The sequence below is a fragment of the Pseudomonas sp. BIGb0278 genome (assembly GCF_024809895.1).
Lineage (GTDB): Bacteria > Pseudomonadota > Gammaproteobacteria > Pseudomonadales > Pseudomonadaceae > Aquipseudomonas > Aquipseudomonas shirazensis.
Genome location: NZ_JANUEL010000003.1, coordinates 503892 through 561562, shown reverse-complemented (window position 1 = coordinate 561562; position 57671 = coordinate 503892). Strand labels below are relative to the sequence as shown.

The 57671-nt window shown below is 62.3% G+C and carries 46 protein-coding genes (2 of these 46 cut by a window edge); 17 read left to right on the top strand and 29 right to left on the bottom strand.

Annotation, left to right across the window (positions count from 1 at the left end; genetic code table 11):
- From rlmN to M2396_RS15245, 10 genes are all read left to right on the top strand, one after another.
- A protein-coding gene (rlmN, locus tag M2396_RS15290; protein ID WP_101316699.1) for a 23S rRNA (adenine(2503)-C(2))-methyltransferase RlmN crosses the window boundary here: on the top strand, positions 1–1079 show its 3' portion. The gene continues 67 nt to the left of window position 1, outside the view; 1079 of the gene's 1146 nt are visible here — the last part of the coding sequence; the start codon falls outside the window, past its left edge; it ends in the stop codon at positions 1077–1079.
- A 14-nt stretch (positions 1080–1093) separates the two neighbouring features.
- Positions 1094–1852: a type IV pilus biogenesis/stability protein PilW gene (pilW, locus tag M2396_RS15285; RefSeq protein ID WP_188035433.1), complete on the top strand. Its 759-nt coding sequence runs from the start codon at positions 1094–1096 to the stop codon at positions 1850–1852.
- Positions 1852–2877, top strand: a complete 1026-nt coding sequence (locus M2396_RS15280; RefSeq protein WP_188035434.1) for a RodZ domain-containing protein — start codon at positions 1852–1854, stop codon at positions 2875–2877. Before pilW ends, M2396_RS15280 begins: the two co-directional genes overlap by 1 nt.
- A gap of 3 nt (positions 2878–2880) precedes the next feature.
- Positions 2881–3990, top strand: a complete 1110-nt coding sequence (ispG, locus tag M2396_RS15275) for a flavodoxin-dependent (E)-4-hydroxy-3-methylbut-2-enyl-diphosphate synthase (protein WP_101316705.1) — start codon at positions 2881–2883, stop codon at positions 3988–3990.
- A 24-nt stretch (positions 3991–4014) separates the two neighbouring features.
- Positions 4015–5304: a histidine--tRNA ligase gene (hisS, locus tag M2396_RS15270; protein ID WP_150570787.1), complete on the top strand. Its 1290-nt coding sequence runs from the start codon at positions 4015–4017 to the stop codon at positions 5302–5304.
- 40 nt (positions 5305–5344) lie between these two features.
- Positions 5345–5986: a tetratricopeptide repeat protein gene (locus M2396_RS15265; RefSeq protein ID WP_150572093.1), complete on the top strand. Its 642-nt coding sequence runs from the start codon at positions 5345–5347 to the stop codon at positions 5984–5986.
- A 1-nt stretch (position 5987) separates the two neighbouring features.
- A complete protein-coding gene (gene bamB / locus M2396_RS15260; protein WP_207072425.1) occupies positions 5988–7130 on the top strand; it encodes an outer membrane protein assembly factor BamB in 1143 nt (380 codons plus the stop codon).
- Positions 7131–7245: 115 nt separating this feature from the next.
- Positions 7246–8709 (top strand): ribosome biogenesis GTPase Der, encoded by a 1464-nt coding sequence (der, locus tag M2396_RS15255; protein WP_103436120.1) that lies wholly within the window; start codon positions 7246–7248, stop codon positions 8707–8709.
- Between the two features lie 137 nt (positions 8710–8846).
- The gene (locus M2396_RS15250; RefSeq protein ID WP_259075797.1) at positions 8847–9995 is read left to right on the top strand and encodes a pyridoxal phosphate-dependent aminotransferase; all 1149 of its coding nucleotides are present in this window, start codon (positions 8847–8849) and stop codon (positions 9993–9995) included.
- Positions 9983–10774 (top strand): amidohydrolase, encoded by a 792-nt coding sequence (locus M2396_RS15245; protein ID WP_188035435.1) that lies wholly within the window; start codon positions 9983–9985, stop codon positions 10772–10774. The genes M2396_RS15250 and M2396_RS15245 overlap by 13 nt, the downstream gene beginning before the upstream one ends.
- Before the next feature lie 42 nt (positions 10775–10816).
- Here M2396_RS15245 and M2396_RS15240 read toward each other — a convergent pair whose 3' ends face one another.
- Both M2396_RS15240 and M2396_RS15235 read right to left on the bottom strand, forming a co-directional pair.
- Positions 10817–13372, bottom strand: a complete 2556-nt coding sequence (locus M2396_RS15240; protein ID WP_259075794.1) for a sulfite reductase flavoprotein subunit alpha — start codon at positions 13370–13372, stop codon at positions 10817–10819.
- A gap of 103 nt (positions 13373–13475) precedes the next feature.
- On the bottom strand, positions 13476–15770 hold the full coding sequence (locus M2396_RS15235; RefSeq protein ID WP_103436123.1) for a TonB-dependent siderophore receptor: 2295 nt from the start codon (positions 15768–15770) through the stop codon (positions 13476–13478).
- A 220-nt stretch (positions 15771–15990) separates the two neighbouring features.
- Here M2396_RS15235 and M2396_RS15230 point away from each other — a divergent pair, with 220 nt between their 5' ends.
- Together M2396_RS15230 and M2396_RS15225 are read left to right on the top strand one after the other, a co-directional pair.
- Complete coding sequence (locus M2396_RS15230; RefSeq protein WP_103436124.1) at positions 15991–16671, top strand: Fe2+-dependent dioxygenase; 681 nt, start codon at positions 15991–15993, stop codon at positions 16669–16671.
- Positions 16672–16673: 2 nt separating this feature from the next.
- Positions 16674–17426 (top strand): tetratricopeptide repeat protein, encoded by a 753-nt coding sequence (locus tag M2396_RS15225; protein ID WP_188035437.1) that lies wholly within the window; start codon positions 16674–16676, stop codon positions 17424–17426.
- Positions 17427–17478: 52 nt separating this feature from the next.
- Here the strand turns inward: M2396_RS15225 and M2396_RS15220 are convergent, their stop codons facing one another.
- From M2396_RS15220 to M2396_RS15200, 5 genes are all read right to left on the bottom strand, one after another.
- Entirely contained in the window at positions 17479–18642 is a 1164-nt protein-coding gene (locus M2396_RS15220) for a type III PLP-dependent enzyme (RefSeq protein WP_101316725.1), read from the bottom strand.
- Between the two features lie 573 nt (positions 18643–19215).
- Positions 19216–20373 (bottom strand): betaine/proline/choline family ABC transporter ATP-binding protein, encoded by a 1158-nt coding sequence (locus M2396_RS15215; protein WP_101316727.1) that lies wholly within the window; start codon positions 20371–20373, stop codon positions 19216–19218.
- Positions 20370–21023: an ABC transporter permease gene (locus M2396_RS15210; protein WP_101316729.1), complete on the bottom strand. Its 654-nt coding sequence runs from the start codon at positions 21021–21023 to the stop codon at positions 20370–20372. The genes M2396_RS15215 and M2396_RS15210 overlap by 4 nt, the downstream gene beginning before the upstream one ends.
- On the bottom strand, positions 21020–21946 hold the full coding sequence (locus tag M2396_RS15205; RefSeq protein WP_101316731.1) for a glycine betaine ABC transporter substrate-binding protein: 927 nt from the start codon (positions 21944–21946) through the stop codon (positions 21020–21022). Before M2396_RS15205 ends, M2396_RS15210 begins: the two co-directional genes overlap by 4 nt.
- Before the next feature lie 13 nt (positions 21947–21959).
- The gene (locus M2396_RS15200; protein ID WP_219860630.1) at positions 21960–22646 is read right to left on the bottom strand and encodes an ABC transporter permease; all 687 of its coding nucleotides are present in this window, start codon (positions 22644–22646) and stop codon (positions 21960–21962) included.
- Between the two features lie 512 nt (positions 22647–23158).
- Between M2396_RS15200 and M2396_RS15195 the strand changes: the two genes are divergently transcribed.
- A complete protein-coding gene (locus M2396_RS15195; RefSeq protein WP_101316735.1) occupies positions 23159–24742 on the top strand; it encodes a peptide chain release factor 3 in 1584 nt (527 codons plus the stop codon).
- A 38-nt stretch (positions 24743–24780) separates the two neighbouring features.
- Here M2396_RS15195 and M2396_RS15190 read toward each other — a convergent pair whose 3' ends face one another.
- From M2396_RS15190 to M2396_RS15175, 4 genes are all read right to left on the bottom strand, one after another.
- Complete coding sequence (locus M2396_RS15190; RefSeq protein ID WP_101316737.1) at positions 24781–25860, bottom strand: polyamine ABC transporter substrate-binding protein; 1080 nt, start codon at positions 25858–25860, stop codon at positions 24781–24783.
- 57 nt (positions 25861–25917) lie between these two features.
- On the bottom strand, positions 25918–26259 hold the full coding sequence (locus M2396_RS15185) for a cupin domain-containing protein (protein ID WP_101316739.1): 342 nt from the start codon (positions 26257–26259) through the stop codon (positions 25918–25920).
- 33 nt (positions 26260–26292) lie between these two features.
- The gene (locus M2396_RS15180) at positions 26293–27699 is read right to left on the bottom strand and encodes an FAD-binding oxidoreductase (protein ID WP_101322950.1); all 1407 of its coding nucleotides are present in this window, start codon (positions 27697–27699) and stop codon (positions 26293–26295) included.
- A 63-nt stretch (positions 27700–27762) separates the two neighbouring features.
- On the bottom strand, positions 27763–28572 hold the full coding sequence (locus tag M2396_RS15175; RefSeq protein ID WP_150570797.1) for a nuclear transport factor 2 family protein: 810 nt from the start codon (positions 28570–28572) through the stop codon (positions 27763–27765).
- Positions 28573–28806: 234 nt separating this feature from the next.
- Here M2396_RS15175 and M2396_RS15170 point away from each other — a divergent pair, with 234 nt between their 5' ends.
- A complete protein-coding gene (locus M2396_RS15170; RefSeq protein ID WP_150570798.1) occupies positions 28807–29751 on the top strand; it encodes a hypothetical protein in 945 nt (314 codons plus the stop codon).
- A gap of 238 nt (positions 29752–29989) precedes the next feature.
- Here the strand turns inward: M2396_RS15170 and M2396_RS15165 are convergent, their stop codons facing one another.
- From M2396_RS15165 to M2396_RS15125, 9 genes are all read right to left on the bottom strand, one after another.
- Positions 29990–30958 (bottom strand): peptide ABC transporter ATP-binding protein, encoded by a 969-nt coding sequence (locus M2396_RS15165; RefSeq protein WP_101316745.1) that lies wholly within the window; start codon positions 30956–30958, stop codon positions 29990–29992.
- Complete coding sequence (locus M2396_RS15160) at positions 30958–31926, bottom strand: ABC transporter ATP-binding protein (protein ID WP_150570799.1); 969 nt, start codon at positions 31924–31926, stop codon at positions 30958–30960. Before M2396_RS15160 ends, M2396_RS15165 begins: the two co-directional genes overlap by 1 nt.
- Before the next feature lie 10 nt (positions 31927–31936).
- Entirely contained in the window at positions 31937–32863 is a 927-nt protein-coding gene (locus M2396_RS15155) for an ABC transporter permease subunit (protein WP_181108495.1), read from the bottom strand.
- Between the two features lie 9 nt (positions 32864–32872).
- Positions 32873–33883, bottom strand: a complete 1011-nt coding sequence (locus M2396_RS15150) for an ABC transporter permease subunit (RefSeq protein WP_101316749.1) — start codon at positions 33881–33883, stop codon at positions 32873–32875.
- Between the two features lie 101 nt (positions 33884–33984).
- Complete coding sequence (locus tag M2396_RS15145; RefSeq protein WP_150570800.1) at positions 33985–35583, bottom strand: ABC transporter substrate-binding protein; 1599 nt, start codon at positions 35581–35583, stop codon at positions 33985–33987.
- A gap of 70 nt (positions 35584–35653) precedes the next feature.
- Positions 35654–37030, bottom strand: a complete 1377-nt coding sequence (locus M2396_RS15140) for an OprD family porin (RefSeq protein ID WP_259075785.1) — start codon at positions 37028–37030, stop codon at positions 35654–35656.
- Between the two features lie 111 nt (positions 37031–37141).
- Positions 37142–38734 (bottom strand): ABC transporter substrate-binding protein, encoded by a 1593-nt coding sequence (locus M2396_RS15135; RefSeq protein ID WP_150570802.1) that lies wholly within the window; start codon positions 38732–38734, stop codon positions 37142–37144.
- Between the two features lie 210 nt (positions 38735–38944).
- On the bottom strand, positions 38945–40570 hold the full coding sequence (locus M2396_RS15130; protein ID WP_259075783.1) for an ABC transporter substrate-binding protein: 1626 nt from the start codon (positions 40568–40570) through the stop codon (positions 38945–38947).
- Between the two features lie 317 nt (positions 40571–40887).
- A complete protein-coding gene (locus tag M2396_RS15125; protein WP_101316759.1) occupies positions 40888–41601 on the bottom strand; it encodes an SIMPL domain-containing protein in 714 nt (237 codons plus the stop codon).
- Positions 41602–41804: 203 nt separating this feature from the next.
- On the opposite strand from M2396_RS15125, the gene M2396_RS15120 reads away from it, so the two are divergent.
- A complete protein-coding gene (locus M2396_RS15120; protein WP_103436140.1) occupies positions 41805–43061 on the top strand; it encodes an ATP-binding protein in 1257 nt (418 codons plus the stop codon).
- Positions 43061–43621 carry a response regulator transcription factor gene (locus tag M2396_RS15115; protein ID WP_101316763.1) on the top strand — a complete coding sequence of 187 codons (561 nt, stop codon included), beginning with the start codon at positions 43061–43063 and terminating at the stop codon, positions 43619–43621. Before M2396_RS15120 ends, M2396_RS15115 begins: the two co-directional genes overlap by 1 nt.
- A gap of 51 nt (positions 43622–43672) precedes the next feature.
- On the opposite strand, the gene M2396_RS15110 is transcribed toward M2396_RS15115, so the two are convergent.
- The 9 genes from M2396_RS15110 to M2396_RS15070 all read right to left on the bottom strand — a co-directional run bounded on the left by M2396_RS15110 (position 43673) and on the right by M2396_RS15070 (position 57226).
- The gene (locus tag M2396_RS15110) at positions 43673–46723 is read right to left on the bottom strand and encodes a multidrug efflux RND transporter permease subunit (protein ID WP_259075779.1); all 3051 of its coding nucleotides are present in this window, start codon (positions 46721–46723) and stop codon (positions 43673–43675) included.
- A gap of 13 nt (positions 46724–46736) precedes the next feature.
- A complete protein-coding gene (locus M2396_RS15105) occupies positions 46737–47882 on the bottom strand; it encodes an efflux RND transporter periplasmic adaptor subunit (RefSeq protein WP_150572078.1) in 1146 nt (381 codons plus the stop codon).
- A 417-nt stretch (positions 47883–48299) separates the two neighbouring features.
- Positions 48300–49397, bottom strand: coding sequence for a DUF1513 domain-containing protein (locus M2396_RS15100; RefSeq protein ID WP_101316769.1), 1098 nt, complete (start codon positions 49395–49397; stop codon positions 48300–48302).
- A 1-nt stretch (position 49398) separates the two neighbouring features.
- On the bottom strand, positions 49399–50463 hold the full coding sequence (locus M2396_RS15095; RefSeq protein WP_150570806.1) for an imelysin family protein: 1065 nt from the start codon (positions 50461–50463) through the stop codon (positions 49399–49401).
- Between the two features lie 17 nt (positions 50464–50480).
- Positions 50481–51908, bottom strand: a complete 1428-nt coding sequence (locus M2396_RS15090) for a di-heme oxidoredictase family protein (RefSeq protein ID WP_259075775.1) — start codon at positions 51906–51908, stop codon at positions 50481–50483.
- Between the two features lie 153 nt (positions 51909–52061).
- Positions 52062–53399, bottom strand: a complete 1338-nt coding sequence (locus tag M2396_RS15085) for an imelysin family protein (RefSeq protein WP_103436147.1) — start codon at positions 53397–53399, stop codon at positions 52062–52064.
- 148 nt (positions 53400–53547) lie between these two features.
- Entirely contained in the window at positions 53548–55599 is a 2052-nt protein-coding gene (locus tag M2396_RS15080; RefSeq protein WP_101316777.1) for a bifunctional diguanylate cyclase/phosphodiesterase, read from the bottom strand.
- 249 nt (positions 55600–55848) lie between these two features.
- On the bottom strand, positions 55849–56445 hold the full coding sequence (locus tag M2396_RS15075; protein ID WP_101316779.1) for a superoxide dismutase: 597 nt from the start codon (positions 56443–56445) through the stop codon (positions 55849–55851).
- A gap of 181 nt (positions 56446–56626) precedes the next feature.
- The gene (locus tag M2396_RS15070) at positions 56627–57226 is read right to left on the bottom strand and encodes a LysE/ArgO family amino acid transporter (protein WP_101316781.1); all 600 of its coding nucleotides are present in this window, start codon (positions 57224–57226) and stop codon (positions 56627–56629) included.
- A 126-nt stretch (positions 57227–57352) separates the two neighbouring features.
- Between M2396_RS15070 and M2396_RS15065 the strand changes: the two genes are divergently transcribed.
- Positions 57353–57671, top strand: the beginning of a protein-coding gene (locus M2396_RS15065) for a LysR family transcriptional regulator ArgP (protein WP_101316783.1). Its footprint extends 572 nt past the window's final position; 319 of the gene's 891 nt are visible here — the first part of the coding sequence; it begins with the start codon at positions 57353–57355; its stop codon lies beyond the right edge, outside the window.

Here is a 57671-nt window from a genome sequence, read left to right as displayed (position 1 = left end):
ACTCCATTGGCGAGAAGCGCTTCCGTGCCGGTCAAGTAATGAAATGGATTCACCATTTTGGCGTCGATGATTTCGCCGCCATGACCAATGTCGGCAAGGTCTTGCGCGAAAAGCTCGAGGCTGTTGCCGAGATTCGGCCACCAGAAGTGGTCAGTGAAGACATTTCCGCCGACGGCACCCGCAAATGGGTGATCCGCGTTGCCTCCGGCAGCTGCGTCGAAACCGTCTATATCCCGACCGACGACCGTGGCACCTTGTGTGTATCGTCGCAGGCGGGCTGCGCCCTGGACTGCAGTTTCTGCTCCACCGGCAAGCAAGGCTTCAACAGCAACCTCACCGCCGCCGAAGTCATCGGTCAGGTGTGGCTTGCGAACAAATCCTTCGGCACTATCCCGGCCAAAGTCGACCGCGCGATTACCAACGTGGTGATGATGGGCATGGGCGAGCCGTTGCTCAATTTCGATAATGTCATTGCCGCCATGAAGATCATGATGGACGATCTTGGCTATGGCATTTCCAAGCGTCGCGTCACCTTGTCGACCTCAGGCGTAGTGCCGATGATCGACGAGCTGGCCAAGCACATCGACGTTTCCCTGGCACTGTCGCTGCACGCGCCGAACGACGAGCTGCGGAACAAGCTGGTGCCAATCAACAAGAAGTATCCGCTCAAGGTCCTCCTCGAGTCGTGCATGGGCTACATGGCCACCCTCGGTGGCAAGCGTGTACTGACCGTCGAATACACCCTGCTCAAGGACGTCAACGATCAGCCCGAGCATGCCACGCAGATGATCGAGCTGCTGCGCGATATCCCGTGCAAGATCAACCTGATCCCGTTCAATCCGTTCCCGCACTCCGGTTACGAGCGGCCGAGCAACAATGCAATCCGCCGCTTCCAGGACCTGCTCCACCACGGTGGTTACAATGTCACCACCCGTACCACCCGTGGTGAGGATATCGACGCCGCTTGTGGGCAGCTGGTTGGTCAGGTCATGGACCGTACCCGCCGCAGCGAGCGTTACATCGCTGTGCGTCAGCTCAATGACGACGTGCAGATCGCCGACAACGCTGCGCGTCACTGAGCGGGCCGGCAGCGATGATCCTGCGCGCAGCGCTGTCGCTGCTGACCCTGTTGCTGCTGGCCGGCTGCGTGTCGGGCGGCAGCAATGACCCGCTGGCCACCCAGCAGGGTCGGGCCGAGGCGGGCAGGGCGTATGTGCAGTTGGGGCTGGGCTATTTGCAACAAGGTCTGACCGAGCAGGCCAAGGCGCCGCTGGTCAAGGCACTTGCCCTGAACAGCCGTGATGCCGATGCGCATGCCGCGCTGGCGCTGGTGTTTCAGGTCGAGGGCGAGCCGACGCTGGCAACCGAGCATTTCCACAAGGCGCTGGCGCAAAATCCGGATGACACTCGGATTCGCAACAACTACGGCAGTTTCCTATATGCTCAGGAGCGTTTTGCCGAAGCCGAGTCAGTGTTTCGCCTGGCTGCTGCCGATACCCTGTATCCTGAGCGCTCGCGCGTCTTCGAAAACCTTGGCCTGACGGTTCTCAGGCAAGGTCGCCGCGACGATGCCCAGGCGCATCTGCACAAGGCTTTGCAGCTCAACCCGCGACAACCGCGAGCGTTGTTCGAAATGGCTGAGTTGTCCTACGAAAACAGGCATTATGTGCCAGCCCGGGATTACTACGATCGTTTCAGCCAACTGAGCGCCCCGGATGCTCGCAGCCTGCTGATGGGCAGCCGCCTGGCGCGGGTGTTCGAGCAACCGGCAACGGTGGCCGAGCTGGGCCAGCAACTACAACGACTTTATCCCGGTACGCCGGAATATCAGCAATACCTGTCGGAGCAATGATGAAAGCCGCGCATCCCGAAGTAGCAGCAGCGACTCACCAGCACCCTGGTGAGACCTTGCGCCAGGCCCGCGAAAACCGCGACTGGACGCAGGCCGAGGTAGCCCGCAAGCTCAACCTGACCCTGAGCTCGCTGAACAATCTCGAATCCGGCGCCTTCGACAAGCTGCCAGGGCACACCTTTGCCCGTGGTTACATCCGTGCCTATGCCAAGCTGATGGACATGGACCAGGCGCCTCTGGTCGCCGCCTTTGACCAGGTCACCGGTACCCACGCGCAAGGCAGCCAGGTGCACTCGCTGGGACGAATCGAAGAACCGGTGCGCCTGTCGCACAACGTCATGCGCGTTGTCAGCCTGGTGCTGCTGGTGGCAGTAGTAGGTGGCGGCTTCTTCCTCTGGAAGGACCAAAGCAGCCTGCGCAACAGCGACCTTGGCAAAATCGCCCTGGAGCACGTCGAAGTCGAGAGCGCCGACGGCACCACCCAGATTCACCCGCTGGATGAGCCGGAAGACCAGGCTGTCAGCGAAGCTCAGCAAGGCCAGAGTGCGCCGCTGCCATTGGAGCAGGCTGCCACTGGCGAGAGCAGTGGCTCGGCCAACGAAGAAGCCATTCCGGCAAGCCCGGCGGTCGCCGAGAGCACTGCCGCCGCTCCGGTGACCCCGGCCGCGACCAATAATGCCACCACCGCACCGACTGCACCTGCGCCAGCTGCGCCGGTCAGCGCACCAGCCGTTGCCGCCACAGCCCCCAGCGTACCTGTCGCAGCAGCGCCAGTCCCCGCCGGCAGTGGCCGTGTCGCGATCCAGTTCTCGGCGGATTGCTGGACCCAGGTCACTGATGCCAACGGCAAGCTGCTGGTCAACGCCACCAAGCGCAAGGGCGACAGCCTGGAAGTCACCGGCACACCACCGTTCGCGGTACGCCTGGGCTTCGCCCGCGGCGCTCAGATCAGCTACAACGGCCAGGCCGTTGATGTTGCACCGTTCACCAGTGGCGAAACCGCTCGCCTGAAGTTGGGGCAGTAACTCATGCACGGCGAATCTCCAATCAAGCGTCGCGAAACCCGCAAAATCTGGGTGGGCAATGTGCCGGTGGGCGGTGATGCGCCTATCGCGGTGCAGAGCATGACCAACACCGACACCAATGATGTCGCCGCCACGGTCGGGCAGATCCAGCGCCTGGTCGATGCCGGTGTCGACATCGTCCGCGTCTCGGTGCCAGACATGGACGCCGCCGAAGCCTTCGGCCGCATCAAGCAGCAAGTCAGCGTGCCGTTGGTGGCCGACATCCATTTTGACTACAAGATCGCCCTGCGCGTGGCTGAGCTGGGTGTTGATTGCCTGCGCATCAACCCAGGCAACATCGGCCGTGAAGACCGCGTGCGCGCGGTGGTCGATGCTGCGCGTGATCGTGGTATTCCGATCCGCATCGGGGTCAATGCCGGCTCGCTGGAAAAAGACCTGCAGAAGAAGTACGGCGAACCGACCCCAGCAGCGCTGGTCGAGTCGGCCCTGCGCCATGTCGAGCACCTCGATCGCCTGGATTTCCAGGACTTCAAGGTCAGCGTCAAGGCGTCCGACGTGTTCATGGCCGTTGAAGCCTACCGTCTGCTGTCCAAGCAGATCATCCAGCCCCTGCACCTGGGCATCACCGAAGCCGGTGGTTTGCGTTCGGGGACGGTGAAATCTGCGGTCGGCCTCGGTATGCTGCTGGCCGAAGGCATCGGCGACACGATCCGGATCTCTCTCGCCGCCGACCCGGTCGAAGAAGTCAAAGTCGGCTACGACATCCTCAAGTCGCTGCGCCTGCGCTCGCGTGGGATCAACTTCATCGCCTGCCCGAGCTGTTCGCGGCAGAACTTCGATGTGGTCAAGACCATGAACGAACTCGAAGGTCGCCTCGAAGACCTGCTGGTCCCGCTGGACGTCGCCGTGATCGGTTGTGTGGTCAACGGCCCGGGTGAAGCCAAGGAAGCCCATGTTGGCTTGACGGGCGGCACGCCGAACCTGATCTACATCGACGGCAAGCCTGCGCAGAAACTGAACAACGACAACCTGGTCGAGGAGCTGGAAAAGCTCATTCGCCAGAAAGCGGCCGAAAAGGTCGAAGCCGACGCGGCGCTGATCGCCCGCGGCTGATACACAGATTCGAAAGGACTTTTCGTGAGCAAATCGCTGCAAGCCATTCGTGGCATGAACGACATCCTGCCTGACCAGTCGCCACTGTGGCGTTACTTCGAAGGCACGGTCGCCAGTTTGCTGGACGGCTACGGTTACAGCCAGATCCGCACGCCGATCGTCGAATTCACCGAGCTGTTCAAACGCTCGATCGGTGAAGTCACCGACATCGTCGAAAAAGAGATGTACACCTTCGAGGACCGCAACGGCGATTCGCTGACGCTGCGTCCCGAGGGTACCGCTGCCTGCGTGCGCGCCGTGCTCGAGCATGGCATCACCGGCAACGGCCAAGTGCAGAAACTCTGGTACACCGGGCAGATGTTCCGCCACGAGCGCCCACAAAAAGGCCGCTATCGCCAGTTCCACCAGATCGGCGTCGAGGTGTTCAACTTGGATGGCCCGGACATCGATGCCGAGCTGATCATGCTGACCTGGCGCCTGTGGGGCCAGTTGGGCATTCAGGACGCGGTCAAGCTCGAGCTGAACAGCCTGGGCACCAGCGAAGCCCGTGCACGCTATCGCGACGCGCTGGTCGAGTTTCTCTCGGCGCGCCTCGAGCAGCTTGATGAAGACAGCCAGCGTCGGCTCAAAAGCAACCCGCTGCGCATTCTCGACAGCAAGGATCAGGGCACCCAGGCCGTGCTGGTCGGCGCGCCGAAGCTGGAAGATTATCTGGACGAAGAATCCCGTTTGCACTTCGAGGGCCTCAAGGCTCGCCTGAACGCTGCCGGCATTCCCTTCGTGATCAACACCAAGCTGGTGCGTGGCCTCGACTACTACAGCAAGACCGTGTTCGAGTGGGTCACCGACAAGCTCGGCGCCCAAGGCACCGTGTGTGCCGGTGGTCGTTACGACGGCCTGGTCGAGCAGATGGGCGGCAAGCCGACTACTGGTGTTGGCTTTGCCATGGGCATCGAGCGGTTGATTTTGCTGCTGGAAACCCTGGGCAAGGTCCCGGAGTCGATCAGTCGCCAGATCGACGTTTACCTGTGCGCCTTTGGCGAGCAAGCCGAGTTGGCCGGTCTGGGCCTGTCCGAGCGGTTGCGTGACCAGGTACCGGGCCTGCGCCTGGCGGTCAACGCCGGTGCCGGCAGTTTCAAGAGCCAGTTCAAGAAGGCCGACAAGAGCGGGGCGTTGTTTGCCCTGATCATGGGGGACGACGAACTGGCGCAACAAGTGGTAGGTTTCAAACCCCTGCGTGGCCAGGGCGAACAACAGAACATAGCCTGGGATGCTCTGGCCGAGCACCTGCAAGCTGCCCTCGCGAACGCGTGAAGCAGTCAAACAGCCGAATTTGCTGAATAGGAGTATTGGGGTGTCGAGTACCGATGATGATGGCCTGAGCGCGGCCAAGGACTGGTGGGATCGCAACGGCAAGCCGCTGCTGACCGGCGCCCTGTTGGCTGCTGCTTTGGTAGCTGGCTGGCAGACCTGGCACAAGTACCAGAGCAATCAGTCACAAGGCGCTTCGGTGCTGTACCAGAACCTGCTGGAAACGGCCCTGACGCCGACCGGCGAGCCTGATGCAAGCAAGGTTGCCGAATTGGCTGGCAAGCTCAAGAGCGAGTTTGGCGGCACCGCCTATGCCCAGTACGGCAGCCTGTTCGTGGCCAAGGTCGCGGTCGACAGCGGCAAGCTGGACGACGCAGCCAGCGAACTCAACAGCGTGCTGGCAAAACCTGCCGATGCCACCCTGGGCGAGATCGCACGCCAGCGTCTGGCCCGTGTGCTGGCTGCTCAGGACAAGGCTGACGAAGCACTGAAGCTGCTCGAAGGCGACGCTGACAAGGCGTTCCAGGCCAGCCGCGAAGAGCTCAAGGGCGATCTGCTGGTACAGTTGGGCCGCGCTGGCGATGCCCATAGCGCATACGAAAAAGCCAAGGCCGCGTTGTCTGATGAAGCAGCGGTCGGTGGCCTGCAACTGAAGCTGGATGACCTGGCCAAAGGGGACGCTTGACGTGATCGGTTGGAAACAAGCAGCAGTGCTGAGCCTGGCCGTACTGGTCGTGGGTTGCAGCAGCAACAGCAAGAAGGAACTGCCTCCGGCCGAGCTTACCAAGTTCACCGAAGAAGTCGTGCTGAAAAAGCAGTGGAGCCGCTCGATCGGTGACGGTCAGGGTGAGACCTACAATACCCTGGTGCCGGCCATCGAAAACGACCGCATCTACGCTTCCGACGTCAACGGCGAAGTCTTCGCGCTCGATCGCAACACCGGCGACATCGTCTGGAAACAGGACCTCGACCTGCCGGTCTCCGGCGCAGTCGGCGTCGGCTATGGCCTGGTCATGCTCGGCACCCTCAAAGGTGAAGTGATCGCCCTGGACAGCAGCACCGGTGAGGAGCGCTGGCGCTCCCGCGTGACCAGCGAAGTGCTGGCGCCGCCGGCCAACAACGGTGACGTGGTGGTGGTGCAGACTCAGGACGATCGTCTGATTGGTCTGGACGCCGCGACCGGCGACCGTCGCTGGATCTACGAAAGCACTCCAGCGGTACTGACTCTGCGTGGCACTGGCGCACCGATCGTGACCAATCGCATGGCCGTTGCCGGCCTGTCGACCGGCAAGGTTGTTGCTGTCGACATCCAGAACGGCGTGCCGGTCTGGGAAAGCCGCGTCGCGATCCCGCAAGGTCGCTCCGAACTCGAACGCGTCGTCGATATCGACGGCGGTTTGCTGCTGTCTGGTGGTACCCTGTACGTCGGTACCTATCAGGGCCGGGTTGCCGGTCTGGATCTGGAAAGCGGCCGCGTGCTGTGGCAGCGTGATGCGTCCAGCTACGTCGGTGTCGCCCAGGGCTTTGGCAACGTCTACGTCAGCGAAGCTTCCGGCACCGTTGAAGGCGTCGATGAGCGTTCGTCGAGCGCACTGTGGAGCAACGATTCCATGGCGCGCCGTCAGCTGAGCGCCCCTGAAGTGTTCTCCAGCTACGTCGCAGTCGGTGACTTCGAAGGCTACCTGCACCTGCTGAGCCAGGTCGATGGTCGCTTCGTTGGCCGTGAGCGTATTGACAGTGATGGCCTGCGCGCCCGCCCCTTGGTGGTCGGCGACACCATTTATGTCTTCGGCAACAGCGGCAAGCTCGAGGCATTGACCATCCGCTGAGGCTAAGCTTGAAGCCGTGAGGCTTCGAGCAGTGGCGCATGATGCGCCGCGCGAACTCCGGCCGCTGCTCTGCAGCGGCCTTTGCATTTTCAAGAATTCAAGAGTGGAGAGCCGTATGGTTCCCGTAATCGCCCTGGTGGGGCGGCCGAACGTCGGCAAGTCCACCATGTTCAACCGCTTGACCAAAACCCGCGACGCCATTGTCGGCGACCTCTCGGGCCTGACCCGTGACCGCCAGTACGGCGATGCCATGTGGCAGGGCCGTTCGTACATCCTGATCGACACCGGCGGTATCACCGGTGACGAAGTGGGCATGGACGAGAAGATGGCCGAGCAGTCGCTGATGGCCATCGAAGAGGCCGACTACGTGCTGTTCCTGGTGGATGCCCGCGCCGGCATGACCGCTGCCGACCAGATGATCGCTGACCACCTGCGCAAGCGGAACAAGTCTGCGGTGCTGGTCGCCAACAAGATCGACCACATCGATCCTGACCTGGCACGTGCCGAGTTCTCGCCGCTGGGCATGGGCAACGCGATTCCGGTCGCCGGCTCCCAGGGCCGCGGTATCAACGCCCTGATGGAAGAGCTGCTCGGGCACATCCCGCGCGATCAGGAAGAAGACGCACTCGACCAGGAAGTTGCCGAAGGCGAAGAGGCCGTTCGGATTCCAGGCCCGAGCGAAAAAGACGGCATCAAGATCGCCATCATCGGCCGTCCCAACGTGGGCAAGTCGACCCTGGTCAACCGCATGCTCGGTGAAGAGCGCGTGGTGGTCTATGACGAGCCAGGCACCACTCGCGACAGTATCTACATCCCGTTCGAGCGTGATGGTGACAAGTACACCTTCATCGACACCGCCGGGGTGCGCAAGCGCGGCAAGATCCACGAGGAAGTCGAAAAGTTCTCGGTGGTGAAAACCCTGCAGGCGATCAAAGACGCCAACGTGGTGATCTTTGTCATGGACGCCCGCGAAGGTGTGGTCGACCACGACCTCAACCTGCTCGGCTTTGCCCTTGAGGCCGGCCGCGCCATCGTCATTGCCCTGAACAAGTGGGATGGCATGCAGCCGGGCGAGCGCGACTACGTCAAGACCGAGCTTGAGCGCCGGTTGTTCTTCGTCGACTTCGCCGACATCCACTTCATCTCGGCGCTGCACGGCACCGGCGTGGGCAACCTGTACAAGTCGGTGCAGGCCGCGTTCAAGTCGGCGGTCACCCGCTGGCCGACCAGCCGCCTGACGCAGATTCTGGAAGACGCTATCGGCGACCACCAGCCGCCGTTGGTCAATGGCCGCCGGATCAAGCTGCGTTACGCTCACCTGGGTGGCGCCAACCCGCCGATTATCGTGATCCACGGGAACCAGACCGAGAAGATTCCACGCTCGTACTCGCGTTACCTGGAGAACACTTACCGTCGCGTGCTCAAGCTGGTCGGTACGCCGATCCGCATCGAGTACAAAGGCGGCGAGAACCCGTACGAGGGTAACAAGAACACCCTCACCGACCGCCAGGTCAACAAGAAGCGCCGCTTGATGTCGCACCACAAGAAGGCCGAGAAGAAGCGCAAAGACAAGCGCTGATTCTGGCCTAACCCTGCACCGGGGCTGCTGCGCGGCCCCTGTTGCATCAGTGTATTGTTTCAACCTTTTTCCTGATTGCTCGATCCGCTATGCTCGGACTCCAGTCCGTGCCGGATACCCCCAGGAAAGAGGGCTTCATGATCCGCAGCAAACTGCCGAACGTCGGCACGACCATCTTTACCACCATGTCGCAGCTGGCCGTGCAAACCGGCGCGCTCAACCTGTCCCAAGGCTTCCCCGACTTCAACGGCCCGCAGGCGCTGTTGGATGCCGTAGGCCGGCACGTGGCCGCCGGGCACAATCAATACGCGCCCATGACCGGCCTGCCGGCCCTGCGCCAGCAAGTAGCTGCGAAGGTGGCTCGGCTGTATGGGGTTAGCGTGGATGTCGAGCAGGAAATCACCATCACGCCAGGCGCCACCGAGGCGATCTTCTGCGCGATCCAGGCAGTGATCAATCCGGGCGACGAGGTAATCGTTTTCGACCCGTGCTACGACAGCTACGAGCCTTCGGTAGAGTTGGCCGGCGGGCGCTGCGTGCATGTGCCGCTGAGCAACGACGATTTTGCCATCGACTGGCAACGCTTCAGCGATGCCCTCACGGCGCGCACGCGCATGGTCGTGCTCAATTCGCCGCACAACCCCAGCGGAGCTTTGATCAGCCGTGCCGATCTCGACCAGCTGGCGGGATTGATTGCCGACCGCGATATCTACCTGGTCAGCGATGAAGTGTACGAGCACCTGATCTACGACGGCGTGGCGCATGCCAGCGTGCTGGCTCATGAACAGCTCTATCAGCGCGCCTTCGTCATCAGCTCGTTCGGCAAGACCTACCACGTCACTGGTTGGAAGACCGGCTACGTGATCGCGCCCCCGCAATTGAGCGCCGAGCTGCGCAAGGTACACCAGTACGTCAACTTCTGCGCAGTGACGCCGCTGCAGTGCGCGCTGGCAGACTTCATGGCCGAACACCCTGAGCACATCGAGCAGTTGCCGGGCTTCTATCAGGCCAAGCGCGATCTGTTCTGCGATCTGTTGCATAGCTCACGCTTCAGCTTCAAGCGTACCCCAGGCACCTACTTCCAGTTGGTCGACTACAGCGCCATCCGCCCTGATCTGAACGATGTCGACATGGCCCTGTGGCTGACCCGCGAGCATGGCGTGGCGAGTATTCCGGTGTCGGTGTTCTACCAGACGCCAGTCCCGCAGCAACGCTTGATCCGCCTGTGCTTTGCCAAACGAGAGGAGACGCTGCAGCAGGCAGCGGAGAAACTATGCGCGATCTGACCGCACTGCCCAACCTGAAAATTGCCATGGTGCAGACCACGCTGGCCTGGCATGACCGCGAGGCCAACTACGCCCATTTCGAAGAGTTGCTCAAGCAAGTCGGCAGCCCTGACCTGGTGATTTTGCCAGAGATGTTCACCACCGGCTTTTCGATGGAGTCCGAGCGCCTCGCCGAGCCCGAGAACGGCCCGACCGCCAAGTGGCTCAAGGCCCAGGCGAAGAAGCTCAACGCAGTAATCACCGGCAGCGTGATCGTCCAGGCCGCTGACGGCAGCCACCGTAACCGGCTGCTGTGGGCGCGCCCGGACGGTGAAATCCTGCACTACGACAAGCGCCACCTGTTCCGTATGGCCGGCGAGCACAAGCACTACACCCCGGGCGAGCGCCAGGTGCAGTTCGAGCTGAAGGGTTGGCGGGTCCGCCCATTGATCTGCTACGACCTGCGCTTCCCGGTATGGAGCCGCGATGCCCATGACACTGACCTACTGCTGTACACCGCCAACTGGCCGGCAGCGCGGCGGCTGCACTGGAACCGGCTGTTGCCGGCGCGGGCGATCGAGAACCTGTGCTTCGTGGCGGCGGTCAACCGGGTCGGCACCGACGGCAAAGGCTTTGCCTACTCAGGCGACAGCCAGGTGCTGGATTTCCAGGGCGAGAGCCTGCTCAGTGCCGGCGAAGCGGACGGCGTATTCACCGTCGAGCTGCGCGCGGCGGAACTGGCGGCGTACCGCAGCCGTTTCCCGGCCAACCTGGATGCCGATACCTTCGACCTGCATTGAGCGTTGCCGGCCGGGGCATAGCACTCCGGCCGTTCAACCGACTCAGTACACGTCGCGTCGGTAGCGACCGTCTTCTACCAGCTGTTGCAGCATGGCCTCGCCGAGGATGCCCCTGAGCGCCGCGTCGACTGCCGCGGCCATGCCCTGCAGGCTGCCGCAAACATAGATGCAGGCGCCGTCGGCGACCCAGCGGCGCACCTCGTCGGCCTGCGCCAGCAGCAAGTCCTGGACATAGACCTTTTCAGCCTGATCACGCGAGAACGCCAGGTCCAGCTTGCGCAGCTCACCGCGCGCCAGCCAGCCTTGCAGTTCATCGGCGCAGAGCAGATCGCTGGCGCGATTGCGCTCACCGAACAGCAGCCAGTTGCGCGGTTCACCTTCACTGATACGTGCCTTGAGCAAGCTGCGCAGTCCGGCCAGCCCGGTGCCGTTGCCGATCAGCAGCATCGGTGCTGGGGCCAGTGGCAGGTGGAAACTGCTGTTGCGGCGCAGGCGCAGGCTCAGCGAGCCTTGCAGGGGCAGCACCTCAGTCAGCCAGCCTGAGCCTAGGCCAAGGCTGCCGTCAGTGTGCCGATGCTGGCGCACAATCAGCTGCAGCACGCCATCGCTGGCAATCGATGCGATCGAGTATTCACGCGTGCCGAGCGGCACCAGCGCATCGATAACCGCCTGCGCGTGCAGGCCGACCAGATGCTCGCGGCTGACCGGCAATTGCCGACTGCCCAGTGCCTGACCCAGAGTTTCGCGCGAACCTTCAAGTTGCACTGGGGTATCCAGATTCAAGCCCAGGCCTTGAATAAACGCTTGAACCTGGGCGGCGGCATTGCGCGGCAATACCTCAACCAGGTCGCCTGCATCCCAGCGCACCGTCTGCTCGGATTGCAGGTCGAGCAGGTACACCGGCTGGCCCTGGCTACCAGGATTGAGCAGCCTGCGCGCGGTCAGGGTCCAGCTGTTGAAGGCGGGCGCTTGCCAGGCGCTGACGACGCTGGCGCCGGTCAACTGCGCCAGTTGCTGCTGCCAGTGCTGGAGCGCGGCCGGGTCGGCGTTGTCGACTTCGACCGGGCTGAATGCAGTGCTGGCGCCGCGCTCGGCAAGCCATGCCTGCAAGCGCCGGGCAAAGCCACAGAAGTATTGATACTGGCGATCGCCCAAGGCGAGCAGGGCATAATCCAGATGCTCCAGCGGCCACGCCTGGCCGAGTATCTTGCGCTCGAAACCACGGGCGCTGTCGGGTGCCTCGCCATCGCCAAAGGTGCTGACTACAAACAGCGCCCGGCGTGCCTGGCGCAGGTCATCCTCACCCAGCTCGGCCAAGGCGCGTACTTGCACCGACAGGCCTGCCGCCTGGAGCTGGCCGGCGCTCTGCCAGGCCAATTGCTCGGCGAGGCCGCTCTGGCTGGCAAAACCAATCAACCAGCTGTCACCTGCCGACGTGGTGCTGTCGACACTGCCACGGGCCACGCGGATCTGGCGTTGCTTGCGCCGGCGGTCGAGGTACAGCAGCCAGCCGGTGATGAAGAACAGCGGCATGCACAGGCTGGCGATGGTAAAGATGATCCGCCCGGGCAAGCCGAAATAGCTACCCACGTGCAGGGCATAGATGCTTTGCAGCAGTTGAGCACTGAGCGACTTGTCGGCATAACGCTCGATGCGCGTGAACGTGCCGGTAGCCGGGTCGAGGGTGACGGTGTCAAAGGCGCGTTCGTGATCGGCATCGTCCAGCAGATAGAACAGCGTCGCCGGCTGCCCGCCAACCGGCGGCAGGCGCAGGTTGTAGCCAGTCAGGCCGGGCCCTGCCGCAGCCTGCAGGTTGCTCCAGATGGCGTCGTAGTCGACCCGCAGCGGCGGGGCCTTTTGGTTGACCGACTGCGGGCCACGGCGGCCACCGCCTTCGCCACGCTTGTGCTGCTGGCCCGCAGCCGGGGCGTCGCCGAGCAGCTTGTTCAGCCCGCGGCTGTACCATTCGTACGACCATGACAGACCGGTCAACGCAAACAGCAGATAGAACAGCAGGCACCAGGTGCCGAACACGGCGTGCAGGTCCCAATTGAACGCACGGCCCTTCTTCGCCCAGTCCAGGGTCAGCCAGGTGCGCCAGTTCAGCGCTTTGCGGGGCCAGCGTAGATACAGGCCTGACAGGCAGAAGAAGATCAGCATCAAGGTGCAGGCACCGGTGATCTGCCGGCCGCTTTCGCCCATGGCGAGAAACCGGTGCAGGCTGAGCATCAGGTCGAAGAAGCCTTGGCCGGAGACCTCGCCTTTGATCCCGCCGGTGTAGGGGTCGGCATAGCGCATCTCACCGCGGCGCTGGCCGGGTGGCGCGGTGAAGAAGATTCGTGCGGCATTGCCCTCGCGGGTGTCGACCCGCAGCATCGCGACCTTGTCGCCGTGCGCCGCCTCGACCCGCCGCACCAGCTCTGCCGGTGGCAGCACGCCTTCGGCGCGCACCTGCACCTTGAGCACATCGGCATCGAACAGGCGCAGCAGTTCTTCCTGAAACGACCAGATCGCCCCGGTGGTACCCATCAATGCCAAGACCAGCCCGGCCGTGATGCCAAACAACCAGTGCAATTGAAACAGCGACTTCTTCAGCACGTCGATCACCTTGTCTTGCCGCGCAAACTCAACCGGCGGACATTATGCCTTGCTACGCGAAAGCCCCGCTCACTGGCGTGAGCGGGGCTTGGCGATTGCTGCGTCAGAAATGGAAGCTGGTGGTCAGCAACGCTGTGCGTCCGGCTGCCTGGTTGGCGAAGTGAGTAGAAAACGCCTTGTCGTAGTACACCTCGTTGGTGAGGTTTTGTACGTTCAACTGCAGATCGACGTTCTTGCTCAGCTTGTACGCAGCCATTGCGTCATAGCGCACATAACTGTCGACCATGGTGGTGTTGGCTATGTTGCCGTACACATCATCCATGTAGAAGGCGCCGCCACCCACGGTCAGCTTTGGCGTAAGGGCGTAGGTGGTCCACAGGCTGGCACTGTTGTTCGGCGTATTCGGCAATTGATTGCCGTCGTTGACCGCACCCAGCGCGCCGCCGTCGATCTGGCGGGCCTGCATGTAGGTGTAACCGGCGAACACCTGCCATTTGTCGGTGAGCTTGCCACTGGCCGACAGTTCGACGCCCTGCACGCGGGTCTCGCCGATGTTTTCGTAGGTGGTGGTGTTGACCTGAACGCGGGCGTTTTCCTTCTCGGTGCGGAATACAGCGGCGGTCAGCGACAGGCGCTCGTCGAGCAGATCCCACTTGGTACCGAGTTCGTAGTTGGTGGTTTCTTCCGGCTCCATGTCGCTGGCCAACAGGTTGCCGGCGCGGTCGGTGGTGTTGCCCAGCGGGTTGCCTTCGGAGCCTTCGCCCAACTGCGCGCCGGGTGGGGTTGCCGAGGTGGCGTAGGAAACGTAGATGCTGCCGTTCTCGGCGGGCTTCCACACCAGGCCCAGTTGGCCAGTGATGAACTCGCTGGTGTCACTGCCCTTGGATGCAACGCCCTTGCTGTTGACGGCGGTAGCGCCAGAGGCGGTATAGCCGCGGTACTGGGTGTCGAAGTGGTCATAGCGCAGGCCCATGTTGAGCAGCCACTGTGGCGTCAGCTCAAGGGTGTCGAACACATACAGCGCGCGGGTGTTGCTCTTGGTGTCAGTGCCAGCATAGTTGCGCGCGATGGCGCCGTTCCACGGATCGTCCGGGTTGGGATTGCTCAGGGAGGTGCAGTTGTAGCCGCTGTTAGGGCCGATCAGGCCCGGGGTGCAGGTAGATGCTGTTGCGCCGCCGGTGTTGGTATTGACGTTGTAAGACGAGCGCTGGCTTTCTTCCCGGCTCAGCTCAATGCCGGTGGAGAAGCTGTTCTTCATGCCGCCCAGGTAGAACTCGCCAAACAGATCGGTTTGGTTGGTTGTGGTAGCGGTGTTGCCAACTCGGGTGTTGGCGCGGCGCCAGACGCTGCCGTTGTTGACGTTGCCCTTGCTGTCGTCGGGCTGCGTGAGGATGTAGTCCTGCATGCTGTTGCCATGACGCAGGGTGTTCTTGATGGTCAGCGCGTCGGTCAGGTCATGCTCGATCGCGAAGGTGGCGATGTCGACCCGGCTCTTGCGAAAATCACGCCCGGTCAGGCCGTAGAAGTTGTCGCTGTCGCCACCGTCATCCGGTTTGCTCGGGTGGGCCGAGGTGCGCGCGTTGCTGCCCGCGGTCGGGATCGAATAGGGGATTCCCGAGTCCGGCAGATCGTCGCTTTCCAGGTGGTAGTAGTCAAGGTTGACCCGGGTTGGCGTGCCCAGGCCAAACGCCAGCGACGGGGCGATCCCCCAGCGGTCGTAATTGACCTTGTCGCGGCCAGCGACGTTGCTCTCGTGGGTCATCAGGTTGAGGCGCCCGGCAACACTGTCACTGAATTGGTAGTTGCCATCCAGGGTGTAACGCTGGGTCTGGTCACTGCCCCAGGTCCAGGCACCGTCCAGCGAGTTGCCCAGGTGCGCGCGCTTGCTCACCAGGTTGATGGTGCCGCCGGCGGCGCCACGCCCGCCAACAGCCGAGTTCGGCCCTTTGGCCACTTCCACCGATTCAACAGCGAAGATCTCCCGAGTTTGCGCGCCAGTGTCGCGCACGCCGTCCAGGTAGGTATCACCCTGGGCATCGAAGCCGCGGATGAACGGCCGGTCACCTTGGGGGTTGCCGCCTTCGCCGGCACCGAAGGTAATCCCCGGGACGGTGCGCAGGGCGTCTTGCAAGCTCAGCGCGTTGGTTTCCTTGATCACCTGCTGCGGGATCACGGTTACCGAGCGCGGGGTGTCCACCAGCGGCGCGGTGTACTTGGGCGACGAGGCTTTGTCGACCTTGTACTCGGTTGCGGCCTGTTCTGCCTTGCCGTTGACGCTGGTCGCGTCGAGCGTGATGGCTGCGGGCTCTGCGGCATAGGCAGACGAAGCACTGATGGCAACGCCAATGGCTGAGGCGAGCAGGCGTGGTGAACTTACAGCAGACGGCACGTGGCGCATTTTTTTATGACCTTCCCCAAGGTGTGAAGGACGCGAAGAGTAATGTAAGCAATTGTAAGTCACAATTGAGAAATATTACCATTCGGTACAAATTTACATTCTTTACAATTTAACCCTGCATTTTCTCCGGTCTCATTCGTCAGGGCCTGGCGAAAGGGCTTGCCGTGAGTAAAAGGGAATCAATATCATTGGCGCCCTAGTCCCGACCCGGTCCATTTCCATGCTGCTGCACATCCCTAGCCTGTTCGCCGCCGATGAACTCTTGCGGATTCGTGAAGCGCTGGCGCAGGCAGATTGGGCCGATGGCAAGGTCACCGCAGGCCACCAATCGGCCAAGGCCAAACACAACCTGCAGCTGCCAGAGGCGCATCCATTGGCCAAGGAAATCGGCAGCGCCCTCATCGAGCGTCTTTGGCAGACCCCGCAGTTCATGTCTGCGGCCCTGCCGCACAAGGTGTTCCCGCCGTTGATCAACTGTTATCGCGAGGGTGGCAACTTCGGCTTTCACATCGACAATGCCCTGCGCCAGCCCAAGGGCAGCGCCGAGCGAGTGCGCACCGACCTGTCAGCGACGCTGTTTCTCAGTGACCCGGACAGCTATGACGGCGGCGAACTGGTGATTCAGGACACCTATGGCACGCAGCAGATCAAGCTGGCCGCAGGCCACATGGTGCTGTACCCCGGCACCAGCCTGCACAAGGTCAACCCGGTCACTCGCGGTGAGCGCTACGCGGCGTTCTTCTGGACTCAGAGCCTGGTCCGTGAAGACAGCCAGCGGGCGCTGCTGTTCGAGATGGACAATGCCATTCAGCAGCTCAGTGCTGACCTGCCCGATCACCCTTCACTGCTGCAACTGACCGGCACCTATCACAACTTGCTGCGGCGCTGGGCAGAGGTCTGAACATGTCCTATACGTTGCGCCGCGATGAGGTCGTGGATGTCACAGCGCTGCGAGCCATGCTCGAAGCCAGCCCCGCTAAGGCCGCCCAAGCGATCCTGGCAGCGGCCGGGCAGGGCGTCAGTGAGGCGCAGTTGTTGCTGGGCCAGATCCTGCTCGATGGCCGCGGCATCGAGCAGGATCCGCAGCTGGCGCGGCGATGGTTCAGCATTGCCATCCGCGCCGGCAGCGGCATGGCGCACAACATGCTTGGGCGCTGCCTGGAGCACGCCTGGGGCGGGCCGGCCGACCTGCCTGGCGCAGCAGTGCAGTACCAGCGCGCAGCCGCGCAGGGGCTGGACTGGGGCTGGTACAACCTGGGCAACCTGCTGGCCACCGGGCGCGGTGTCGAGCTTGACCAGAAGCTGGCGCTGGCCTGCTACGAGAAGGCTGCACATCTGGGCCACGCCAAATCGATGAACCTCTATGGGCGTTACCTGGAACAAGGCATCGCCGGCCCTGCCAGCCCAGCGCGGGCGTTTCGCTGGTATAAGCGCTCGGCCGAGGCTGGGGATTTCCGCGGTATGTTCAGCCTGGCCATGGTGCTGATCGAGCGTGGCCAGTTGGGCGAGGCGCGGCCTTGGCTGGCGCGTGCGCGGGTGCAAGGCAACGTCAACTTCCTGCGCAGTGCAGTGCTGACTCTGCAAGGTGCTGGACGGTTGCTGGCTGATGAGGCGGCAGTGTTTGCGCAGGAGCTGCGCCAGCGGGAGCTGGGCTAGCAAAGCGCTGCGTTTACATACAAAAACGGGGCCTTGCGGCCCCGTTCATGATTTACAGGTAGTAAGCTTTCAACGGTGGGAAACCATTGAACTCCACTGCGCTGTAGCTGGTGGTGTAGGCGCCGGTCGACAGCCAGTACAGGCGGTCACCGATGGCCAGATTCAGCGGCAGGCCATACTTGTAGTGCTCGTACATGATGTCGGCGCTGTCACAGGTAGGCCCTGCAATCACCACTTCTTCCATCTCGCCTTTCTTCTCGGTCCAGATCGGGAACTTGATCGACTCGTCCATGGTTTCGATCAGGCCGGAGAACTTGCCCACGTCGGTGTACACCCAACGCTCGACCGCGGTACGCGACTTGCGCGCAACCAACACCACTTCGCTGACCAGAATACCGGCGTTGGCAATCAGCGAACGGCCCGGCTCGAGGATGATTTCCGGCAGGTCGTCGCCGAAGTCTTCCTTGAGGAAGCGGATGATTTCTTCAGCGTAAGTCTCCAGGCTGTTGGTCCGGGTGATGTAGTTGGCCGGGAAGCCGCCACCCATGTTGATCAGCTTGAGAACAATGCCGTCTTCTTCCTTCAGGCGCTCGAAGATCACTTTGACCTTGGCGATGGCGGCGTCCCAGACGCTGATATCGCGCTGCTGCGAGCCGACGTGGAAGGAGATGCCGTAAGGCACCAGGCCCAGGTCACGGGCAAGGATCAGCAGGTCCATGGCCATGTCGGTCTGGCAGCCGAACTTGCGCGACAGCGGCCAGTCGGCAGTGGTCGAGCCTTCGGTGAGAATGCGCACGTAGACCTTGGAACCCGGCGCAGCCTTGGCGATGTTGCGCAGGTCGGCTTCGGAGTCGGTCGCGTACAGGCGCACACCCTTGTCGAAGAAGTAGCGGATGTCCTTGGACTTCTTGATGGTGTTGCCGTAGCTGATGCGGTCCGGGCTGACGCCCTGGTTCATGACCTTGTCCAGCTCGTAGATCGAGGCGATGTCGAAGTTCGAGCCTTTGTCCTTGAGCAGGTCGATGATCTCGACCGCTGGGTTGGCCTTGACTGCGTAGTAGACCTTGGCGAACTCGAAACCGGCGCGCAGGTCGTCATAGGCCTTGCTGATCATCTGCGTATCGATGACCACAAACGGGGTTTCCTGCTTGTCGGCGAACGCCTTCATCTTCTGGAAGGTGTCACGTGCGAAATAATCTTCGACTTGGATCGACATGCTCAAGGACTCCATGGGCAAACTGAAAAAGAAAGTGGCTGCAAACTGAACGCCCTCCGTATCCCCACTTTGGTTCGCCTACTTCCCAAGGCATGTCGCCGAAAGCAAAAAGGCCAACCGCATGGTTGCGCCTGCTGTCTCGTCGTCAGTACTTGAGCCGGATGGATCGTTTCCAGCATGGACGTTCGGCGCGCACTTTAGGGCGTGAACCAGGCAAGATCAACAGGCAATCCCCACCTGTTCGTCGCGGATCGACGAGCAGTTACTGGAATAACCGACTCGTATTACCGACAGATGTTCCTGAGCAGGCTCAAACGTAAATAATTGTGGAACAGGCAGGGATCTGGCGGCGAACCCCTGAAAAGCTGTGTTCATTGCAGGTCGGTGATATTTCACTGCAAGAACCCGCAAGTAAGCTCTGGAGACCGTTGGTCAGTGGTTCGCTGGATCACACGTCGAGGCAGGGAGTGTTCACATTTATGGCCACACAGTCAGTGCCTGCGAGTGGCCAAAAAAAGCATAAATTTTTTGTTACTACAGCGGGGGCGCCCGATCACAGACGCCCCCGTTGATTCAGGAAGCCACCGTCTCGGCCGGGGAGACGATGCTGGTCTTGGCGCCGCGAGAGCGCCCCGAACTCAAGTAGGCCGCAATCGACTCCTGGGTCACCTCGCCAAGGAACACCTGCTCGGCGTCCAGCACCGGCAACCACGCCCGGTTGAACTCGTACATGCGCGACAACAGGATGCGCAGGTGCTCATCGTGCGAAGCGGTGGCGTTGAACTGCCGCAGGAAGTCAGCACAAGTGCCCTGTTGCCGGTGCATGTCGCGGCGGCGCACATAGCCCAGCGCCTTGTTCGCCGCGTCGGTCACCACCACATAGCGGCGGTCGTGCTCGTCGAGCAGCTCCAGCGCATCGGCCACTGGTGTTTCCGGGCTGACCGACGGCGCGTTGTCGGCGGCGTCCTCGGCGCGCACCAGCAGCAGCCGCTTGAGGGTGCTGTCCTGGCCGACGAAGTTGCTGACAAAGTCGTCCACCGGGTGCGCCAGCAGGGTATCCGGATGATCCAGCTGGAGCAGCTTGCCCGCGCGGAAGATAGCGATCTTGTCACCCAGCTTGATCGCTTCGTCGATGTCGTGGCTTACCATGATCACGGTCTTGTTCAGCGCCCGCTGCATCTCGAAGAACTCGTTCTGGATCATCTCGCGGTTGATCGGGTCGACCGCGCCGAACGGTTCATCCATCAGCAGTACCGGCGCATCGGCGGCCAGTGCGCGGATCACGCCGATGCGCTGTTGCTGGCCACCGGACAACTCGCGCGGGTAACGCTGCAAGTACTGCTTGGGTTCAAGCTTGATCATGCTCATCAGTTCGCGCGCGCGGTCGTGGCAGCGCTGCTTGTCCCAGCCGAGCAGGCGCGGCACTACGGTGATGTTCTCTTCGATGGTCATGTTGGGGAACAGTCCGATCTGCTGGATCACATAGCCGATACTGCGGCGCAGGCTGACTTCGTCCAGCCCGGTGGTGTCCTCACCGTTGATGAACACCTGGCCTGAGGTCGGTGTGATCAGGCGGTTGATCATCTTCAAGGTGGTGCTCTTGCCGCAGCCCGACGGGCCGAGGAACACGCAGATTTCGCCTTCGTTGACGGTCAGGTTGACCGAGTCGACGGCTTTGACGTCCTTGCCGTTGGCATGGAAGGTCTTGCTGAGGTTCTTCAATTCGATCATGAGCGCAGTCCTCGTGGAGTCAGGGCACGTTGCAGGGCTTGCAGGAGCAGGTCGGCGACAATCGCCAGCAGGCTCACCAGCACCGCGCCGACCAGCAGCATCGACATGTCGCTGCGGCTGATGGAAGTCAGAATAAGCACACCCAGGCCACCGGCGCCGATGGTCGCGGCGATGGTCATTACGCCGATGTTCATCACCACGGCGGTGCGCACCCCGGCGAGGATCACCGGCACGGCGATCGGCAGCTCGACCATGCGCAGGCGCTGGCCGAAGGTCATGCCGATACCGCGGGCGGCTTCACGGATGCCCGGTTCGACGTTGGTCAGGGCCAGGTAGGTGTTGCGCAGGATCGGCAGCAGTGAATAAAGGAACACCGCCGTGATCGCCGGCAATGGGCCCAGGCCCTGGCCGAACTTGGAGTAGAACGGCAGCAGCAGGCCGAACAAGGCAATCGAGGGAATGGTCAGCAGCACCGTGGCGCTGGCCTGCAGTGGGCCGGCCAGGACCGGGAAGCGTGTCATCAGAATGCCCAGCGGCACGCCGAAGACAATCGCCAGGCTGACCGCGATGCCGACCAGGGTGATGTGCTGCCAGGTCAGCTGCAGCACCAGCGCCCAGTCGAGGTGGGCAAAGGTATCGAACAGGCTCATGGCTGTACCTCTTTGTCGGCAGTGCCGGGCAGCGGGTGCTCACGCAGGAATGCAGCGGCAACCACCGACGGGCTCTGGTGTTCGACGTCGACCTTGGCATTGAGCTGGCGCATGGTCTCGTCGTCCAGTTGCTCGGCCAGCGGCTTGAGCAGGGTGGCCAGTTGCGGGTTGGCGTCGAGTACCGCTTTACGTACCACCGGCGCAGCGGTGTAGTCGGGGAAATAGTGCTTGTCGTCTTCCAGCAAGGTCAGATTGAACGCGTTGAGGCGACCATCTGTGGTGTACACCAGGCCGGCAAACACCTGATCGTTGCGCAGCGCGGTATAGACCAGGCCGGCGTCCATCTGGCGGATGTTGGCGCGGCCGACCTGCAGGTCGTACAGCTCTTTCAGGCCCACCAGGCCATCCGGGCGATTGGCGAACTCGGTGTCCAGCGCGACCAGATGCTTGCGCTTGTGCTCGTCACGCAGCACCTGATTGAGCTGGCTGATGTTGCGCACCTGCGGATACTTTTCGGCGACCTTGCTGGGCAGGGCCAGGGCGTAGGTATTGCTGAACCGCGACGGGGTCAGCCAGATCAGGTCCTTTTTCGCGTCTAGCTGTTTGACCTTGGCGTAGGTCGCTTCGGCACTGGGCATGCGCTCGTCGATATGGTTGTACGAGACCAGCGACACACCGGTGTATTCCCACATCAAATCGAGCTGGCCGGTCTCTTGCGCCTGGCGCGCCAGGCTGCTGCCCAGGCCGCCGGTCACGCGCACGGCAAAGCCATTGGCGCGCAGGTATTGCGCGGTGATTTCGGCGAGTACCGTCTGTTCGGTGAACACCCGGGCACCGATGCGAATCAGCGGTTTTTCCGCCGCTTGGGCAAATCCTGCCAACAGCAGGCCCGCGCCAAGCAACAAGGCGATGGTTTTTCTCATGGGTTCCCTCTACTTATTGAGCCAGACCGCGTTCCAGCCAGCGTTTGCTGGAGAAACTCACCAGCACATCCAGCAACAACGCCAACGCCGCCGTGCAGGCCGCGCCGAGCAGTAGCTGTGGCTGATTGTTCAAGGCAATGGCAGGGAAGATCAGGCTGCCAAGGCTGTTGGCGCCGATCAGAAACGCCAGCGGCGCGGTGCCGACATTCAGCGCCAGAGCAACCCGCACGCCGCCGACAATGATCGGCACGGCGTTGGGCAGTTCGACTTGCCAGAGTTGCTGGCGCGGAGTCATGCCGATGCCGGTAGCGGCTTCCTTGAGTGAGGCGGGGACGTTTTTCAGGCCTTCGTAGGTGTTGCGCACGATCGGCAGCAGGGAGGCGAGAAACAGCGCGAAGATCGCCGGGCCTGCGCCGATGCCCAGAAAACTCAGGGCGATGGCCAGTACGGCCAGGGGAGGGATGGTGTTGCCTACGTTGAAGAACTGCATGAAGCGCTCGGCTTTGTCGACCCGGTGCGGTCGACTCAAGGCAATCCCGGCGGGGATGCCCACGGCCAACGCCGCCGCCATCGAAGCCAGCACCAGCACAAGGTGCGCTTGCAGGTAAAACCACAGATCGTCGCGATAACGCGCGATCGTATCAAGGCCGATCCAGTGGATCAGCAGGGCCAGGATGACAAGCGCGGTGGCCCATCCCATCAGCCCTTTTCCGTAGCGTCTAGCCACAGGTGGACTCCTTTTCTTGTCGTCGGCGAACAGTGCTGCGCAGCGCGGCCAGTGCAGGCGGCGGGCAGAGTGATCGCGAGTAGCAGCGTGGCGCTCAGCAAAGCTGCGCGGACATGCCATGAGCCAAGCCCCGTCGGGCTCGAAAATGCAGGTATTACCAGCCCCAAACTGCAATGGTCAGCAGGGGGTGGACGTCTCCGGGGACGCAAAGGTTCCCATCTACGGCGGCAGTTGGCCAGTGTTAATCACTGGCAAGGCCAATTTATGGCGCGACAAAACAGCGGATTTATCCTCTGCAGGCGTTGAAATACCTACACTGGGCCGCTTCGTGGACATTTGCCTGGGTGGCTGAAAAAAACTTGGCTGGTCAGGCATTGGCTGATGGCTTACGCCGCTGGGCAGGGCGCTGCGGCTGTGTTTGGGTCTATGGGCGGTTTCGGGTATAATCTGCGCCCTTTTTTCGATCCCCATTCAGGCGATTTCCCATGACCAACCAGGCCGCCGAAGTCGCGAAGCGCCGCACTTTCGCAATCATTTCCCACCCCGACGCCGGTAAGACCACCATCACCGAGAAACTCTTGCTGATGGGCAAGGCCATTGCCGTCGCCGGTACCGTGAAGTCGCGCAAGTCCGACCGCCACGCCACCTCCGACTGGATGGAAATGGAGAAGCAACGCGGTATCTCCATCACCACCTCGGTCATGCAGTTCCCTTACCGCGAACACATGATCAACCTGCTCGACACCCCGGGCCACGAAGACTTCTCGGAAGACACCTACCGCACCCTGACCGCGGTCGACTCGGCCCTGATGGTGCTCGACGGTGGTAAAGGCGTCGAGCCACGCACCATCGCCCTGATGGACGTCTGCCGCCTGCGTGACACGCCGATCGTCAGCTTCATCAACAAACTCGACCGCGACATCCGCGACCCGATCGAGCTGCTCGACGAGATCGAAGCGGTACTCAAGATCAAGGCCGCGCCAATCACCTGGCCGATCGGTTGCTACCGCGACTTCAAGGGCGTTTACCACCTGGCCGGCGACTACATCATCGTCTACACCCCAGGCCATGGTCACGAGCGCACCGAGGTCAAGATCATCGAGAAACTCGACTCCGATGAAGCCCGCGCGCACCTGGGTGACGAGTACGATCGCTTCCTTGAGCAACTGGAGCTGGTACAAGGCGCCTGCCACGAGTTCAACCAGGAAGAGTTCCTCAACGGCCAACTGACTCCGGTGTTCTTTGGTACCGCGCTGGGCAACTTCGGTGTCGACCATGTGCTCGACGCTGTGGTCGACTGGGCGCCACGCCCGCTGGCGCGCGTAGCCAACGAGCGGACCGTCGAGCCGGTCGAAGAGAAATTCACCGGCTTCGTGTTCAAGATCCAGGCGAACATGGACCCGAAACACCGCGACCGCATCGCCTTCATGCGCATCTGTTCGGGCAAGTACGAAAAGGGCATGAAGATGCGCCACGTGCGCACCGGCAAGGACGTACGCATCGGCGACGCCCTGACCTTCTTCTCCTCCGAGCGTGAGCAACTGGAAGAAGCCTTTGCCGGCGACATCATCGGCCTGCACAACCACGGCACCATCCAGATCGGCGACACCTTCAGCGAAGGCGAAAGCCTAGGCTTCACCGGCATCCCGCACTTCGCGCCGGAATTGTTCCGCCGCGTGCGGCTGAAAGACCCGCTCAAATCCAAGCAGCTGCGCCAGGGCCTGCAGCAGCTCGCCGAAGAAGGCGCGACCCAGGTGTTCTTCCCGCTGCGCAGCAACGACATCATCCTCGGTGCGGTCGGTGTGCTGCAGTTCGACGTGGTCGCCAGCCGCTTGAAGGAAGAGTACAAGGTCGAGTGCGGCTACGAGCCAATCACGGTCTGGTCGGCGCGCTGGATCAGCTGCGACGACAAGAAGAAGTTCGAGGAATTCGAGACCAAGGCCGTGGAAAACCTCGCCGTCGATGGCGGCGGTCACCTGACCTACCTCGCCCCGACCCGGGTCAACCTGGCGCTGATGGAAGAGCGCTGGCCGGACGTGAAATTCCGCGCCACGCGGGAACATCACTGATCTGATTATTGGGGCCGCATCTGCGGCCCCAATGCTGTTCAGTTACCGGCTTTGATACTGGTCCACAGGCGAGTGCGAATGCGGTCGATCTTGGCGGGCATCGCCTCCAGTGCGTATAGCTTGCCCATCACATCGTCACTCGGGTAGATCATCGTGTTGCTTTTAAGTGCAGGGTCGACCAGCGTGTCGGCCTTGAGGTTGCCGTTGGCGTACTGCACATGGTTGCTGATGTTGGCCATCACCTCAGGCTGCAACAGGTAGTTCATGTAGGCGTAGGCCTGCTTCTCGTCGGGCGCATCGGCTGGCATGGCGACCATGTCGAACCACATCGGTGCACCTTCCTTGGGGATCGAATAGCCAACCTTGACGCCGTTCTTGGCCTCTTCGGCGCGGTTCTTCGCCTGCAGCACATCGCCGGAGAAGCCAACCACCACGCACACGTCGCCATTGGCCAGGTCGCCGGTGTACTTGGATGAGTGGAAGTAGCTGATGTACGGGCGCACCTTCATCAGCAGTTCTTTGGCTTTCTCGTAGTCCTTCGGATCCTGGCTGTGGTGCGGCAGGCCGAGGTAGTGCAGGGCAATCGGCAATAGCTCGGGGCCGTTGTCGAGCACCGCCACACCGCAGCTCTTGAGCTTGCTCATGTACTCGGGCTTGAAGATCAGGTCCCAGGAATCGACCGGCGCGTTGTCGCCGAGCACCGCCTTGACCTTGTCGATGTTGTAGCCGATGCCGGTGCTGCCCCACAGGTAGGGGAAGCCATACTGGTTGCCCGGATCATTGACCTCCAGCGCCTTGAGCAGCACCGGATTGAGGTTCTGCCAGTTGGGCAGTTGGCTCTTGTCGAGCTTCTTCAGGGCCTTGCCCTGGATCTGCCGGGCCATGAAGTGGTTCGACGGGAACACCACGTCATAGCCGGAGTTGCCGGTCATCAGCTTGCCGTCGAGGGTCTCGTTGCTGTCGAACACGTCATAGGTCGGCACGATGCCGCTGGCCTGCTGGAAGTTCTTCAGGGTATCGGGGGCGATGTAGCTCGACCAGTTGTAGATCTTTACCGACTCGGCGGCGTTGCTGACACAAGCGGCGAGCATCAGGGGAGCGATTAGAAGCGTGCGCATGTCCGGGGTACCTTGCTTTGTGTGTTGTTATCGAAGGACGGCAGAGGCGATCAGCGATCAGAAAATCAATACATAGCTCTTGCGCACGGTTTCTTCGATGTCCCAGATCCCGGTGCTGTTGGCCGGTAGCATCAGTGCGTCTCCGGCTTCTATGAGTAGCGGTTCGCCTCCATCAGGGGTGAAGGTGCAGCGGCCCTTGATGAAATGGCAGAACTCCTGCTGCACGATCTGCCGGCGCCAGCGCCCTGGGGTGCACTCCCAGATACCGGTTTCGACCCCATCGCTGCGTTCGACGCTGGTCACCGACGTCACGGCGACTGGCTCCCCGAGCGGCACGGCGACCGGGTTGGATTCCTCGAGTACGGCGCTGTCGGTGTGTTTGAACTGGGTGATGTTCATGACCAGTGAATCCTGTGTTGAGAAAAGGGCAAGTCAGTGCATGAAGCCTTCCATGAAGTCGGCCACGCCGCTGGCCAGGCGCCGGCGCCAGGGGGCGCTGGCAGGGTTGGCAAGGGTGCGGTCTTCATGGACGAAGCTGCGGATGATCGCGTTATAGCCCAGCCAGCGGCAGGGCTCGGGCGGCCAGCTCGCCAGGCTCGTCAGCGGGCAGTTGTCGTGTACCCAGGGCTGTGCGGTCAGCTGGTTGTGCTGGCCAAGAATCAGCGCCGCCAGGGTGCGCCCGCCCAGGTTGGTCGCGCCTACACCTTCGCCGCCGTAGCCGCCGGCGAGGGCGATGCCGCGCTGACGATCACACAGCATGTGCGGGCGGAAGCGCCTGGCCATGCCCAGGTTGCCGCCCCAGGAATGGGTAATACGGGCGTTTTTCAGCTGCGGGAACAGCTCGCCAAACAGATAGCGGCGCAGCTCGATCTCGTGGTCCTTGAGGTTGAAGTCTTCGCGCAGGCGGCCGCCAAAGCGATAGCCACCACGCGCACCGAACACCAGGCGGTTGTCGGCGGTGCGCTGGCCGTAGGTGACCTGGCGGCTGTTCTCGCTGAAGGCCTGCCCCTGGTTCAGGCCGATCTGCTCCCAGGTTGACTCCGGCAACGGCTCGGTGGCGACCAGCAGGCTCTGCACCGGCAATTGGTGCTTGCCTAGCGGCGGCAGGCTGGCTGCGTAACCCTCCACGGCCGGCACCAGCCAATGGGCGCGGACGTTGGCATGGGGCGTGCGCACCATGCCAGGCTGCAGATCAAGCGCAGGGCTGTTCTCGTAAATGGTCACGCCCATGCGCTCGACCGCTCGGGCCAGGCCGCGCACCAGTTTGGCCGGCTGGATGGTGGCGGTGTGCGGGCTGAAGATCGCCCCGTAAGGGCTGCTAACGCGCAGCTGTGCATCCAGTTGTTCAGGACGCAGCCAGCGGTAGTCGTCTTCGTTCATGCCCTGGCGGTAGAGCTCGTCGAGGTGGGCACGCAGGCTGCGCTCCTGCTCCGGATACCGCGCTGCGCAGTACAGTACGCCACCTTTGCGGTAGTCGCAGTCGATGCCTTCATGCTGCAGCACGTTGTGCACTTCGTCAGGGATGCCATGCAGCAGGTCGATACTGGCGCGGCGCAGCTGCGGCGACAGGGTAGCGAGCAGGCGGTCTTCGCCCAGCAGGTTGCCCATCAGCCAGCCGCCGTTGCGCCCGGAGGCACCGAAGCCGGCGATGTTGGCTTCGACAATGGCAATGCTCAACTGCGGCGCCTGCTGTTTCAGGTAATAAGCGGTCCACAGGCCGGTGTAGCCGGCGCCGATGATGCACACGTCGACATCGAGGTCCTTGGCCAGGGCCGGGCGGGCGTCGAGGGGCTCGTCGAGCTGGTCCATCCAAAGGCTGATCGTGCGCCAGGGTTGCATCAGGTGCAGCTCCACATCGGTAAGGTCTGTGGCTGATCCTAGGTTGTGCTGGCGGCGGCTGTCTTACGTGCGTGCACGCAGCGAAAGTTGTTTTACGTAAGCCTTGGGCGACAGCCCGGTGTGCTCGCGAAACGCCTTGTAGAACGCCGACAGCGAGTTGAAACCGGCGCCGAACGCCAGCGCATCCATGGTGGCACCGCCGCTGCTGCCGTCGAGCCCGGCCAGCAGGTGCTGCAGACGCGCCTGGTTGACGTAGCGATAGAAGCTCTGGCCGAGCACCTGATTAAGCAGGTAGGAAATCTGATTGCGGCTGTAGCCGCTGTCCTTGGCCACTTGTTGCAGGTCCAGCTCAGGGTCCAGGTAGGGCCGCTGGCGCTGAAAGTAATGCTCAAGATCCTGTGCCATGGTGCTCAGCTGACGCGGTGACAGGCCCAGCCGGCTGGTGGCAGGGCGCAGGCCGCCGTTGCTGATGCTCTTGCTGCCCTGACGGACCAGTGTGGCGTATTCGTTGACCCGCCAGATCAAGCCGTCCTTGACGGTGATCGCCTCACTGGAGTGAAACGCAGTCAGGCCATCGCCGCCCTGCACCGTGACCTCGTACTGGATGAAAGCGGTGCAGCCGTCGACCCTGATGCGGTCACTGTGAATGATGTCTTCGCCTGCTTCACGGGGCAGGCAGGCGCGTACGTACTCGCGCAGCTCGGCATGGCCCATTACACGGTTCTGGAAGAAGTCGTGGTACTCGACGTCGGGGTGATACAGGGCCATCACCCCGTCGAGGTCGCGGTGTTTCCAGCACAGGTGATAGCGCAGCACGGTGTCGGCTGTAACGGGCGTCTGGGCGGGGCCGTCGGGCAGGGTAATCGATGTCATGGGGTGATGGTGCCGGGCCGCTCAGCGCCGGGCAAGTGCGCGTTGCCGAGGCCCCATTGCAGAAACCCTGAGTGGTATATGGCCATTCGGGTTTTATGCACGATCTTCCCTATAGGTTTTTTTGTAAGTAGTTGATTTATATAGATGTCATTTTTTGTCGCAATTGGCACAGTGTCTGCACTAGTGCAAGTGCAAGCAAACGGAACCGTTGCTAACTACAAAAGGCGCTGCCACATGATTACCACTGCCGAGCTATCACCCACTGCCGCCGATGCCTCGAACCATTCGGGCGTGTCCTGGGCGGCGATCTTCGCCGGTGCCGCTGCTGCTGCGGCCCTTTCATTGATCCTGATGATCCTGGGCGCGGGCCTGGGCTTCGCTGCAACTTCGCCATGGGCCCATGAGGGCGCCAGTGCCAAGGCGTTGGGTATCTCGACCATTATCTGGCTGCTGCTGACGCAGATTATTGCTTCGGGCGCCGGTGGCTATATTGCCGGTCGCCTGCGGGTCAAGTGGGCCAATCTGCATGCTGATGAAGTGTACTTCCGCGACACCGCGCATGGCTTCCTGGCCTGGGCTGTGGCGACTCTGGTAACCGCAGTACTGATCGTCAGCATGCTCGGCAACGTCCTCAGCGCTGGCGCGCAGGCCGGTGCAGCTGCAGTGGGCGGCGCGGCTACCGCTGCGACCGCAGTAGTTGGCAAGACCGATGCTGACCCAATGGGTTATTACATCGACAACCTGTTCCGCAGCGAAGGCCCAGCGCCTGTAACAGACGACGCTGCTACCGCAGTTGCCGGTCGCATCGTTGCCCGTGCCGTAGCCAACGACGGTGCTCTGTCTGCTGATGACCGTACCTACCTGGCGCAATTGGTTGCTCAGCGTACCCGCCTGACTCAGGCCGAGGCCGAAGCTCGCGTCGACCAGATCTATACCGAAGTGCAGCAGGATGCACAGAAAGCCAAGGTAGCTGCTCAAGAAGCCGCTGATACCGCCGCCAAGGTCGCTGCCTGGACCGCTCTGTGGACCTTCATCGGCCTGCTTTGCGGCGCGTTCTTCGCCTGCCTTGCTGCCCTGTTTGGTGGCCGTCAGCGTGATCAGGCTCGCTGGATCGACGTCGACGACGCGGCTTATGTCGGTCGCCGTACCGTTCACACCAACAGCGCGCCGATTCGCTAATCAACTTAACTGACCAGGAGAACTACCATGCGCTCGATTCTGCTTTGGATGATTGGGGTACCGATCCCTGTGATCATTTTGATCGCGATCTTCATGCACTGATAAAACCGGGGGGCGCTTTGCGCCCCTTTCGCGACACAAGGCCGCTCCTACAGCTCAGACCGCGTATTTCGTTATCTCGCGGTGTCTGTAGGAGCGGCCTTGTGTCGCGAAAGGGCTGCAAAGCAGCCCCAGCTATCTAAAGAAACTGCTCCGCGTAATGACACGCCACCTGCCGCGTCCCCACCTGCCGGAACGCCGGCACCTCCTTGCTGCAACGCTCCGTGGCATACGGGCAACGCTTGTGAAAGGCACAGCCATCTGGTGGATTCAACGGATTGGGCAGCTCACCCACAATCCGAATCTTCGGCTTCAACGGGTCTGGATGAATCGCCGGCGTCGCTGACAACAACGCCTGGGTATAAGGGTGCAGCGGCTTGTCATAGATATCCGCCTTCGGCCCCATCTCCGCAGGCCTGCCCAGATACATCACCAACACCTGATCAGCCACATGCCGCACCACCGCCAGGTTGTGCGAGATGAACACGTAAGCGGTGTTGAATTCCTTCTGCAGGTCCATGAACAGGTTCAGCACCTGGGCCTGGATTGACACATCCAGCGCCGATGTCGGCTCATCCGCCACCAGCACCTTTGGCTGCAGCATCATCGCCCGGGCCAGGGCAATGCGCTGGCGCTGGCCACCCGAGAACATGTGCGGATAACGCTGATAATGCTCCGGTCGCAAACCCACCTGCTGCATCATTGCCTGAACCCTCTCGCGGCGCTCCTGCTTGCTCAGCGAGGTGTTGATCAACAATGGCTCGGCCAACTGGTCACCAATCTTCTGCCGCGGGTTGAGCGAGGCATACGGGCTCTGGAACACCATCTGCACATCACGGCGCAGTTGCTTGCGCTGCTCCTTGCTGGCGCCAGTGACTTCGGTGCCAGCGATCTGCAACGAGCCGGCAGTGGGTTCTTCGATCAAGGTCAGGGCGCGGGCCAGGGTCGACTTGCCGCAACCCGACTCGCCGACCACCGCGAGGGTCTGGCCCGCTTCGAGCTCGAACGACACGCCATTGAGTGCCCGCACCAGGGCGTGGCCCTTGAACAGGCCTCGAGAAACCTGGTAATGGCGGGTAAGGTCACGTGCGCTGAGTACGGCAGTCATCACGCCACCTCCTGGTTCAGTGGATAGAAGCAGCGCGCCAGGCTCTGGTTCTTGGGCTCGAGCGCTGGTCGCTGCGTGCGGCAGTTGTCGCGCACATACGGGCAGCGCGGCGACAACAGGCAGCCCTGCGGCCGGTCATAGCGGCCGGGGACGATGCCGGGCAGGGTGGCCAGGCGTTCGGCACCGATGCTGTGCTCGGGGATAGCCGCCAGCAAGGCTTCGCTGTAGGGATGCGCGGGCACGTCGAACAGTTCAGGCACCTGACCAACTTCAACGGCCTGGCCGGCATACATCACGCAGACCCGCTTGGCGGTTTCGGCCACCACGGCGAGGTCATGGGTGATCAGGATCAGCGCCATGTTGCGCTCCTGTTGCAGGTTGACCAGCAGCTCCATGATCTGCGCCTGAATGGTCACATCCAGCGCCGTGGTCGGCTCGTCGGCAATCAGCAGCTTGGGCTCACCGGCGATGGCCATGGCAATCGCCACACGTTGGCTCATGCCGCCGGAAAGTTGGTGAGGGTAGGCCTGCAAGCGGCTTTCGGCAGCCGGAATCTCGACTTTTTCGAGCAGCTCCAGGGCCCGTTGCCGGGCCGCTTTGCCTTTCAGTCCAAGGTGCTGGCGCAGTACTTCTTCGATCTGGAAGCCGACCGTGTAGCTGGGATTGAGCGCGGTCATCGGGTCCTGAAAGATCATCGCGATGTCCTTGCCGACGATCTTGCGCCGCTGGCGGCCACTGAGCTTGAGCATGTCGGTGCCGGCGAAGCTCATGGTGTCTGCGGTGATCCAGCCGGGGGCGTCGATCAAGCCCATCAGGGCCATCATGGTCACCGACTTGCCCGAGCCGGACTCGCCGACGATGGCGACGATCTCGCCGGCATCGACCGCCAGGTCCAGGCCATCCACCACCGGCACTGCCGAGGCATCGCCGAAGCGCACATTGAGGTTGTTGATCTGCAATAGTGACATGGCGTGGTCCTCAGGCGGCGTTCTTGAGTTTCGGGTCCAGCGCATCGCGCAGTCCGTCGCCCATCAGGTTGATTGCCAGCACACTGAGCAATATGGTCAAACCGGGCAGGCTCACCACCCACCAGGCGCGTTCGATGTAGTCGCGGGCCGAGGCCAGCATGGTGCCCCACTCAGGCGTTGGCGGTTGCACACCCAGGCCAAGAAAGCCCAGTGCTGCGGCATCGAGGATGGCTGAGGAAAAGCTCAAGGTCGCCTGCACGATCAGCGGCGCCATGCAGTTCGGCAGCACGGTGACGAACATCAGCCGCGGCAGGCTGGCGCCGGCCAGGCGGGCAGCGGTGACGTAGTCGCGGTTGAGTTCGCCCATCACCGCGGCGCGGGTCAGGCGCACGTAGGCCGGCAGCGAAACGATGGCGATGGCGATCACGGTATTGATCAGGCCAGGGCCGAGGATCGCGACGATGGCCACTGCCAGCAGCAGCGAAGGCAGGGCCAGCATCACGTCCATCAGGCGCATGATCGACGGCCCGAGAATCCGCGGGAAGAACCCGGCCAAAAGGCCGAACAGCACGCCCGGGATCAGCGAAATCACCACCGACGACAGGCCGATCAGCAGCGACAGGCGCGCGCCCTGGATCAGCCGCGACAGCAGGTCACGGCCAAGCTCGTCGGTGCCGAGGATGAACTGCCAGGTACCGCCTTCGAGCCACACCGGCGGGGTCAGCAGGAAGTCGCGGTACTGCTCGCTCGGACTGTGCGGTGCAACCCATGGCGCGAACAGCGCGCAGAACACCACCAGGGTCATGAATGCCAGGCCTGCGACCGCGCCCTTGTTGCGCGCGAACGCTTGCCAGAATTCCTTGTACGGTGACGGGTATAGCAGGCTTTGATCGACCGGGCTGGGCGCGGTCACGGTGTTGCGTGTATTACTGCTCATGACGGGGCCTCAGCGCTGGTGACGGATACGTGGATTGGCCAGGCCGTAGAGAATATCCACGACGAAATTGACCAGAATGACCAGGCAGGCGATCAGCAGGATGCCGTTCTGGACCACGGGATAGTCACGGGCGCCGATGGCTTCGATCAGCCATTTGCCGATGCCCGGCCAGGAAAAGATGGTTTCGGTCAGGACCGCGCCTGCCAGCAACGCGCCGACCTGCAGGCCGAACACCGTCAGCACCGGGATCAGCGCATTGCGCAGGCCATGCACGAACACCACCCGCGCTGGCGACAGGCCCTTGGCGCGGGCAGTGCGGATGTAGTCCTCGCGCAGCACTTCGAGCATCGACGAGCGGGTCATGCGGGCGATTACCGCCAGTGGAATAGTGCCAAGCACGATGGCCGGCAGAATCAGGTGCATGAGCGCATCCTTGAACGCGCCTTCTTCGTCACTGAGCAGGCTATCGATGAGCATGAAGCCGGTCCGCGGCTCAATATCCAGCAAGGGATCGATGCGCCCGGATACCGGCGTCCAGCCAAGGCTCACCGAGAAGAACATGATCAGGATCAGGCCCCACCAGAAGATCGGCATCGAGTAGCCGGCCAGAGAAAGCCCCATCACACCGTGATCGAACAGCGAACCGCGCTTGAGGGCGGCGATCACGCCGGCGAGCAAACCGACGACGCCGGCGAAGAACAGCGCCGCCAGGGCCAGTTCGAGGGTCGCCGGGAACAGCGTGGTGAACTCGCTCCAGACGCTTTCGCGAGAACGCAGCGATTCACCCAGATCGCCCTGGGCGAGCTTGCCGATGTAGTCCAGGTACTGCACCGGCAGCGGCTTGTTCAGGCCCAGGCGCTCCATAGCTTGGGCGTGCATTTCAGGGTCGACCCGGCGTTCGCCCATCATCACTTCGACCGGGTCGCCGGGGATCAGGCGAATCAGGGCAAAGGTCAGCAGAGTGATACCGAAGAACGTCGGAATCAGCAGGCCCAGACGTCGGGCAATAAAACTCAACATGCTTGGTGTACCTCATCAGCCGGCCAGCCCGCCATCGGGGCGGCTGGTCCGGATTGCGCCGCCGGCTCCCGTGCAGGCTGCCAGCGGTCATTGTTGTCGTGCTACTCCACCCGGGTTGTGGCGAAGTTATTGTTGGTCAGAGGGTTGAGCTGATAACCCTCCACATTCGCACGCATGGCCGTGAACACTTTCGGATGGGCCATGCTGATCCAGGGTTGGTCGCCATCGTACACCGCCAAGGCCTTGAAATAGAGGTTTGCCCGTTGATCTTCGTCGATCACGGTGCGCGCCTGACTGATCAGTGCCTGAAACTCAGAGTTGCACCAGCGTGCATAGTTCTCGCCGCTTTTGGCCGCATCGCAGCTGAGCAGCGGAGTAAGGAAGTTGTCCGGGTCGCCGTTGTCGCTGCCCCAGCCTGTAGAGACCAGATCGGCCTCGCCGTTTTTCGCCCGGCGCAGCATCTCGGCCCACTCCATCACGCGGATTTCAAGCTTGATGCCGATCTGAGCGAGGTCTGCCTGGAGCATCTCGGCAGACAAGCGCGGGTTGGGGTTGGTCGGGCCGCCGCCGTTGCGCGTGAACAGGGTAAGCGCGGTGCCGGGCGGCACTCCGGCCTCTGCCAGCAACGCGCGGGCCTTGTCCAGATCACGAGGTGGGTTGTGGTTGTCGGTATTGAAGCCGGACATGCTTGGCGGATAAGGGTTTACCGCCATCAGCGCGTTGCCTTTGCCGAACAACTGGTCGACATGCGCCTGGCGGTCGAAGGCCAGGTTGATCGCGCGGCGCACGCGCACATCGCTGAGGTATTTGCGCTGGGTATTCATGGCGATATAGCCGGTGACCAGCGCTTCCAGCTCAGCCACCTTCAGGCGTTTGTCCTGCCTGATCAAAGGCACATCGTCAGGCTTGGGATGCAGCGCGACCTGGCATTCATTGGCGTGCAGTTTCTGGACCCGCACGTTGTTGTCGGTGGCGATCACGAATATCAGCGGGTCAGCCGGCGGCTTGCCGCGGAAATACTCCGGGTTGGCCTTGTAGCGCACCTGAGCATCCTTGCGATAACGCTGGAAGATGAACGGACCGGTACCGATCGGCTTGCTGTTGAGCAGGTTGGGGGTGCCGGCCTTGAGTAGCTGATCGCCATATTCGGCGGAGTAGATCGAGGTGAAGGCCATGGCCATGTCACGCAGGAACGGCGCTTCCGGCCGATTGAGGGTAAAGACCACGGTGAGCTGATCGGTCTTCTCGACCGACTTGATCAGTTTGCTGAACGCCATGCTCTCGAAGTACGGATAACCGACACTGGTCTTGTTGTGCCAGGGATGGTTCGGATCGAGCTGACGGCGAAAACTCCAGAGCACGTCGTCGGCGTTGAAGTCGCGCGTCGGCGTGAAGTAATCGGTGCTGTGGAATTTGACTCCTGGGCGCAAGTGGAAGGTGTAGGTCAGGGCATCGGCACTGATCTCCCAACGCTCGGCCAGCGCTGGCTGGATATCGGTGGTGCCGGGTTTGAAATCGACCAGGCGGTTGAACACGGTCTCGGCCGAAGCGTCGGCAGTCACTGCGGTGGTGTACTGAACGATGTCGAAGCCCTCAGGGCTGGCCTCGGTACACACCACCAGCGGCTTGGCCGCAACGTTTGCCGCTGCGGCGAGGGTCAACAGGGCTGCCAGGGCAGCGCGTAGGGATAGAGATGTCATGCAACCTCCCTGCTATGAATGATCCAGCGTAGCCGCCACGGCCGGCCTCAGCGAGCCGCGGCGGCTACGGTCAAAGGATGTTGAAAGGGATGGTGGTGACGATGCGCAGTTCATCCAGGCTGCCGTCGGACTGCGCCTTGCTGGCCCGGTGGGTGGTATAGGTAGCGCGGATGCTGGTGTCTTTCAATGGGCCGCTCTGCAGCACATAGCTGCTGCCGACACCCCACTCGTAGTGGGTCTCGCCGTCCAGACCGCGCACGTCATAGGCCGTACCGCGGTAGTGGGTGCCGTCGATGCCCCAGCCGCGGGCGTTGTACAGGTTGAACCTGAGTCCGGGCACGCCGTAATAAGCCATGTTCAGGACATAGGCCAGCTGCAGCGATTTCTCGTTGGGGCCGTTGAAGTCCGAGAGTAATGAGTTGGCCAGGTAGATGCCGTTGGTTTCATGCAGGTAGTCGAAATACTCGTTGCCCATGACCTGCTGCCAGGACGCCGTCAGGCTGTGCGCCTGATGAGTCAGTCCCAGCGACAGGCTGTAAGTGTCGTTATCGATTTTACCGAGCTTCTTGCGGCCTTCGTCCTTGGTTTTGTAGTAGTGCAGGGCGCTGGTCAGGCTCAGGCTAGCGCTGTCTCCCAGCACATGGTTGGCGCCGAAGTAGTACTGGTTCCAGAAGTCATCCACCTTGGCCGCGTACAGGCTGGCGCTCAGGTTGGGCAGCGGCTGATAGTTGAGGCCGACGGTGCTGGCGCGGTCGGTTTCCAGGCCAGCAGCGCCATACTCGCTGCGGAACTTGCTCAAGCTTTGTTCGGTACGTGGCGAGACTCGGTCGAAGCTGGCGAAGTCGAACGAGAGCTTGTCGAATTCGGCGCTGTGCAGGCTGACGCCTTGAAAGCTCGAGGGCAGAGCACGGTTGCCGATGCTGGCCAGCATCGGTGTATCGAGCGACTGGCGGCCCGCGGTCAGGGTGGTGTTGGAAATGCGCGCCTTGATATTGGCCAGGCCGGCTTTGCTCCACTGGTCGAGCGGGTCGCCATTGCTGTGGGTCAGGGTACGGTTGTTGGGGCCGGCCACCGAGCGGCGGTCGCGCTCCAGGGCTACAGCGTTGTAGGCCGCCACTTCTGCGGCGAAGCCGACGGTGCCCTGGGTGAAGCCTGAGCTGTAGTTGAGGATGCTGCCCTGCAGCCAGTTGCTGCGGCTATGCGTGTCGTGGCGGCTGCCGTCGCTTTTGCTGTACTTCCACAGCGGCGCGCGTGCTGCGCGTTCGCGGGCATACCAGTTGCGGGTGCTGCCGGTGACGCTTTGGCCGTCGAAAAAGCCACTGGCGTCAGCCTGGGCACTGGGCCTGAGCGTGAGGGTGAAGAACTCATCGCCGAGCGTGTCGGCCTGGGCGGCCGTGCAGAACGCACCTAGCGACAGTGCCAGTACAGTGGTTACGGGTAGTTTCATGGCTACAGCTCCATTGTATTTTTTTAGTTATCGCCGCGCCTTGTGAGCGCGGGGTGGTTGCGGTGTTGCCGGAGGACGCGGGGTGTCCGCGAAGAGGGCGGGCGCAGCGGCTCAATCGACGCTGACGCCAGTGAAGGCATTGCGGCCAAATGGGCTGACCTTGAAGCCCTGGACCCGAGTGCTGAGCGGCTGATTGACCGTCGAATGGGCTACCGGGGTAATGGGTACCTGCTGCTTGAGGCGCTGCTGGGCCTGTTGATACAGCGCGCTGCGCTGGGCGGGGTCGGTGACCTGTTTGGCCTGCTGGACCAGTTGGTCGTACTCGCGATCGCACCAGCGCGAGTAGTTGTTGCTGCCGATGGCGGCGCAGCTGTAAAGCGTGCCCAGCCAGTTATCGGGGTCGCCGTTGTCGCCGGTCCAGCCGATCAGGGCAACGTCATGCTCGCCACTTTTCATCCGCTTGACGTATTCACCCCACTCGTAGCTGACGATGCGCACCTTGAAGCCGAGCTTGTTCCAGTCGGCCTGAAGCATCTCTGCCATCAACTTGGCGTTGGGGTTGTAAGGGCGCTGCACGGGCATGGCCCAGAGGGTGATTTCGGTGCCGGGCTTGACCCCGGCCTCGTCCAGCAGGCGCTTGGCCTTGGCCGGGTCGTAGAGGGCGTCCTTGATGCTGGTGTCGTACGACCATTGCGTCGGCGGCATGGCATTGACGGCCAGTTGCCCGGCGTCCTGGTACACCGCCTGCAGGATCGCCTGCTTGTTGACCGCCATGTCCATGGCCTGGCGCACCTGCAACTGGTCAAACGGCGCGTGCTGAGTGTTGTAGGCGATATAGCCGAGGTTGAAGCCCGGCATGCTCAACACCTGCATGTTGTCGTCAGTGCTGAGCATCGGCAGGTCGGCAGGCCTTGGATTCAGGGTCACCTGGCATTCGTTACGCCGCAGCTTCTGCATCCGCACCGACGGGTCGACGTTGATCGAAAAGATCAGGTTGTCTAGCTGCACTTGCTCAGGCGCCCAGTAGTGCGCGTTGCGCTTGTAGCGGATCTGCGAGTCTTTCTGATACTTGCTGAACACAAACGGCCCGGTGCCGATGGGCTTGCGGTTGATGTCGGTCGGGCGGCCGGTGGCGAGCAGCTGCTCGGCATACTCGGCGGAGAGGATCGAGGCGAAGCTCATGGCGATGTTCTGGATGAACGCTGCATCGACGCTATTCAGGGTGAAGTTGACGCTCAGCGGATCGTTGCTTTCGATCCTGGCGATGTTCTTGTCCAGGCCCATGCTGACGAAGTAGGGAAACTCGCTGGGGTACGCCAGGCGGAAGCGGTGTTGACGGTCGAGCATGCGCTGGAAGGTGAACAGCACGTCATCGGCGTTGAAGTCGCGGCTTGGCTTGAAGGTTGAACTGCTGTGGAAGTTCACTCCCGCACGTAAGTTGAAGGTGTAATGCAGGCCGTCGTCGCTGACCTGCCAGCTTTCGGCCAGCGCCGGTTGCACTGCGGTGCCGCCGCGCTCGAACTCGACCAGGCGGTTGTAGATCGGTTCGGCGGCGTCATTGTCGGTGGCGCTGGTGTACTGGGCGGTGTCAAAGCCGGCCGGGCTGCCCTCGGAACAGAACACCAGGCTGTTGCCATGGCTGAGCGATGCTTGGGTCAGCAAGCCCAGGCCTAATACAACCGAATACAGCGGAATATGGCGCATGGCAGATCCTTCTCCTCATCCAATGTCAGCCGCAGCGGGGGCGCTGGAACGGCAGCAATTGCTCGTTCCTGACGTTACGTCGGGAGGGAAGGGGGCGACAGGTTGTGATTTCCCCAAGGGCTGTAGGGATTTTCCGACGGAAGTGGGGGATCCGTCCGATGGCCTGATTACAGCGCCCACTGCCAAGGGCTGGCAGTGGGCCTGGCGGGGTTATTTGGCGATGCTTACGCCGTAGAAGGAGTTGAGGCCGAACGGGCTGATCTTGAAGTCCTGCACCGTGCTGCGCATCGGCTGGTACACCGTCGAGTGAGCGATCGGGGTAATCGGCACCTGCTGTTTGAGGATGTGCTGCGCCTGTTGGTACAGCTCGCTGCGCTTGGCTTGGTCTGGGGTGGCCTTGGCCTGCTTGATCAGGTCGTCATAGGGCTTGTAGCACCACTTGGAGAAGTTGTTGCCGTCGACCGCATCGCAGCCGTACAAGGTGCCCAGCCAGTTGTCCGGGTCGCCATTGTCACCGCTCCAGCCGATCAGCATGGCGCCCTGTTCGCCGCCTTTGGAGCGCTTGATGTACTCACCCCATTCATAGCTGACGATCTTGGCCTTGATGCCAACCTTGGCCCAGTCGGCCTGCAGCATCTCGGCCATCAGCTTGGCGTTGGGGTTGTATGGGCGCTGCACGGGCATGGCCCACAAGGTGATCTCGGTGCCTTCCTTGATGCCGGCCTCCTTGAGCAGCTGCTTGGCTTTTTCCGGGTCGTAGGGGGCGTCCTTGATGCTGCTGTCGTAAGACCACTGGGTCGGCGGTAGGGCATTGACTGCCAGCTGGCCGGCGCCCTGGTACACCGATTCAATGATCTGCGGCTTGTTCACCGCCATGTCCAGGGCCTGGCGAACCTTGAGCTGGGCCAGCGGGTTGGGCTGGTTGCTGCCTTTGATCTGGTCCATCACGTTGTAGGCGATATAGCCCAGGTTGAAGCCAGCCTGGTCAGGCATCTGCAGGTCTTTGTCGGCCTTGAGCGGCTGGATGTCGGCCGGTCGCGGGAACAGTGTCACCTGGCACTCGTTACGCTTGAGCTTCTGCATGCGCACCGAGGCGTCGGTGGTGATGGCGAAGATCAGGTTGTCGAGCTTGACCTCACCGGCTTGCCAATACTGCTTGTTGCCCTTGAAACGGATCAGCGCGTCCTTTTGATACTTGTTGAAAACGAACGGGCCGGTGCCGATCGGCTTCTGGTTGATGTCGGCCGGCTTGCCCTGCTTTAGCAGTTGATCGGCGTATTCCGCTGACTGGATCGAGGCAAAGCTCATCGCCATGTTCTGGATGAACGCTGCATCTACCTCATTGAGGGTAAAACGCACGCTGTGCTCATCGATTTTTTCGACGCTGGCGATGTTGCGGTCCATGCCCATGTCGGTGAAATAAGGGAATTCGCTGGGGTATGCCTTACGGAACGGGTGGTTCTTGTCGAGCATGCGCTGGAAGGTGAACAGCACGTCATCGGCATTGAAGTCGCGGCTCGGTTTGAAGTACGGCGTGGTGTGGAACCTGACCCCTTCGCGCAGGTGGAAGGTCCAGGTCTTGCCGTCGTCGGAGACGTCCCAGCTGGTCGCCAGACCCGGAATCACCTTGGTGCTGCCGCGCTCGAACTGGCTGAGGCGATTGAAGATGGTCTCGGCCGAAGCGTCGAAATCGGTGCCAGTGGTGTACTGACCAGGATCGAAGCCTGCCGGGCTACCCTCCGAACAAAACACCAGGTTGCTCACGGCGCTGGCCGACGGCGCTCCGGCGAGCAAACCTGCGCCGAATAAAAGCGGAATGACTGCATGTTTGAGCATGATGGCCTCATTGTTGTCATTTTTAGCTGAGATGGCCTTGTGAGCCGACCCATCGATCTTTATGCGTGGCAGATTGGCAATGCAACAGTGTGGGTGATAGCTGGCAGGCGGAATGTGGAACGAGCGTACGATAATGTCGCCTGGGTGTAAGTAATGGCGAAGTTGATCGTTTGCGCGGCGAAGATGGCGGCTTTTTGCCATATGTTGCGCAGCGGGATGTCAAGGAAGAAGCGCCGCATTGGGGCGTAGGAAAGGGCTTAAAGCGATGTAAGAAGGGGCCGCAAAGCGGCCCCCTGTATAACGTGCAGATCAATCGATCAAGGCATCAGCACTTCAATCAAACCGTCAGCATTCATGCTGACTTCACTGGTGCCCGCTTCGATTTCAGGCGCCACCGCCGCCTCATCAGCCCCCATGGCTTTCATCGCCATTGGCGCGCTGCGCATATAAGGGCGCGGATAGCCGCTGCTGTTCAGGTTCAGGTTGACCACCTTGTAACCCTTGCCGCCGAGGGCCTCGGTCGCCAGCTGAGCGCGAGCCTTGAAGGCATTTACCGCATCCTTGAGCAACTCGTCTTCGCTGGTCTTGCGCGTAGTCTGGGCAATGGAGAAGTCCATGCCGCCCATCTTCAGGTCCTGCAGCAGCTCGCCGGTGAGTTTCGACAGGGTCGGGAAGTCGGCGCTCTCGAGGCGCAGCTCGGCACGCTCGCGCCAGGCGGTGATCTTCTGACCCTTGGCATCGTAGACCGGGTAGCTGTTGCGGCTGCCCTGGCTGATTTTCACTTCCTTGACCTGACGCGCCTGCTGCATGGCCTTGTTCATGGTCTCGGTAATGTCCTTGGCCAGCTTGCCCGGATCGCTGTTCTGAGCTTCGCTGTAAAGGGTCACGACCATCAGGTCGCGGGGCACTTCCTTGCTGACTTCGGCGCGTAGCGAGACCTGGTTGTAACGCGGCTCTTCAGCCAGCGCCGGGAGGCTGGCCAACAGGCCGCAGGAAAGCAGCAGGGCAGTGCTGCGACGAGACATATGCATAGGTGACTCCTTGGCGAAGAATAGGCGTGGCGAGTAATTATCCATGCCACGCATGGCCCATAGGACCGGTTTCAGTGTAGTGGGTTCAAAAGTGCCATCATCAAGCTGTGACAAAGTGTGGCGCTTTGCCGCAGCGCTGCAGTGCAAGGCCAGGCTTGGGTATACTCCCGCCGATGTCCCTGGAGCACTCATCAGGAGAGCTCATGCTCGCTGCCGCACAACCGTTGTCTGCAACTCGCCAGAACCTCTGGCGCCTGACCGTGATTCGGGTCCTGGTGCTGGCCGCCCAGGCCGGCTCGGTCGGCGTTGCCTACTGGACCGAACTGCTGCCGCTGCCGTGGCTGTCGCTGGCGGCAACCCTGGCGCTGTCATCGCTGCTGTGCGCCTTCACCGCCTTGCGCCTGCGCCTGTCGCTGCCGGTTACCGAACTCGAGTACGCCTTCCAGCTGGCCTGTGACCTGCTGATTCACAGCGCCTTGCTGTACTACTCGGGTGGCTCGACCAACCCGTTCGTCTCCTATTACCTGGTGCCGCTGGCGATTGCTGCGGTGACCTTGCCGTGGATCTACTCGCTGGTGCTCTCGGGCCTGGCCCTGGTCGCCTACAGTCTGTTGCTGGTGCAGTTCTATCCGCTGGAAACGCTGCCGCTGGCGCGCGACACCATGCAGGTCTACGGCATGTGGCTGAGTATTGCCCTGGCCGCGGCGGTGATCACCTTCTTTGCCGCACGCATGGCCGAAGAGTTGCGCCGCCAGGAGCAATGGCGTGGCGAGCGCCGCGAAGAGAGTCTGCGCGATGAGCAATTGCTGGCCGTCGCCACGCAGGCCGCCGGTGCCGCGCATGAGCTGGGCACGCCGCTGTCGACCATGAGCGTACTGATCAACGAGATGCGCCAGGACCATCACGACCCGCAGTTGCAGGAGGACCTGGCGATCCTGCAAGACCAGGTCAAGCTGTGCAAACAGACCCTGCAGCAACTGGTGCGCGCCGCCGAGGCTAACCGACGCATGGCCATCGTCGAGCAGGACGTTACCGCCTGGCTCGACGAAGCACTCAACCGCTGGCACCTGATGCGCCCCGAAGCCAGTTACCGCTTCCAGCGCCTGCGCGATGGCGAGGTGCCGCAACTGACCCCACCGCCCGACCTGACCCAAGCGCTGCTGAACCTGCTTAACAATGCTGCCGATGCCTGCCCGGATGACCTTGAAGTGCGCCTCGACTGGAACGCCGAGGACATCATCATCAGTATCCGCGACCATGGCCCGGGCATTCCTCCGGCCATTGCCGAGGCCATCGGCAAACCCTTCTTTACCACCAAGGGCAAAGGCTTCGGTCTTGGCCTGTTTCTGAGCAAGGCCAGCGTTACGCGTGCGGGCGGCTCGGTGAAACTCTATAGTCATGAGCAGGGCGGCACGCTTACCGAGCTGCGCCTGCCCCGTGGCAAGCGAGGAGATGAATGATGACTGATGAAACCCAGATCGACGGCGAAGAGCTGCCGCACCTGTTGCTGGTAGACGACGATGCCACCTTCACCCGGGTCATGTCCCGGGCCATGAGCCGCCGCGGTTTCCGCGTAAGCACCGCGTCGTCGGCCGAGGAAGGTCTGATCCTGGCCCAGCACGACCTGCCCGACTATGCCGCGCTGGACCTGAAAATGGACGGTGATTCGGGCCTGGTGCTGCTGCCCAAGCTGCTCGAGATGGACCCGGAAATGCGCGTGGTGATCCTCACCGGTTACTCGAGCATTGCCACTGCGGTCGAGGCGATCAAGCGTGGCGCCTGCAATTACCTGTGCAAACCGGCTGATGCCGATGACGTGCTGGCGGCGTTGCTGTCCGAGCACGCTGATCTGGATTCGCTGGTACCGGAAAACCCCATGTCGGTGGACCGCCTGCAGTGGGAACACATCCAGCGCGTGCTCGGCGAGCACGAAGGCAATATCTCCGCCACGGCGCGGGCGCTGGGCATGCACCGGCGCACCTTGCAGCGCAAGCTGCAGAAGCGCCCGGTACGCCGCTGAGGTGAGCGCTGCCGACTGGGTCGAGTGACGACCCAGCAGGCAGCGTGTACTTCACCCGCGCGTTACCTCCGCCTCCCGTGCCACGGTCTTGTGCGCTAGCAGCGTGTAGATGCACGGCAGCACAAACAGCGTGAACAAGGTCCCGATCGACATCCCGGTGGCAATCACCATACCGATGTCAAAGCGGCTGACCGCCCCAGCGCCTGTCGCCAGAATCAACGGCACCATGCCGAACACCATCGCCGCGGTCGTCATCAGCACTGGCCGCAAGCGGATCGCCGCCGCCTCTTCGATGGCTTCGCGCACATCCAGCCCCTTGTCCTTGCGCAGCTGATTGGCGAATTCGACGATCAGAATGCCGTGCTTGGTAATCAGCCCGATCAACGTCACCAGGCCGACCTGGGTGTAGATGTTCATGCTCGACAGGCCCAGGAACAACGGCAGCAAGGCCCCGCAGATCGACAACGGCACCGTCACCAGAATCACCAGCGGGTCACGGAAGCTCTCGAACTGCGCCGCCAGCACCAGGAAGATGATCGCCAGCGCCAGGCCGAAAGTTACCCACAGCGCGCTGCCTTCCTGGACGAACTGCCGCGATACCCCGGCGTAGTCGAACGAGAAGCCTTCTGGCGCTTCTTCACTGGCGATCTGCCGCACCGTCGCCAGCGCTTCGTCCATGCTCACCAGTGGCACGCCCTGAATGATCGCCGAGTTCAGTTGCTGGAACTGGTTGAGCTGGCGCGGTCGAGCACGGTCGCTCAGGGTGATCAGGGTCGACAACGGCAGCAGTTGGCCCTGGTTGTTCTTCACGTAGTAGCTGTTGAGCCAGTCGGGATTGTCGCGATAGGCGCGTTCCACCTGGGCGATGACCTTGTAGCTGCGCCCTTCGAGGGTGAAGCGGTTGATCTCGCCTTCGCCGAGCAGGGTGGCCAGGGTACCGCCGAGCACGTCCATCGACACGCCCATCTGCGCCGCCTTGGCCCGGTCGATGTCGACCACCACCTCGGGCTTGTCGAACGCCAGGTCGATGTCGAGGAAGGCGAACTTGCCGGACGCCTGCGCGCGCTCCTTGACTCGCTGGGCGACCTCGAGCAGCGCCGGGTAATCACCGGCGGTATTGATTACGAACTGGAACGGCAAACCTTCTCCAGTGCCGGGCAGCGCCGGCAGGTTGAAGCCGAAGATCTGCAGGCCGGCGATTTCGGCAAGCTTGGCCTGGACCAGCGGCAGCAGCTCCATCTGGCTGCGCTCGCGCTCGTTCCATGGCTTGAGCAGGAAGCCACCGATGCCGCTCTGCACGCCATTGAAGCCGTTGATCTGGAACGACGAGTAATACTCCGGGAAGCCTTTGAAGATCCCGGTGTACTGATTGGTATAAGTGTTCAGGTAATCAAGGTTGGTCGGCTGCGGCGCACTGCTGATCATGAAGATCACGCCCTGATCCTCGTCGGGCGCCAGCTCGTTCTGGGTGAACTTGAGCAGCACCGGTATCAGGCACAGGATGATCACGGCAAACACCACCACCACCGGCCTGCTGTCGAGGGTGCCGTGCAGCAGCCGTTGATAACGCAGCTTGAGCCCGTCGAAGATCCGGTCGAGGCGATGCGCCAGGCCACTGGCGTTCTGCTCGCGGCGCAGCAGCAACGCGCACATCATCGGCGACAGAGTCAGGGCGACGATGCCGGAGATCACCACTGCACCCGCCAGGGTCAGGGCAAACTCCTGGAACAGCGCACCGGTCAGGCCTTCGAGAAAACCAATTGGTGCGTACACCGCGGCCAGGGTGATGGTCATCGACACTACCGGTATCGCAATTTCGCGGGCGCCTTGCAGCGCCGCATCGAACGGCGTCTTGCCTTCCTCGATATGGCGATGGATGTTTTCCACCACCACGATCGCATCGTCCACCACCAGGCCGATCGCCAGCACCATCGCCAACAAGGTCAGCAGGTTCAGCGAGTAGCCCATGGTCTGCATGAAGAACAGCACGCCGATCATCGACAGCGGGATGGTGACGACCGGGATCAGCACCGAGCGCAGCGCGCCGAGGAACAGGAACACCACGACGATGACGATCAGCACCGCTTCGCCGAGGGTCTTGATCACTTCGTCGATGGAGGCCTGGATAAACAGCGTCGCGTCGTAGGCAATCGACACCTTGAGCCCGGCCGGTAGTTGACCTTCCAGCTCCGGCATGACCCGCCGCACTTCCTTGATGACCTCGAGCGGGTTGGCCGACGGCGTGGCCTTGATGCCGATGTACACCGAGGGCGTGCCGTCGAACGAGCTGACCGTGTCGTAGTTCTCTGCGCCCATCTCGACCCGGGCGACATCGCCGAGCAGCACCCTGGTGTCGCCGGCCGTCTTCAGCGGCAATGCAGCAAACGCCTCCGGTGATTTCAATTCGGTGGTGGCGTTGATGCTGGTGACCACGTACTCGCCCTTGACCTCGCCTGCGGCCGAGAGGAAGTTGTAGCGGCGCACGGCATCGGTGACGTCATTGGCGGTCAGGCCGAAGCCGGCCAATTTGACCGCGTCGATCCAGATGCGCATGGCAAACACCTGGTTGCCGAGGATCTCGGCCTCGGCCATGCCCGGTAGGGTCGCCAGCTTGGGCTGGATCACCCGTGACAGGTAGTCGGTGATCTGCGGGTTGCTCATCTGCTCGCTGTAGAAGCTGATGTACATCAGCGCCGAGGCGTCTGCTGCCTCCTTGCTCAATACCGGCGCTTCGGACTGCTGCGGCAGCTTGTTGCGCACTTCGTTGGCCTTGGCCAGCAGCTCGGTGAACAAACGGTCGCTGTTGGCGCCAACCCGTGCGTAGATCGAGATGATGGAGAAGTTCTGCCGGCTCACCGAGGTCATGTAGTCGATGCCTTCGGCACTGGCCAGGCTCTGCTGCAGCGGCTGGGTGATATAGCCCTGGATGGTCTCGGCGTTGGCCCCGGGGTAGGCGGTGGTCACCGTGATCAGGGCGTTTTCCATTTGTGGGTACTGGCGGATCTGTAGTTTGCTCCAGGCCTGAAAGCCGAGCAGAAGGATCAGCAGGCTGACCACACTGGCCAGCACCGGGCGGCGGATGAACGGGTCTGTGAACGCCATGTCAGCCTCCTGCTCAGTTGCCGCGCGGAGCGCTGGCTGGGGTGGTCGACGCTTGCTCGGTGATCTGGATGGCGGCGCCCGGGGTCAGTTTCAGTTGCCCGGCACTGACCACCCGTTCTCCCGCCTTGAGCCCCTCACTGACCACCACCACACCGTCACGGCGCTCGCCGGTGCGGATGGTGCGTTGCTCAGCGATCAGCTGCGGCTTGTCGTCGGCGGCGTTTTCCGGCTGGCCGTCTGCGTTCTGTTTCGGGCTGACCACGTATACCGAGTTGCCGTACAGGGTGTAAGTGATGGCGCTCTCCGGCACTACCACCTGTGGCTGAGGATCGGGCAGCAGCACCAGCAGGCTGGCAAACATCCCCGGCAGCAACTTGCCATCGGGGTTGGCCAGGCTGGCGCGGACCAGCAGGTTGCGGGTGTTCTCGTCGACCTTGGGGTTGATCGCGCTGAGCGTGGCATTGAAGGTCTGGCCAGGGAACGCCGCCACCTGCAGCAGCACTTTTTGGCCGAGGGCCAGTTGCGGCAGGCTCTGCTCGGGCATGTTGAAGTCGACGTACAGGCTGGACAGGTCCTGCAGGGTAGCGATCACCGTACCGCTGGCAAGAAAATCGCCGATGTCGACCTGACGGATACCAATGGTGCCGCTGAACGGCGCCTTGATGCTCTTCTTCTCCAGCGAGGCCTTGAGCTGATCGACCACCGCCTGGTTACGCCGGTACTGCGCAGTCAACCGGTCGAACTCGCCGCGAGAGATAGCCTGGTCACCAACCAGCTGACTACCACGGCCGTAGTCCACCTTGGCCAGGCCTAGGTCAGCCTGGGCGGTGCCGAGCAGGGCGGCTTCCTGATCGCTGTCCAGTTGCAGCAACAACTGGCCTTGCTTGACCTGCTGGCCAGACTCGAAGTGCAGCGACTTCACCGTACCGGCCTGCTCCAGGCTCAGCTCGACGCCCTGCAACGCCTTGAGGCTGCCGACCGCCGGCAGGCGCTGCTGCCATGGGCGCTGCTCAGCCGTTGCGGCGGCAACGCTGACCGGCGGTTTCGGTGCGGTAAACATCTGGATCTGCTGATAGATCGAAAAGGCCTTGTAGCCCCCCAGAATCAACACGATCAACAGCACGATGGCCAACATGATCAGCATGCGCCGGCGCAGCATAGGTCCACTTCCCTGGAGGTAGTCATTGTTATGGCTGAGGCACGACCACGGGCGTTCCTGCCCACGTGCGAATGCACTGAGTATCGCTGGTTTTCAGTGAGTAGTGTTTCGAATGGGCCGTTCGTTGATCTAAATCTGCCCAGCAATCGTTGAGCGAGACAAATAAATCGCGGCATCCCGCGAACATCGAACGCACGCTGTCTTTGTAGGAGCGGCCTTGTGTCGCGAAAGGCGCGCGTAGCGGGCCCGGGATTTGCGTAGCGCCAAAGAATGCTGGGGACGCTGCGCAGCCCATTCGCGACACAAGGCCGCTCCTACAGTGGACCGCGCATGTCGATGGAACGCGGGTGCCGGGGCGCCGGAACGATCGCGATAGGCCAGCGCAGCTGGCCCCGGCTATCCGACGGCTCTATCTGATCAAACCAGATGCAGATGGTTATCCCACAAGCCAGACGGCAGCTCCAGCGGCTGGCCCACAAGCTGCTGTTTGCGGCAGTCGTAGAAGCGGCAACGGCCTTGGCCGGAGGTGACCACAAAACCGTCCTTCACCGCACCCACGCCGGCGCAGTCGGGCATCGGTGCGTCGAGCTTGATCGCTGCCGTGTCCAGGTCCCAGATGAACAGCCGGTTGGCCCGCGGCGCAGTCAGGGCGACCAGCCGCAACTCGCTGTGGATGGCCACACTGGCAGTGTACTGAGCCATCGACTGCAATTGCCGCTCCGGCACCGGGAATGCCTGGAACGGTTCGCCCGGGCGCTTGATCGCCAGCAGCTCGGCGGTCTCATCCGATGCGCCCATGAACTGCTGGCAAGCGACCAGGGTGCCGTCGCTGCCGATGGCCAGGTGGCGCACGCTGTTCATCTGCTGGCCGAGGGTTTCCTTGGACAGCAGGGTGCCATCGCGCTGCATCATGACCAGGCTTGGTTGCATGGCGTTGAGGTTCATCTCCACCCGGCTTTCGGCTTCGGTGCGGATGCCGCCGTTGGCCACTACCAGGGTTTCGCCGTCGGGCATCCACGCCAGCTCGTGCGGGCCGATGCCGTGGGTCGAGATCTCGCCGCTGTGCACCAGGCGTTCACCGTCGAAGCGATACACCCCGAGTACGCCACGGCCCGGATCGGTGGTGTCGTTCTCGGTGGCGTACAGCCACTCGCCGTCCTTGTGCATCACCGCATGGCCATAGAAATGCCGGTTGGGCTGCGCCGTCAGGGTTTGCAGCAAACGCCCATCACGCAGGTCGACCAGATAGCTTTCGGTGCCGGGGCGACGCGCCACGAACAGCGCAATCGGCTGTTGCGGGTGATGAATGATGGCGTGGCAACGCTGGCCCACTTCGGTGGCGAACACCTGGCTGCCGTCGAGGCGATAGCCGACGGCGTAGTGCTTGCCGTCGGCATCGTCGCGGGCCGACAGCAGCAGTGGCTCGCTGCCTTTGTTGCGCAGCAGGCTCCAGCCGCCCAGGGTCAGGGCGCTAAGGGCGATACTGGCAAGTTTCAGGGCCTGGCGTCGCAGCATGTCAGTCACCGTCGTTGGCATTGAAGCCCAGCTGAATGTTCAACGCTTTGGCCAGCTCGCCTTCGTGCAGGCGGTGAACCACGTTGAGGCTGTCGTAGATATCGTTCAAGGTCTGCTTGCCGGCGTCGTCCGCGAGCAGCTCGCCAAGGGGCTTGTCGTTGGCGGCCAGCAGCTTCAGCGCGTTGGCATAGGCGGCGTCGATCTTGTCGGCGAGGGCGCTCTGGTCCTTGCTGAGCAGGCCGCGCAAGCCGCGGTTGTCGACCCCGACCCAGACCGCCTGGGCGGCTTTCAGGCTGGCTTCCAGGCTCTTCATCGAAGAGTGGCTGCGCCAGGCTTCGGCCTGCAGCGGCTGGGCGATGCCCTTGCTCTGGCGGCCCATCGGTGCGCCGAGCTTTTTCTTCAGGGTGTCCAGTGCGGTGACCTGGGCGCGGAGCAGATCGGCGATCGCCTCGTGCGAGTCAGCATAGCGCTGGTTGGGGAACTTGGTCATCTGCGAAAGCATGCCGTCGGTGCTGTTCCAGCCCTTGAGGATCTCTTCGGCGAGGGCCTTCTGGTGTTCGCTGATGGCCACCAGCAGCGGGCAGTAGCGGGCCTTCTGCTCAGGGGTGGCGATGTCCGGCTTGCTGTCGAAGAGGATGTACTCGTAGGCCGACAGACCGCGCACGACGACGCTGGACTTGCCCAGGGTCTCGTTGTCGATCGGCTTGTCGCCGTTGACCAGTTGCTCGACCTGACGGCCGACCAGGTTTTTCTTGTCGGGCCAGAACTGAACCTGCCACGGGCGGTTGCCTTCGGCCAGCGGGCCGACCAGCAGAGGCTGCAGCTCGGCCCAGGCTTTTTGCGCGTTGAGGAAGTCGGCGCGAGCGGCGTCCAGGGTGGTTTTGCCTTCACAGTAGGACAGGGCGCTGGCGGCCAGCTGGCGGTCAGCTTCGACCCAGCGGCTGTAGGTCGGCAAGATCACCTGCTTGGCGATTGCCGCCGAGGTGACGGCCTGCGGGTCTTGCGGCGAGCAAGCACCGAGGGCGATTGCGGCGAGGCTGGTGAACAACAGTTTGGGTCGGAACATGCCCGGCTCCTTGCGCGTTAAAGTGAATTCAGAAAAGCCAGCAACGCGGCGCGTTGCTCGGCATTGAAGGTCAAGACCTGGTCGCGCGCCGCCTGCGCTTCGCCGCCATGCCAGAGCACGGCTTCGAGCAGGTTGCGGGCGCGCCCATCGTGCAGTAACTGAGTGTGGCCGCTGACCGTTTCGGTCAGGCCCAGGCCCCACAGCGGCGCTGTGCGCCAGTCCTGGCCACCGGCGGCGAACTCGCTGCGCTGGTCGGCCAGGCCGGGGCCCATGTCATGCAACAGCAGGTCGCTGTAGGGGCGAATCAGCTGGTTGGCCAGCTCCGGCTCGACGCCTGCGCTGGCCGTGGTGAACTGCGGCGTGTGGCAGCCCTGGCAGCCGGCCTGGAAAAACAGGTTCTTGCCGGCCAGCACCTGTGGTGCGTCGACGTTGCGGCGGGCCGGCACGGCCAGGTTGCGGGTATAGAAGGTGACCAGGCGCAGGATATTGTCGCTGACCTCTTTCTCGCCGTCGGCGCCGTCACCGTTGGGCGCGGCCAGGCAATCGGTCTGGGCCGGGGTGCAGTCGTCATGGGGCTTGAGCGTGCTGGTCAGGCCCATGTCGCCGGCAAAGGCATGCACGTTCTGCTGGTTGACGTTGGGCTGCCCGGCTTTCCAGCCGAAGCGGCCGAGCACGGTCTTACCCTGGGCGTCATCCCAGACCTGATTGGCGCGCCCGCGGATGCCGTCGCCGTCGCGATCGTCCGGGTCGGCGTTGGCCAGAATCGCCGCTTCGGGGATTGCCTCGAGCAAACCCAGGCCGATCATCGGCGGCGCGATCCGCGCCGAGAAACGCGTGGCGGGGTGCAGCGGGCCGTAGCCGAGCTGGGTGATCTGCAATTGCGGGCGGCGCAATTCCACCGTGTGGCCGTCGGCGAAGCGTACGGTCTCGCTGCTGTAGCTGACGCGGACCTTGCCCTCGGGCTTGATGCCGGGGATGGCCATGTCCTGCAACTGCGTGCCGTAGACCGGCTCTGGGACCACGCCCAGGCGTTCGATTTCCTTGGCGTAGGCGGGCTGGTCGGGGATCGACAGCCTTACCAGCATCGACACTGCGTTGCTGTCGTCGAGTTCCGGCGGGTGCCCGCGGCCGTCGCGGACGTGGCAGTTCTGGCAGGCGTTGGTGTTGAACAACGGGCCGAGCCCGTCACGCGCGGTGGTGGTCGCCGGAGCGATTACCCACGGGTTGCGGAAAAAGCTGTTGCCCACGGCAAAGTCCAGCCGCCGTTCGGGGCTGAGGTTGGCAGAGGGTAGGGAGAAGGCCTGGCGATCGCTGCGCAGGACGGTTGCCTTGCCACCGGACAGGGCCTCGCCTGGTTCGGCCTGAGTGAAACGCGGGGCGTCGTCACAGGCGACCAGAACAGCGGCCAGCAGCAGGGGGCTTAGGCGGAGCAAGGACATCAACAATCCTGGGCTTGGGCAGAAAACCGGCGTGCAAGCTTAGCAGGACGGGATTGTTTGAATAAGAGCAATTTGCAATTACTGGATGAAATCGTTGTCAGGTTGCTGCTGCAATTGGGGCCGCAAAGCGGCCCCAATAGAGTAGGTTTACAGCCCGAATCAGAACTCGTGATCAGCAGTATCCGGATTCAGGTTGGCAATCCCCAACTTGCCCGCGGCCTGCTCGATCGCACCGGTCTGCTTGACCAGCGAAGCAATCGCATCACGCACGATCTGGTTGCCGGCAGCATTGTCGGCGGCGATCAGCTGATCGTAGTGCTCACCCTTGAGGGCATGATCGACGATCACCTGGATCTTGGCCTCGGTGGCCTCCAGGTCAGCTTTCAAGGTGGCGTCGGTAGCCGGGTCAACCTTGGCCACCAGCGACGACAGGCTCGGGCCGGTCAGCTTGCTGCCGTCGGCGCGGGTGTACTCGCCCAGGTAGACGTTACGGATACCCTTGGCATCATAGAAGTGCGAGTAGTGGGTGTTGTCGCTGAAGCAGTCGTGCTCGTCTTCCGGCGAGTTGGCTTCCAGCGAAACCTTCATGCGCTCGCCCGCCAGTTCACCCAGCGACAGGCTGCCCATGCCGAACAGCATCTTGCGCACGCCGTCGTTGACCGGCTCCGCTTCCAGCGTGGCGCGGTAGTTGTCGGCAACGTTTGGTGCCCAGTTGCCGACCATCTCTTCGAGGTCTTTGACCAGCAGGTCGGTGACCGCCTTGAGATAGGCACGGCGACGGTCGTTGTGGCCACCGGTGGCGCCAGCGCCTTCCAGGTAGTCAGACGCCGGACGGTTGCCCGCACCTGGGCCGGTGCCGTTCAGGTCCTGGCCCCAGAGCAGGAATTCGATTGCGTGGTAACCGGTCGCGACGTTGGCCTCGGAACCGCCCAGCTCATTCAGGCTGGCGAGTTTCTCCGGGGTCAGGTCCTTGACGTCGATCTTGTCTTCGCCAACCTGGATTTCGGTGTTGGCAATGATGTTGGCGCTGGCGGCAGGGTTGCCCAGCGCATGCTCGTAGCTCTTGTCGACGTAGTCGATCAGGCCTTCGTCCAGTGGCCAGGCGTTAACCTGACCTTCCCAGTCATCGATGATGGTGTTGCCGAAGCGGAACACTTCGCTCTGCAGGTACGGCACGCGGGCAGCGACCCAGGCATCCTTGGCGGCTTGCAGGGTTTCGTCGTTCGGCGTGGCGAGGAACGCGTCGATCGCGCTTTGCAGGGTCTTGGCGGTGCTCAGCGAGTCGCTGTAGACGGCCGAGACGAGCTCTGCATAGTGCTTGACCACGGCCTTGCCAGCCGCCTCGTCGATCGCCCCGGCGGTCGCGGCGGTGGTGCTGGCGGCAGCAGGTGCCTGGGCTTGCGGAGCGGCGGCCTTGTCATTTTTGCCTTCGCCGCAACCGGCGAGGGCGATAGCGATGGCCAGCAGACTGGCGGAGGCCAGAGGCATACGAATCATTGTTGGTTTCCTGCGTGGTGGGTTTGGACGTGTGCCGTGGCACGCGAAACCGTGACATCATGCGAAAGATTTGCATTTGCTGTAAAGGGGTGGGCAGTGAATTCATGAAAATGCCCGCGGGTGGGGCATTTTCCTGTTCTGGCGGGGTTTACAGCACTGAGACCTGATTGCGCTGGGCCTGCTTGAGGTAGGCAGTCAGCTCGCGCGCCGACAGCGGCTTGCTGTAGTGATAGCCCTGCCCCTCATGGCAGCCCTGGGCAATGATGTAGGTCTCCTGCTCGGCGGTTTCCACGCCTTCGGCGATGACCTGCATGCCAAGGCTCTTGCCGAGCTGGATGATGGCGCGAACGATGGTGGCGTCATCGTCGTCATCGAGCAGGTCCTGGACAAAACTCTTGTCGATCTTGATCTTGTCCAGCGGCAGCGATTTCAGGTAGCTGAGCGAAGAATAACCAGTGCCGAAGTCGTCAATCGCAATCAGCGCACCTGAGCGACGCAGGCTCAGCAGGTGCTGGGCGGCGGTGCTGATGTCTTCCATCAGGCCGGTTTCGGTGACTTCCAGCTCAAGGCTGCGTGGCGGCAGGCGATAGGCCTGCAGCAGGTTGTTGACCACCCGCGGCAGCTCGTTGTGGTGCAGTTGCACGGTCGACAGGTTGACCGCCATGCGCAGCTCGCCAAAGCCCTGATCATGCCATTCGCGCAGTTGCCGGCAGGCCTGGTCGAGGACCCATTCGCCGATCGGGATGATGTGGCCATTCTGCTCGGCCAGCGGGATGAATTGGTCGGGCGGGACCATGCCCAGCTGCGGATGCTGCCAGCGCAGCAGGGCCTCGACGCCGACTACGCTGTGGTCGCGGTAGCTGATCTGCGGCTGATAAACCAGGTACAGCTGGTTGCGCGGCAGGGCTTCGCGCAGGTCCTTTTCCAGTTCGCGGCGTCGGCGCATTTCGCTGTCGACGCTGGCGATGTAGAACTGGTAGCGATTGCGCGAGCGCGCCTTGGCCAGAGTCATGGTCTGCTCGGCCTTTTGCAGGAGCTTTTCGGTGCTGTCGCCGTCCTCCGGGAACAGGGTGATGCCGATGGTCGCGCGCAGGCGGATTTCCTGCTGCTCGAGGGCAAACGGCGCCTCCAGGTCGTCGAGGATGCTCTGGGCCAGTTCGGCCGCCTCGTAAGGCTGCTCGATGTCGGCCTGGACTAGCGCAAACTGGTCGCCGCCCAGCCGGGCCAGGGCGCCGAGGCGGCCACTGTGCGCGCGCAGACGGTCGGCGAGGGCCAGCAGCAACTGGTCACCGACCTGATAACCGAATTGTTCGTTGATGCCTTTGAAGTCATCCAGACCTACGCACAGCACCGCCACTCGGCGCTGCAGGCGGCCGCCATCGACGAGGATCTTGTCCAGTTGCTGCTGCAATTGCTGGCGGTTGGGCAAGCCGGTCAGAAAGTCATACTGAGCCATACGTTGCAGGCTGTTCTCGGCTTCATGGCGCAGGTGGGTATTGCGCTCGATCGAGGCCAGCAGCTGGTTGGCGGTGTTGACCCACAAACCCAGTTCATTCTTTTCGTGGCCTTTGACCAGCGGAATCTGATGCTGGCTGGGCCGATCAGGGTTGATCTGGGTAAGGTGCTCGATGATCTTCGACAGCGGCTTGGTCAGCAGCCAGTGGTAGACCAGGTACAGCACCAGGCCCATGGCCAGCGCTCGTAGTACGCCGGAGATGAAGATGATCACGGCGTTGATCAGGAATTCTTTGCCATAGGCGGCAGTGTCGAGGGTGATGCTGAGGTCGCCGTAATACTCGCTGTAGGGGCCGCGGCCGACCAGTTGCGTGGTGTAGGTGCGTTCCTGACCGAGCAACAGATCGGTCAGCCAGCGCATCGACATGTCGCGCAGCGGTCGCGATTTCTCTGCGAGCATGGTTTCGTTGGGGTGGCCGATCGAGGCCATGCGCACCGAGTCATCCTGGAACAGGCCTTCCATGACCTGCATGCCCATTTCCCGGTCGAGGCTGTAAACCGCCTGCGTCGACGGGTCACGGAACATGTCGAGGATGCGCTGGGCATCGCTGTTCACCGCCTGACGCGTCTTGTAGGTGTCGTAGACGATCTGCGCACAGCTAAGGACGACGCCAACCGCTAGCGCCGACAGCAGCACTACCCTGAGCAACTTGACCGATAAGCTGTTCCGCAATTGCAGCTTCAATGGGGATTCCTTAATCCATGCGCATGCCATTATTTTGCCAGTAGTTGTGGCAAGACACTATCGACCCTTTGTTGCATTGCTACTGTATCGGTTGCGCAGGCTTGCTACTTTAGTGCTATGCGCCAACTTTCCCAGAGATTTGATGTTAGCGCGCTATGCGGGCGGATCAAGCTGGATTTGCAGCGGTGCGAGCGGGCATAAAAAAACCCGGCGAGTGCCGGGTTTTTTTTGTGCCAAAAGCGAAGCCGATCAGGCCTTGAAGGTCTGGCCTTCGAACTGCTCGGCAACGAACTTCCAGTTGACCAGGTTCCAGAACGCCTCGACATACTTAGGACGGACGTTGCGGTAGTCGATGTAGTAAGCGTGCTCCCAGACGTCGCAGGTCAGCAGCGGAGTGTCGCCGTTGGTCAGCGGGTTGCCGGCGCCGATGGTGCTGGCCAGTGCCAGGGAACCGTCAGCTTTCTTCACCAGCCAGCCCCAACCGGAACCGAAGGTGCCGACCGAAGTCTTGGTGAACTCTTCCTTGAACTTGTCGAACGAACCGAAGGCGGCGTTGATGGCCTCGGCCAGTGCGCCAGTCGGTTGGCCGCCGGCGTTTGGTGCCAGGCAGTTCCAGTAGAAGGTGTGGTTCCAGACCTGAGCGGCGTTGTTGAAGATGCCACCCGAAGAGGTCTTGACGATCTCTTCCAGGGTCTTGCCTTCGAATTCGGTGCCTGGGACCAGGTTGTTCAGGTTCACGACATAGGTGTTGTGGTGCTTGTCGTGGTGATACTCCAGGGTTTCCTTGGAGATGTGCGGCTGCAGGGCATCATGGGCGTACGGCAGCGGCGGCAATTCAAAAGCCATGGTGGATCTCCTGATTCAGGTCTAATTCGCGGTTTGCGCAAGGCCGATCACGGGCGGCCCGAGGTACGTCGGCGAGTTTGTACTCTTTGCGACGCAAGCCTTGGATCATATCACCAGCCCCCGCGCATAACCACGCAACAACTATAGGGACAAATAGTTGCAGCGCCGGCGCCAGTGGCATTCAGCCCAGAATCAGCTGCGCGGCCACCGCGAACATCATCACTGCCACCATCAGGTCGAGCAGGCGCCAGGTCGCCGGCCGTGCCAGCCACGGTGCCAGCCAGGCTGCGCCGAGGGCGAGGGTGAAGAACCACACCAGTGAGGCGCTGGCCGCACCCGCTACGTAAGCGCTGGGCACGGTTTGCTGGGCGCCCAGGGAGCCGATCAGCAGCACCGTATCCAGGTACACATGGGGGTTGAGCAGGGTCACTGCCAAGGCGCTGAGCAGCACCGCCCGGCGCGAGCGGGAGCCCTGGCCTTGCTCCTGCTCCAGGCTTTGTTTGGAGCAGGCCCGTTGCAAGGCCTTGGCCCCGTACCAGATCAAGAACGCCGCGCCGCCCCAACGCGCAGCAGCCAGCAACGTCGGGTTCTGCGCCAGCACCGTGGCCAGTCCGAACACTCCGGCGGCAACCAGCAGGGCGTCGCAGACCACGCAGAGGATGGCCACCGGCAGATGGTGTTCACGGCGCAGGCTCTGCGCCAGGACAAACGCGTTTTGCGTGCCGATGGCCATGATCAGGCCAAAGGCAACCAGCATGCCGTTCATATAACTTTGCCACATAGCGCAGACACTCCACTGCCACCAACCGATTGGCTGGCGCTGATTGCTTGATCGAATGCTGGTCATTGTGCCGATCTGCGTTGTATAAGAAAAACCAATAAAGCTGATCAGGCATTAGAGAAATCGATGTTCGACTACAAGCTCCTGGCGGCCCTGGCGGCGGTCATCGAACAAGGCGGTTTCGAGCGCGCAGCACAAGTGCTTGGCCTGTCGCAATCGGCCGTGTCGCAGCGGATCAAGCTGCTCGAAGCGCGGGTCGGCCAGCCGGTGCTGGTGCGCGCCATGCCGCCGAGCCCGACCGAAGTCGGCCGGCAACTGCTCAACCATGTGCAGCAGGTGCGCCTGCTCGAGCGTGACCTGCAGCGCCAGGTGCCGGCGCTGGACGAAGGCGGTATGCCCGAACGTCTGCGCATTGCGCTCAATGCCGATAGCCTGGCGACTTGGT

What these genes read in the sequence shown, in the direction of transcription:
- pilW (WP_188035433.1), top strand. Translation starts at nt 1,094, where the DNA reads ATGATCCTGCGCGCAGCGCTGTCGCTGCTGACCCTGTTGCTGCTGGCC.
- M2396_RS15280 (WP_188035434.1), top strand. Translation starts at nt 1,852, where the DNA reads ATGAAAGCCGCGCATCCCGAAGTAGCAGCAGCGACTCACCAGCACCCT.
- ispG (WP_101316705.1), top strand. Translation starts at nt 2,881, where the DNA reads ATGCACGGCGAATCTCCAATCAAGCGTCGCGAAACCCGCAAAATCTGG.
- der (WP_103436120.1), top strand. Translation starts at nt 7,246, where the DNA reads ATGGTTCCCGTAATCGCCCTGGTGGGGCGGCCGAACGTCGGCAAGTCC.
- M2396_RS15250 (WP_259075797.1), top strand. Translation starts at nt 8,847, where the DNA reads ATGATCCGCAGCAAACTGCCGAACGTCGGCACGACCATCTTTACCACC.
- M2396_RS15245 (WP_188035435.1), top strand. Translation starts at nt 9,983, where the DNA reads ATGCGCGATCTGACCGCACTGCCCAACCTGAAAATTGCCATGGTGCAG.
- M2396_RS15235 (WP_103436123.1), bottom strand. Translation starts at nt 15,770, where the DNA reads ATGCGCCACGTGCCGTCTGCTGTAAGTTCACCACGCCTGCTCGCCTCA.
- M2396_RS15230 (WP_103436124.1), top strand. Translation starts at nt 15,991, where the DNA reads ATGCTGCTGCACATCCCTAGCCTGTTCGCCGCCGATGAACTCTTGCGG.
- M2396_RS15225 (WP_188035437.1), top strand. Translation starts at nt 16,674, where the DNA reads ATGTCCTATACGTTGCGCCGCGATGAGGTCGTGGATGTCACAGCGCTG.
- M2396_RS15220 (WP_101316725.1), bottom strand. Translation starts at nt 18,642, where the DNA reads ATGTCGATCCAAGTCGAAGATTATTTCGCACGTGACACCTTCCAGAAG.
- M2396_RS15215 (WP_101316727.1), bottom strand. Translation starts at nt 20,373, where the DNA reads ATGATCGAATTGAAGAACCTCAGCAAGACCTTCCATGCCAACGGCAAG.
- M2396_RS15210 (WP_101316729.1), bottom strand. Translation starts at nt 21,023, where the DNA reads ATGAGCCTGTTCGATACCTTTGCCCACCTCGACTGGGCGCTGGTGCTG.
- M2396_RS15205 (WP_101316731.1), bottom strand. Translation starts at nt 21,946, where the DNA reads ATGAGAAAAACCATCGCCTTGTTGCTTGGCGCGGGCCTGCTGTTGGCA.
- M2396_RS15200 (WP_219860630.1), bottom strand. Translation starts at nt 22,646, where the DNA reads ATGGGATGGGCCACCGCGCTTGTCATCCTGGCCCTGCTGATCCACTGG.
- M2396_RS15195 (WP_101316735.1), top strand. Translation starts at nt 23,159, where the DNA reads ATGACCAACCAGGCCGCCGAAGTCGCGAAGCGCCGCACTTTCGCAATC.
- M2396_RS15190 (WP_101316737.1), bottom strand. Translation starts at nt 25,860, where the DNA reads ATGCGCACGCTTCTAATCGCTCCCCTGATGCTCGCCGCTTGTGTCAGC.
- M2396_RS15185 (WP_101316739.1), bottom strand. Translation starts at nt 26,259, where the DNA reads ATGAACATCACCCAGTTCAAACACACCGACAGCGCCGTACTCGAGGAA.
- M2396_RS15180 (WP_101322950.1), bottom strand. Translation starts at nt 27,699, where the DNA reads ATGCAACCCTGGCGCACGATCAGCCTTTGGATGGACCAGCTCGACGAG.
- M2396_RS15175 (WP_150570797.1), bottom strand. Translation starts at nt 28,572, where the DNA reads ATGACATCGATTACCCTGCCCGACGGCCCCGCCCAGACGCCCGTTACA.
- M2396_RS15170 (WP_150570798.1), top strand. Translation starts at nt 28,807, where the DNA reads ATGATTACCACTGCCGAGCTATCACCCACTGCCGCCGATGCCTCGAAC.
- M2396_RS15165 (WP_101316745.1), bottom strand. Translation starts at nt 30,958, where the DNA reads ATGACTGCCGTACTCAGCGCACGTGACCTTACCCGCCATTACCAGGTT.
- M2396_RS15160 (WP_150570799.1), bottom strand. Translation starts at nt 31,926, where the DNA reads ATGTCACTATTGCAGATCAACAACCTCAATGTGCGCTTCGGCGATGCC.
- M2396_RS15155 (WP_181108495.1), bottom strand. Translation starts at nt 32,863, where the DNA reads ATGAGCAGTAATACACGCAACACCGTGACCGCGCCCAGCCCGGTCGAT.
- M2396_RS15150 (WP_101316749.1), bottom strand. Translation starts at nt 33,883, where the DNA reads ATGTTGAGTTTTATTGCCCGACGTCTGGGCCTGCTGATTCCGACGTTC.
- M2396_RS15145 (WP_150570800.1), bottom strand. Translation starts at nt 35,583, where the DNA reads ATGACATCTCTATCCCTACGCGCTGCCCTGGCAGCCCTGTTGACCCTC.
- M2396_RS15140 (WP_259075785.1), bottom strand. Translation starts at nt 37,030, where the DNA reads ATGAAACTACCCGTAACCACTGTACTGGCACTGTCGCTAGGTGCGTTC.
- M2396_RS15135 (WP_150570802.1), bottom strand. Translation starts at nt 38,734, where the DNA reads ATGCGCCATATTCCGCTGTATTCGGTTGTATTAGGCCTGGGCTTGCTG.
- M2396_RS15130 (WP_259075783.1), bottom strand. Translation starts at nt 40,570, where the DNA reads ATGCTCAAACATGCAGTCATTCCGCTTTTATTCGGCGCAGGTTTGCTC.
- M2396_RS15125 (WP_101316759.1), bottom strand. Translation starts at nt 41,601, where the DNA reads ATGCATATGTCTCGTCGCAGCACTGCCCTGCTGCTTTCCTGCGGCCTG.
- M2396_RS15120 (WP_103436140.1), top strand. Translation starts at nt 41,805, where the DNA reads ATGCTCGCTGCCGCACAACCGTTGTCTGCAACTCGCCAGAACCTCTGG.
- M2396_RS15115 (WP_101316763.1), top strand. Translation starts at nt 43,061, where the DNA reads ATGACTGATGAAACCCAGATCGACGGCGAAGAGCTGCCGCACCTGTTG.
- M2396_RS15110 (WP_259075779.1), bottom strand. Translation starts at nt 46,723, where the DNA reads ATGGCGTTCACAGACCCGTTCATCCGCCGCCCGGTGCTGGCCAGTGTG.
- M2396_RS15105 (WP_150572078.1), bottom strand. Translation starts at nt 47,882, where the DNA reads ATGCTGCGCCGGCGCATGCTGATCATGTTGGCCATCGTGCTGTTGATC.
- M2396_RS15100 (WP_101316769.1), bottom strand. Translation starts at nt 49,397, where the DNA reads ATGCTGCGACGCCAGGCCCTGAAACTTGCCAGTATCGCCCTTAGCGCC.
- M2396_RS15095 (WP_150570806.1), bottom strand. Translation starts at nt 50,463, where the DNA reads ATGTTCCGACCCAAACTGTTGTTCACCAGCCTCGCCGCAATCGCCCTC.
- M2396_RS15085 (WP_103436147.1), bottom strand. Translation starts at nt 53,399, where the DNA reads ATGATTCGTATGCCTCTGGCCTCCGCCAGTCTGCTGGCCATCGCTATC.
- M2396_RS15075 (WP_101316779.1), bottom strand. Translation starts at nt 56,445, where the DNA reads ATGGCTTTTGAATTGCCGCCGCTGCCGTACGCCCATGATGCCCTGCAG.
- M2396_RS15070 (WP_101316781.1), bottom strand. Translation starts at nt 57,226, where the DNA reads ATGTGGCAAAGTTATATGAACGGCATGCTGGTTGCCTTTGGCCTGATC.